The sequence below is a fragment of the Saccharopolyspora oryzae genome (genome assembly GCF_027853915.1).
GTDB classification, from domain to species: Bacteria; Actinomycetota; Actinomycetes; order Mycobacteriales; family Pseudonocardiaceae; genus Saccharopolyspora; species Saccharopolyspora oryzae.
This window is the reverse complement of sequence record NZ_JAQGLA010000040.1, coordinates 1-57,671: the sequence shown is the minus strand read 5'-3', so window position 1 is coordinate 57,671 and position 57,671 is coordinate 1. Positions and strand designations below refer to the sequence as shown.

The 57,671-nt window shown below is 68.4% G+C and carries 53 protein-coding genes (1 of these 53 running past the window's edge); 28 read left to right on the top strand and 25 right to left on the bottom strand.

The genetic code is table 11. The features are described from left to right. Window positions 1–285, bottom strand: the start of a protein-coding gene (locus OU415_RS22425; RefSeq protein WP_270950992.1) for an ABC transporter substrate-binding protein. Its footprint begins 669 nt before the window's first position; only the first 285 of its 954 coding nucleotides appear in the window; its start codon is at window positions 283–285; the stop codon falls past the left edge of the window. A 72-nt stretch (window positions 286–357) separates the two neighbouring features. Further along, on the bottom strand, window positions 358–1,425 hold the full coding sequence (locus tag OU415_RS22420; RefSeq protein ID WP_270950991.1) for a LacI family DNA-binding transcriptional regulator: 1,068 nt from the start codon (window positions 1,423–1,425) through the stop codon (window positions 358–360). Between the two features lie 305 nt (window positions 1,426–1,730). On the opposite strand from OU415_RS22420, the gene OU415_RS38260 reads away from it, so the two are divergent. Further along, window positions 1,731–2,174, top strand: coding sequence for an MBL fold metallo-hydrolase (locus OU415_RS38260; protein ID WP_408641893.1), 444 nt, complete (start codon window positions 1,731–1,733; stop codon window positions 2,172–2,174). Between the two features lie 642 nt (window positions 2,175–2,816). Here OU415_RS38260 and OU415_RS22410 read toward each other — a convergent pair. Continuing rightward, window positions 2,817–3,794 carry a LacI family DNA-binding transcriptional regulator gene (locus OU415_RS22410; RefSeq protein ID WP_270950990.1) on the bottom strand — a complete coding sequence of 326 codons (978 nt, stop codon included), beginning with the start codon at window positions 3,792–3,794 and terminating at the stop codon, window positions 2,817–2,819. 121 nt (window positions 3,795–3,915) lie between these two features. On the opposite strand from OU415_RS22410, the gene OU415_RS22405 reads away from it, so the two are divergent. Continuing rightward, window positions 3,916–4,827 (top strand): dihydrodipicolinate synthase family protein, encoded by a 912-nt coding sequence (locus OU415_RS22405; protein WP_270950989.1) that lies wholly within the window; start codon window positions 3,916–3,918, stop codon window positions 4,825–4,827. A 121-nt stretch (window positions 4,828–4,948) separates the two neighbouring features. Continuing rightward, the gene (locus OU415_RS22400; RefSeq protein ID WP_270950988.1) at window positions 4,949–6,229 is read left to right on the top strand and encodes an Nramp family divalent metal transporter; all 1,281 of its coding nucleotides are present in this window, start codon (window positions 4,949–4,951) and stop codon (window positions 6,227–6,229) included. A gap of 493 nt (window positions 6,230–6,722) precedes the next feature. Here OU415_RS22400 and OU415_RS22395 read toward each other — a convergent pair whose 3' ends face one another. From OU415_RS22395 to OU415_RS22380, 4 genes are all read right to left on the bottom strand, one after another. Continuing rightward, window positions 6,723–7,364 carry a recombinase family protein gene (locus OU415_RS22395; RefSeq protein ID WP_270950987.1) on the bottom strand — a complete coding sequence of 214 codons (642 nt, stop codon included), beginning with the start codon at window positions 7,362–7,364 and terminating at the stop codon, window positions 6,723–6,725. A 143-nt stretch (window positions 7,365–7,507) separates the two neighbouring features. Then, entirely contained in the window at window positions 7,508–7,747 is a 240-nt protein-coding gene (locus OU415_RS22390; protein WP_270950985.1) for a hypothetical protein, read from the bottom strand. A gap of 20 nt (window positions 7,748–7,767) precedes the next feature. Then, a complete protein-coding gene (locus OU415_RS22385) occupies window positions 7,768–9,114 on the bottom strand; it encodes a TRAP transporter large permease subunit (RefSeq protein ID WP_270950983.1) in 1,347 nt (448 codons plus the stop codon). A gap of 98 nt (window positions 9,115–9,212) precedes the next feature. After that, window positions 9,213–10,589, bottom strand: a complete 1,377-nt coding sequence (locus tag OU415_RS22380) for an RraA family protein (protein WP_270950982.1) — start codon at window positions 10,587–10,589, stop codon at window positions 9,213–9,215. Between the two features lie 148 nt (window positions 10,590–10,737). On the opposite strand from OU415_RS22380, the gene OU415_RS22375 reads away from it, so the two are divergent. The 7 genes from OU415_RS22375 (at window position 10,738) to OU415_RS22345 (ending at window position 16,428) form a co-directional block, all read left to right on the top strand. After that, complete coding sequence (locus tag OU415_RS22375; RefSeq protein WP_270950980.1) at window positions 10,738–11,526, top strand: IclR family transcriptional regulator; 789 nt, start codon at window positions 10,738–10,740, stop codon at window positions 11,524–11,526. 145 nt (window positions 11,527–11,671) lie between these two features. Then, window positions 11,672–12,748: an amidohydrolase family protein gene (locus OU415_RS22370; RefSeq protein ID WP_270950979.1), complete on the top strand. Its 1,077-nt coding sequence runs from the start codon at window positions 11,672–11,674 to the stop codon at window positions 12,746–12,748. Further along, on the top strand, window positions 12,741–14,084 hold the full coding sequence (locus OU415_RS22365; RefSeq protein WP_270950977.1) for an MFS transporter: 1,344 nt from the start codon (window positions 12,741–12,743) through the stop codon (window positions 14,082–14,084). The genes OU415_RS22370 and OU415_RS22365 overlap by 8 nt, the downstream gene beginning before the upstream one ends. Before the next feature lie 135 nt (window positions 14,085–14,219). Beyond that, the gene (locus OU415_RS22360; RefSeq protein ID WP_270950996.1) at window positions 14,220–14,390 is read left to right on the top strand and encodes a helix-turn-helix domain-containing protein; all 171 of its coding nucleotides are present in this window, start codon (window positions 14,220–14,222) and stop codon (window positions 14,388–14,390) included. After that, on the top strand, window positions 14,375–14,845 hold the full coding sequence (locus OU415_RS22355) for an efflux MFS transporter permease (protein ID WP_270950976.1): 471 nt from the start codon (window positions 14,375–14,377) through the stop codon (window positions 14,843–14,845). Before OU415_RS22360 ends, OU415_RS22355 begins: the two co-directional genes overlap by 16 nt. A gap of 6 nt (window positions 14,846–14,851) precedes the next feature. Next, window positions 14,852–15,397 (top strand): MFS transporter, encoded by a 546-nt coding sequence (locus tag OU415_RS22350; RefSeq protein WP_270950974.1) that lies wholly within the window; start codon window positions 14,852–14,854, stop codon window positions 15,395–15,397. A 56-nt stretch (window positions 15,398–15,453) separates the two neighbouring features. Continuing rightward, window positions 15,454–16,428, top strand: a complete 975-nt coding sequence (locus tag OU415_RS22345; RefSeq protein ID WP_270950972.1) for an IS481 family transposase — start codon at window positions 15,454–15,456, stop codon at window positions 16,426–16,428. Between the two features lie 104 nt (window positions 16,429–16,532). Here OU415_RS22345 and OU415_RS22340 read toward each other — a convergent pair whose 3' ends face one another. The 3 genes from OU415_RS22340 to OU415_RS22330 form a co-directional block, all read right to left on the bottom strand. Then, window positions 16,533–17,078, bottom strand: coding sequence for a ferritin (locus OU415_RS22340; RefSeq protein ID WP_333778468.1), 546 nt, complete (start codon window positions 17,076–17,078; stop codon window positions 16,533–16,535). 113 nt (window positions 17,079–17,191) lie between these two features. Then, complete coding sequence (locus tag OU415_RS22335; RefSeq protein ID WP_270950969.1) at window positions 17,192–17,785, bottom strand: MFS transporter; 594 nt, start codon at window positions 17,783–17,785, stop codon at window positions 17,192–17,194. 261 nt (window positions 17,786–18,046) lie between these two features. Beyond that, entirely contained in the window at window positions 18,047–20,584 is a 2,538-nt protein-coding gene (locus tag OU415_RS22330) for a heavy metal translocating P-type ATPase (RefSeq protein WP_270950967.1), read from the bottom strand. A gap of 150 nt (window positions 20,585–20,734) precedes the next feature. Here OU415_RS22330 and OU415_RS22325 point away from each other — a divergent pair, with 150 nt between their 5' ends. After that, complete coding sequence (locus tag OU415_RS22325) at window positions 20,735–20,977, top strand: YgaP-like transmembrane domain (RefSeq protein ID WP_270950966.1); 243 nt, start codon at window positions 20,735–20,737, stop codon at window positions 20,975–20,977. Window positions 20,978–21,408: 431 nt separating this feature from the next. On the opposite strand, the gene OU415_RS22320 is transcribed toward OU415_RS22325, so the two are convergent. Beyond that, entirely contained in the window at window positions 21,409–22,161 is a 753-nt protein-coding gene (locus OU415_RS22320) for an AAA family ATPase (protein ID WP_270950963.1), read from the bottom strand. 418 nt (window positions 22,162–22,579) lie between these two features. Here OU415_RS22320 and OU415_RS22315 point away from each other — a divergent pair, with 418 nt between their 5' ends. The 8 genes from OU415_RS22315 to OU415_RS22280 all read left to right on the top strand — a co-directional run bounded on the left by OU415_RS22315 (window position 22,580) and on the right by OU415_RS22280 (window position 31,442). Then, window positions 22,580–22,987 (top strand): Hsp20/alpha crystallin family protein, encoded by a 408-nt coding sequence (locus tag OU415_RS22315; RefSeq protein WP_270950961.1) that lies wholly within the window; start codon window positions 22,580–22,582, stop codon window positions 22,985–22,987. 65 nt (window positions 22,988–23,052) lie between these two features. Continuing rightward, the gene (locus OU415_RS22310) at window positions 23,053–23,424 is read left to right on the top strand and encodes a CBS domain-containing protein (protein ID WP_270950959.1); all 372 of its coding nucleotides are present in this window, start codon (window positions 23,053–23,055) and stop codon (window positions 23,422–23,424) included. A gap of 115 nt (window positions 23,425–23,539) precedes the next feature. Further along, the gene (gene acsA / locus OU415_RS22305; protein ID WP_270950957.1) at window positions 23,540–25,312 is read left to right on the top strand and encodes an acetate--CoA ligase; all 1,773 of its coding nucleotides are present in this window, start codon (window positions 23,540–23,542) and stop codon (window positions 25,310–25,312) included. Next, a complete protein-coding gene (gene pdhA, locus OU415_RS22300) occupies window positions 25,309–26,295 on the top strand; it encodes a pyruvate dehydrogenase (acetyl-transferring) E1 component subunit alpha (RefSeq protein ID WP_270950955.1) in 987 nt (328 codons plus the stop codon). The genes acsA and pdhA overlap by 4 nt, the downstream gene beginning before the upstream one ends. A 132-nt stretch (window positions 26,296–26,427) precedes the next feature. Further along, the gene (locus tag OU415_RS22295) at window positions 26,428–27,408 is read left to right on the top strand and encodes an alpha-ketoacid dehydrogenase subunit beta (RefSeq protein WP_270950954.1); all 981 of its coding nucleotides are present in this window, start codon (window positions 26,428–26,430) and stop codon (window positions 27,406–27,408) included. Between the two features lie 16 nt (window positions 27,409–27,424). Further along, window positions 27,425–28,693, top strand: coding sequence for a 2-oxo acid dehydrogenase subunit E2 (locus OU415_RS22290; protein ID WP_270950953.1), 1,269 nt, complete (start codon window positions 27,425–27,427; stop codon window positions 28,691–28,693). After that, complete coding sequence (locus OU415_RS22285; RefSeq protein WP_270950951.1) at window positions 28,693–28,950, top strand: acyl carrier protein; 258 nt, start codon at window positions 28,693–28,695, stop codon at window positions 28,948–28,950. The genes OU415_RS22290 and OU415_RS22285 overlap by 1 nt, the downstream gene beginning before the upstream one ends. A 146-nt stretch (window positions 28,951–29,096) precedes the next feature. Next, window positions 29,097–31,442, top strand: a complete 2,346-nt coding sequence (locus OU415_RS22280) for a heavy metal translocating P-type ATPase (protein WP_270950949.1) — start codon at window positions 29,097–29,099, stop codon at window positions 31,440–31,442. A 98-nt stretch (window positions 31,443–31,540) separates the two neighbouring features. Here OU415_RS22280 and OU415_RS22275 read toward each other — a convergent pair whose 3' ends face one another. The 3 genes from OU415_RS22275 to OU415_RS22265 form a co-directional block, all read right to left on the bottom strand. After that, window positions 31,541–32,380 carry a universal stress protein gene (locus OU415_RS22275; RefSeq protein ID WP_270950948.1) on the bottom strand — a complete coding sequence of 280 codons (840 nt, stop codon included), beginning with the start codon at window positions 32,378–32,380 and terminating at the stop codon, window positions 31,541–31,543. 100 nt (window positions 32,381–32,480) lie between these two features. Beyond that, window positions 32,481–33,821: a phosphoribosyltransferase family protein gene (locus OU415_RS22270; protein ID WP_270950946.1), complete on the bottom strand. Its 1,341-nt coding sequence runs from the start codon at window positions 33,819–33,821 to the stop codon at window positions 32,481–32,483. Between the two features lie 161 nt (window positions 33,822–33,982). Next, window positions 33,983–34,861 (bottom strand): universal stress protein, encoded by an 879-nt coding sequence (locus OU415_RS22265; RefSeq protein WP_270950944.1) that lies wholly within the window; start codon window positions 34,859–34,861, stop codon window positions 33,983–33,985. 676 nt (window positions 34,862–35,537) lie between these two features. Between OU415_RS22265 and OU415_RS22260 the strand changes: the two genes are divergently transcribed. Continuing rightward, a complete protein-coding gene (locus OU415_RS22260; protein ID WP_270950943.1) occupies window positions 35,538–35,726 on the top strand; it encodes a ubiquitin-like protein Pup in 189 nt (62 codons plus the stop codon). A 23-nt stretch (window positions 35,727–35,749) separates the two neighbouring features. After that, entirely contained in the window at window positions 35,750–38,542 is a 2,793-nt protein-coding gene (locus tag OU415_RS22255; protein WP_270950941.1) for an AMP-binding protein, read from the top strand. Window positions 38,543–38,864: 322 nt separating this feature from the next. On the opposite strand, the gene OU415_RS22250 is transcribed toward OU415_RS22255, so the two are convergent. The 5 genes from OU415_RS22250 to OU415_RS22230 all read right to left on the bottom strand — a co-directional run bounded on the left by OU415_RS22250 (window position 38,865) and on the right by OU415_RS22230 (window position 43,574). Next, the gene (locus OU415_RS22250; protein WP_270950939.1) at window positions 38,865–39,608 is read right to left on the bottom strand and encodes an SDR family NAD(P)-dependent oxidoreductase; all 744 of its coding nucleotides are present in this window, start codon (window positions 39,606–39,608) and stop codon (window positions 38,865–38,867) included. 103 nt (window positions 39,609–39,711) lie between these two features. Next, window positions 39,712–41,472 (bottom strand): FAD-dependent oxidoreductase, encoded by a 1,761-nt coding sequence (locus OU415_RS22245; RefSeq protein WP_270950937.1) that lies wholly within the window; start codon window positions 41,470–41,472, stop codon window positions 39,712–39,714. A gap of 19 nt (window positions 41,473–41,491) precedes the next feature. After that, window positions 41,492–42,247, bottom strand: a complete 756-nt coding sequence (locus OU415_RS22240; protein WP_270950936.1) for an SDR family NAD(P)-dependent oxidoreductase — start codon at window positions 42,245–42,247, stop codon at window positions 41,492–41,494. After that, a complete protein-coding gene (locus OU415_RS22235) occupies window positions 42,244–42,540 on the bottom strand; it encodes a Dabb family protein (RefSeq protein ID WP_270950935.1) in 297 nt (98 codons plus the stop codon). The genes OU415_RS22240 and OU415_RS22235 overlap by 4 nt, the downstream gene beginning before the upstream one ends. Before the next feature lie 245 nt (window positions 42,541–42,785). Next, on the bottom strand, window positions 42,786–43,574 hold the full coding sequence (locus OU415_RS22230) for an IclR family transcriptional regulator (protein WP_270950933.1): 789 nt from the start codon (window positions 43,572–43,574) through the stop codon (window positions 42,786–42,788). Window positions 43,575–43,706: 132 nt separating this feature from the next. Here OU415_RS22230 and OU415_RS22225 point away from each other — a divergent pair, with 132 nt between their 5' ends. The 3 genes from OU415_RS22225 to OU415_RS22220 all read left to right on the top strand — a co-directional run bounded on the left by OU415_RS22225 (window position 43,707) and on the right by OU415_RS22220 (window position 46,534). Next, window positions 43,707–45,065, top strand: a complete 1,359-nt coding sequence (locus OU415_RS22225; RefSeq protein WP_270950932.1) for an MFS transporter — start codon at window positions 43,707–43,709, stop codon at window positions 45,063–45,065. Between the two features lie 492 nt (window positions 45,066–45,557). Next, entirely contained in the window at window positions 45,558–45,851 is a 294-nt protein-coding gene (locus tag OU415_RS38375) for a GntR family transcriptional regulator (RefSeq protein ID WP_351044331.1), read from the top strand. Beyond that, window positions 45,848–46,534 carry a response regulator gene (locus OU415_RS22220; RefSeq protein WP_270950931.1) on the top strand — a complete coding sequence of 229 codons (687 nt, stop codon included), beginning with the start codon at window positions 45,848–45,850 and terminating at the stop codon, window positions 46,532–46,534. The genes OU415_RS38375 and OU415_RS22220 overlap by 4 nt, the downstream gene beginning before the upstream one ends. A gap of 95 nt (window positions 46,535–46,629) precedes the next feature. Here the strand turns inward: OU415_RS22220 and OU415_RS22215 are convergent, their stop codons facing one another. Both OU415_RS22215 and OU415_RS22210 read right to left on the bottom strand, forming a co-directional pair. After that, a complete protein-coding gene (locus tag OU415_RS22215) occupies window positions 46,630–47,544 on the bottom strand; it encodes an SHOCT domain-containing protein (RefSeq protein WP_270950930.1) in 915 nt (304 codons plus the stop codon). A 104-nt stretch (window positions 47,545–47,648) separates the two neighbouring features. After that, entirely contained in the window at window positions 47,649–47,945 is a 297-nt protein-coding gene (locus tag OU415_RS22210) for a carboxymuconolactone decarboxylase family protein (RefSeq protein WP_408641892.1), read from the bottom strand. A 73-nt stretch (window positions 47,946–48,018) separates the two neighbouring features. On the opposite strand from OU415_RS22210, the gene OU415_RS38255 reads away from it, so the two are divergent. Together OU415_RS38255 and ppsA are read left to right on the top strand one after the other, a co-directional pair. Then, window positions 48,019–48,438: a DUF1918 domain-containing protein gene (locus tag OU415_RS38255; RefSeq protein WP_333778455.1), complete on the top strand. Its 420-nt coding sequence runs from the start codon at window positions 48,019–48,021 to the stop codon at window positions 48,436–48,438. A 38-nt stretch (window positions 48,439–48,476) separates the two neighbouring features. After that, on the top strand, window positions 48,477–50,735 hold the full coding sequence (gene ppsA, locus OU415_RS22200; protein WP_270950924.1) for a phosphoenolpyruvate synthase: 2,259 nt from the start codon (window positions 48,477–48,479) through the stop codon (window positions 50,733–50,735). 4 nt (window positions 50,736–50,739) lie between these two features. Here ppsA and OU415_RS22195 read toward each other — a convergent pair whose 3' ends face one another. From OU415_RS22195 to OU415_RS22180, 4 genes are all read right to left on the bottom strand, one after another. Next, on the bottom strand, window positions 50,740–51,735 hold the full coding sequence (locus OU415_RS22195; RefSeq protein WP_270950922.1) for an Acg family FMN-binding oxidoreductase: 996 nt from the start codon (window positions 51,733–51,735) through the stop codon (window positions 50,740–50,742). 119 nt (window positions 51,736–51,854) lie between these two features. Further along, complete coding sequence (locus tag OU415_RS22190) at window positions 51,855–52,370, bottom strand: universal stress protein (RefSeq protein ID WP_270950921.1); 516 nt, start codon at window positions 52,368–52,370, stop codon at window positions 51,855–51,857. A 21-nt stretch (window positions 52,371–52,391) separates the two neighbouring features. After that, entirely contained in the window at window positions 52,392–53,048 is a 657-nt protein-coding gene (locus OU415_RS22185) for a hypothetical protein (RefSeq protein ID WP_270950920.1), read from the bottom strand. A gap of 233 nt (window positions 53,049–53,281) precedes the next feature. Further along, on the bottom strand, window positions 53,282–53,851 hold the full coding sequence (locus OU415_RS22180) for an Rv1733c family protein (RefSeq protein ID WP_456300264.1): 570 nt from the start codon (window positions 53,849–53,851) through the stop codon (window positions 53,282–53,284). 215 nt (window positions 53,852–54,066) lie between these two features. On the opposite strand from OU415_RS22180, the gene OU415_RS22175 reads away from it, so the two are divergent. Both OU415_RS22175 and otsB read left to right on the top strand, forming a co-directional pair. Beyond that, on the top strand, window positions 54,067–56,121 hold the full coding sequence (locus OU415_RS22175) for an NAD(+) synthase (RefSeq protein ID WP_270950918.1): 2,055 nt from the start codon (window positions 54,067–54,069) through the stop codon (window positions 56,119–56,121). Window positions 56,122–56,316: 195 nt separating this feature from the next. Next, window positions 56,317–57,671 (top strand): trehalose-phosphatase (otsB, locus tag OU415_RS22170; RefSeq protein ID WP_270950916.1); only part of this gene is annotated, 1,355 nt, incomplete at its 3' end.

Below are 57,671 nucleotides of genomic sequence, written 5' to 3'. Positions count from 1 at the left end.
ATCCACACCTTGCTGGATGAACGCGTCGATCTGGTTGTTCTGGTTGGCCAGGTCGAGCTGCGCATCCTGGGTGTTGACGGTCGCCCCGATAGCGGCCGCGGATTCCTTCGCACCCTTGTCCATCGCGGAGACGAACGGGTTGGACATGTCCTGAACCATCAAGCCGATCTTCTCGATCTTCGTGGGCTTGGCGGCGACGTCCTGATCACCAGAGGTGCACGCGCTTGCGCCGAGAACGGCCAGCGCGGTGGCGGCCAGCGCCAACCTGCGAACGGTAGGCTTCACGGCTACTCCTTAGTCCTAAGTGGATTGTTTGCAGCGGGATTGCGGGATGATTGCTCGGTTCGGGCCAGGCCTTCACGACGGCGCGGAACATCCGCAGGATTGGCGGATGACCAGCTCGGCGGGAACCTCACGCCGATCCTGCGCCGTATACCGAGGCCTCGGCTGTTGGCCTTCTCGCTCGGCGGCGAGTTGTTCGTCGATCACCCTGGTGAGGGTCTGCGCGGCCAGTTCGCCGATCTCCTCGCTGTTCTCGTTCAGCACGGTCAGCGGTGGGTCGAGCAGCGGCGCCCACGGGAACTCGTCGAATGCGATGAGGCCGACATCGGCGGGCACCCGGATTCCGCGCGAGCGCAGGTAGCGCAGCACACCGTGCAACATCGGGTTGTTGCCCGCGACGATGGCTTGCGGCAGCGCCTCAGCGAGCTCGGTCAGGTACTTTTCCAAGGTGCGGTAGGCGGATTCGGCGTCGTTGTCGCTTTCCAAGACTTCCAGCCGGGCACCGTGGAGCTTCGCGGCCTCCTGCAGGCCGCGTTCTCGGTCCACCCGGGTGGACCAGCGATCGGGGTACGCCAGGAAAAGCCAGTCGCGGTAACCATGTTCGGCCAGGTGCGTGCCTACCTGCGTGCTCGCCGCAACGTTGTCAGTGGCGATGCACGGCACGTGCACCGCTTCAGCGGGCGGAGCGGAGTCGACGAAGACCACCGGGATGTCCCAGTCATCCAGCAGCCGCGTGTTCTCCGGGCTGAGCGTCAACGTCGCGATGACCCCTGCGGTGCGCGACTGGATCAGCTGGCGAACGGTGGCATCCTCAACTTCCGCGGAGTACAGGCCCTCTGCGGCGATGTCGGCCACGAACGCCGTCCGGCCGGTGGGCCGCAGCACCCGCTGCACGCCCTTCATCATCTCGATGTAGTAGTAGTTCGAGGTGCTGGCCGTGATCACCGCGATCGAGCTGCGGGTGTTCTTCCGTAGTTCCTGCGCGACCCGGTTGGGCACGTATCCGAGCTCGCGGGCCGCCGCGCGCACCACCTCGCGAGTACCGGGCGCCACGTCGTCGCCGTCGTTCAATGCCCTGGACACCGTGTATGTCGACAGGCCCGTAGCACGGCTGACGTCACGCAGCGTGGGCTTCTTTGCCACCGCATCTCCCTAAACGATTAGGTCGTCGCCAACCAGTGTCGCAACGAGTTCCTAAACGATTAGGGAGGAACTGTAGAGGACGACTCTCCCACCGTCAACAGCCGATGGAAGCGTCTGCTGGCCGAGCTAACCGTATGGGACTAGCCAGAACACGGGTGCAACTGCAGCACCCGACAGACTCCCGCCCAGGCGGCCCGAGTCGAAGGAACCGCAGATGCGTGCGGACGGCCAACAGCCTGAGAGGCCCACGTGAGCTGGTGCAGCAGCCGACCAAGGCAGCGCTGAAGATTGAGCTTCAGGCCTAGATGCCAAGCACCCCATTGCGACAAACTGACCCGGCCAACCGCAACAGCGAAAAGGCCCTGGTGACCGAGGGTCAGTGCATCAAAGTTGGCCCCGAGGCTGATCCCGCCGTCGTGGGTCTTCTCGGCTGCGGCGTTATGGCCGGCTTTGGTGCTGTTTTCGACGCCACCCACACGGCTCAGCCCATTGTGGATGCCGTCGCCGTGGCTGTGGTCTGCACACACGGCCACAACGATCACATTACCGTTTCCCCTGAGCTTGGCGACGCGTTCGACGCACCTGTCCTGTTGCACCCTGGTAAACGGAGGTCCACTGCGGACAACGCGTGCGCATTACCTTGCTCGCCAGTCCATTGCCGGTGGGACACGCATCACTGCCCTCATGAAACTCGGACAAGTAGGTCACGTCCGTGCCCATCAGTTCGTGCCCGCTCCACGAGACGATGAAGGAGGGCATCCGTATCACGCAGCTCTGCAAGCTCTTGAGCACTGGAGAACAACGTCGACAACTCCTGCCCGCGGCGCCGTAAGCACGGCAGTAAGGAACGCAGGTTCCGGATCTGGTCCTCCAACACAGCGGCCTCATCGGCGGGCAGCTCCGCACCCACAATCGTTGAGATGCCCGCAGCGTCAACCTCAGACTCCGCAGCCACCGCCCTCAGCAGCTCCGCAACTGCGGACACCGTGAGCGCAGAGTCCTGTTTACTATCACCCACCGTTATAGAACAGAGCATGCAGTCCACTACCCCGCATGTCGACGGCGGGCTCTACGTCGAACGCACAGCAACGGTCGCCCGCCGACGAGATGCGGGAACGGATGCAAGCACTCGGGCACCGCGCTATCGACTTCCCCGAGCAAGAGGTCGACTACGGCAAGGTCCGGTACTGACGTCGAGCACCAGCACATGCCTCCACCTGGTGCACCAGGCACACTCGCCATGACCACGGTCGGCAAGGCTGCAGGCGCTGCGACACTCGGACTCGGCACCGATCATGAACCTCCGCAGCGCCATTGGCTCGTCCTTGGGACGACGTAGTGCCAACTGTGCGATCTGTTGGGAAGGTCGTGTTGGACCAGCTACCAACGAGTTATCCAACCGGGGCCGCGGTCGATCTGCGCGGGATGAGAGTCGGCGCGCTCACCAGGATTTCGCCGCTCCCCCGCCTGTCGTCCAGGAGCAGGCGCAGGGCGTCGGCGGCGATCTGCTTGAACGGAACCCGCACGGTGGTGAGCGGGACCGGCAGCCTGCTGACCACCGGGATGTCGTTGTAGCCGACGATCGACACGTCGCGGGGCACCTCCAAACCCAACGCGTGCGCAGCGGCGAGCACACCGATCGCGGTGTTGTCGTTGACCGCGAACACCGCACTCGGCCGGTCCGGGCGATCCAACAGCTGACGCCCCGCGATCTCACCGGCCTCGATCGAGAACGCGTCACCGGCGACCAGCGCCGGGTCGAAGCCGATTCCGCCGTTCTCCAGCGCCTCTCGGTAGCCCTCCGCGCGCCCTCGCGCGCTCGACGCGTACGCGGGCCCGCCGACCAGGCCGATCCTGCGGTGCCCGAGATCGATGAGGTGCCTGGTCGCCAGTTGCGCTCCGAGGCGGTCGTCGCCGACGGCGGCCGGGCTGCTGCCATCGGTGCGCAGAGCGAGAGCGTAGCGGGCCGCGCCGGCGTCGACCGGTTCGCCGACGCGCGCCGTGGTCAGGATGAGCCCGTCAACCCTGCGGCGCCGCAACGACTGCACCGCCTTGTCCTGCGCTTCCGGCAGGTCCTCGGTGGTCGCTACAACCGTGAACAGGTCCCGGCCGGCTGCGACCTCGGTGATCGCCTCGTAGAGCATCGCCATGACCGTATCGGTGAGCCTGGGCACGATCACCCCCACCGTGCTGGTGCCGGAACGGCGCAGCCCCGAGGCCAGCGGGTCGCGCACGTAGCCGAGTTCGGCCGCGACCTTGCGAACGCGCTCCGCGGTCTCGTTGGTCGAACGCGGGAGGCGTTCGTCGAGCACGCGGGAGACCGTGGACTTACTGACCCCGGCCGCACGGGCCACATCGAGAATCGTCACCACACCCAGGAGCCTACCGGAACTTGGGAACGTTCCCGGGATCGGTCTTGACACTCCGCGAGCCGTGGCGCATTGTCGTGGGAACGTTCCCGCGACCGTTCCCACGAATGGAGTCCCAGGCATGTCTCTCGATCTCCGCGGCCTCAACCCTGCTCCGGTCACACCCTTCACACCCGACGGCGAGGTCGATCACCCGGCGATGGCCAAGCTCGGCCAGTGGCTGGCCAGTCACGACGGCGTCAAGAGCCTCGTGGTCCTCGGCCACGCCGGCGAGGGAACGTTCCTGACCCAGGACGAGCAGGTCGCCACCATCGCCCACCTCGTCGAGGCCGTCGACACGCCCGTCATCGCCGGGATCACCGGCGAAGGCACGCACGTGGCGGTCGAGGAGGCCAAGCGCGCGGTCGCAGCCGGAGCGGAGGCAGCGCTGGTCTACCCCTCGCACGGATGGCTGCGGTTCGGCTACCAGCAAGGCGCCCCGCAGGAGCGCTACCGCGCGATCTACGAGGAGGCCGGACTGCCGTGCATCCTCTTCCAGTACCCCGACGTGACCAAGGCGAACTACGACCTCGACACGCAGCTCGAGATCGCTTCGCAGCCAGGCGTTTTCGCCACCAAGAACGGTGTGCGGAACATGCGCCGCTGGGACACCGAAATCCCGGTCCTGCGGCGGGAGGTCCCGGACCTGCAGATCCTGTCGTGCCACGACGAGTACCTGCTGCACACGATGTTCGATGTGGACGGGCTGCTCGTCGGGTACGGCAACATCGCTCCCGAGCCGCTGCTCGAACTGATCGCGGCCGGCAAGGCCCAGGACTACGCCGCGGCCCGCGCCGTGCACGACCGGCTGCTGCCGGTCACCAAGGCCGTCTACCACCGCGGCTCGCACATGGAGGGAACCGTTGCCCTGAAGCTGGCCCTCAAGGCGCTCGGCGTGCTCGATAACGCGACCGTGCGCTCGCCCCTGATCGACCTCTCCCCCGAGGCCGAAGCGGAGATCGTCCAGGCGCTGCGCAGCGCGAAGCTCATCTGAGCGGACCCGCGGGCCGGGTGTGCCGTTGCACATCCGGCCCTTGCCGGCCACCCGGTCGGTCCGGTGACAATGCCGTCCCGAGCAACCCCGCGACAACGCCGCGCGGGGGTGAGGAACCACCATGTCCGACGCAGCACCCGCCCGGTTGAACAACGGGCCCACCGATACCTCCGGTTCCGCACCGGCCGGCCGTGGACGCCGGGCACTGCGGATGCTAGCCCTGATGGGGCCGGCCTTCATCGTCGGCGCCTGGCAGTTCGGGCCCGGCAACCTCACCTCGGCGGTGCAGGCCGGGAGCCGCTTCGGTTATTCCCTGATCTGGGTCATCGCCGTCTCCACCCTGCTGATGCTCATCTACACCGACATGAGCATCCGGATCGCGCTCGTCTCGAAGGGCTCCATCGTCCAGACGATCAAGCAGCACCTCGGCCGCTGGGTCGGCGGGCTCGCCGGGTTCGGTGTCTTCGCGATCACGCTGATGTTCTCCGTCGGCAACGCCGTCGGCTCGGGACTGGGCCTGTCGCTGGTGTTCGGCGGCTCGCCGATGTGGTGGACGCTGGCCTGCACGGCCGTTGTGGTCGGGATCCTCTTCGCGCGGCGGCTCTACACCATCATCGAGAAGCTCGTCCTGGTCATCGTCGCGATCATGGCGGCATCGTTCGTCGCCACCGCGATCGTCACCCGGCCCGACTGGGGCGCCGCGGCCGTCGGATCTGTGGTCCCGATCGTGCCCGCAGGAGTCGGGCTGCTGATCGTCGCGCTGGTGGGCACCAACTTCTCGGTCAACGCCGCGTTCTACGCCGGTTACGCCTCGCGCGAGCGCGGACTGCGCCGGGAGCAGTACCGCGAGACCACCCTCGCCGACACCATCCCCGGCATCGTCGCGCCCGGAGTGATGACCGCGCTGGTCATCATGGCCGCCGCCGCGGTCCTTCCGGGAGTCGGCGGCGAGGACGGCGCCACGCTCAAGCAGTTCTCGACCGTGCTCACCCCGATCGCCGGTGAGGTCGGGCGGACCATCTTCTCGCTCGGCTTTACCGGCGCCGCACTCTCGGCGATGATCGCCAACGCCACCGCCGGGGGCACGCTGCTCTCCGACGGCCTCGGATTCGGCAACAAGCTCGCATCATGGAGGGTCCGCGCCGGAATCCTCGGCGTGCTCGGCTTCGGCGCCCTGGTCACCGTGCTGGCACGGGGCGCGTCACCGGTCCAGCTGATCATTGCCGCCCAGGCGTTGACGGTCGTCGTCGCTCCCGTCCTGGCGGTGCTGCTCGTCGTCCTGGCCAACCGGCGCGGCCTGATGGGCGACCTCCGCAACAGGTGGTGGCACAACGTCCTGGCCGCCATCGGGCTCCTCGCCATCGGCGCCGTCTGCTACCAGCTGGCCGTCACCAGCTTCTAAGCAGCGAGCGACCCGTCGGTTATCAGCCACATGCGCCTGATAACCGACGGGTCTGCCCAGGGCCTTGCTGTCAGCGTGCCAACCAAGCCCGAGCCATAACTTCGGCACTGCGGCAAGCCGCTACCCGCAAACACGCCGACAATTCCCACCAGTCAACGCCCCGCACACCTACCCCACAAGACAACACGGCCTGCTATGATTTTGGTGTGGTTTCCCCAAACACGGGAAGTTGCGCGCATTTGGGAGTTCAAGTCTCGGACTCGGACTCGGACTCGGACACTCTCTTGCCCCACGATTTTCAACTCAGCGGCTGGCACTCCTTACTTCCGGTAGCGGGGTTTTCTTCTGGCACTCGACGCTGGAGTCCGTCTCGAGCGCGGAGGGTATCTGGCCGGGTGAGGCCATCGGCTCGGGAGCTGGACAGCTTGGTATCGGCCTGAGGGCCCAGCCCGCGTGGCCGCACACGATCTCCAGCCCTGCTCGGCGAAGATGCTCACCAACGTCGTTGCCCACATCCTCCCCAGGTGGTTCCCCACCGTGCTGACTGAGCAGGCCAGGTAAAGCATCGCGAAGCTGATCCTCGCGGCCGCGGTAGCGCAGCGATGTAACCATGCCGGCAGCGATAATCGGCACGACCATGCACCCATTGCGCGTCCATCCGACGGTCGCACTCCCCGCACACCACCAGATCAGCCAACTCGTACGTGCGCGCCTCGCCGTCCTTGGTCGGCCGTGCAGCACGGATCCGTTGCACCGCAAGGAACGTGGACTCATCGACCAACGCCGGATGAGACCGCCGCTCGGACACTTCCCACTCCCGCACCGCAGTCCGACGCACTACCCCTGAGCCTCGGCCACCCGTCCGGCCTCCGGCGCCGTGGCCCTGGGTGGAGTGCCGGTTCCAAACCTGCCGGCCGGTGTACCGTGGATTCTCCAAAATCAGCCCGGTAGTACGGGCGATCCACCCCTTACCCGGGCGATGTGTGTTCCGAGCCTGGTCCACATCGGCCGGGCACGGCACACCACGCGCATTGAGCTCCCGCGCCAACGAAGCCACCGACCGGCCACGCGCCCGCTCGGCGAACATCCACCGCACCCACGCCGCCGTGTCCGGATCCGGCTCCAACCCCTGCACCCGCCGCCCCCACTGCGCACATCGAGCGCGGCATTGGCTGCGTGCTGGGTACTGGGGCCGCCGCCGCTGATCGCTTGCACGGTGCGCAGCCGCAGATCCCGTTCATAGGCATCATGGCGGTTCCACTTCGGACGAACCGGAACTCACTCGCTGCCTTCGGCTGGTTTGCTCGTGTACATCTCGATGAACGCGAGCAAACCAGCGATGGCGGCGCAGACGTAGGTCGGCACGGCGAGCACGTTCTCGAGTGCGACGAGTATCGCGCCGTCTCCGATGACGACGCCTGCCAGCTGTCCGAACGTGAGGATGAAGCCGCCGGCGAGGAAAGCGATGACGGAGATCCGGAAGAGACGATTGATCATCGTGCCGAGCGTGCGCTGCACTGGGACCACCTCGGGTGCGTTTAGCCGGGAAGGGGGATGTAGCCGAGCGCCATGAAGACGCCGACGAACAGGACGGGGATCGTGTAGTAGAGGATCAACGGACGGAACGTCTTTCCGGGGTCGATGCCCGCGATGCCCGCCGCGACGTAGATCGGCGGCGCGCCGGGCGGAGAGGCACCCTCGGTCGAGGCGAAGACCAGCACGCATGCGGCCGCGATCGTCGGCGACACTCCGGCGCTGACGAGCGTGGCGAAGGCGACCGGCCCGATTGCGGCCATCGTCGCCGTCGAGGTCAGTGGCGCGGCCACGAGCATGACGAGGATCCCGACCAGCGCCACGACGATGATTTTGGGCAGGCTGGCGACGTGTCCGAGCAGCTCGGTCAGCTCGGCGGGCAGGTTCAGCGAGCCCAGCACGTTGGAGGCGGCGAAGGCGGCGACCATGGTGACACCGACGACGCCGACCCGGTTCGAGGTCTCGCCGAGCAGGGACCACCAGTCGCGGGCCCGGCGCGGAAGCGCCTTTCGCCCGATGAGGAGCCCGGCGACGAGCACGCACACCGGCAGCCAGGTGATCAGGCTGATGGCGTCGGCACCGTCCTCGCCGACCCGCTCCGTGACGAACCGGCCGGTCGGTCCGATGGTCGCGAGCACGGGAACGACGATGCCGGCGAAGATCAGCAGCGATGACCAGCCGTTGGCGAGAGTGTGCCGCAGAGGCTGGATGTCGGCGGAGGCCATCGGCTGGATGTCGTGTTTCCGGATCAGGATCGTCACGACGATCAGCCGGTACACCAGGCACCAGGCGCCGACGGCGAACAGCGGCATGACCAGGTCGTCGGCGGACAGCAGCGGGGTGACGGTCGCCGAGGTCGTCAGGATGAAGAAGGAGCTGCTGAGCGGGAAGGTGATGCCCATGCCCGCGTTTCCGGCGACGATGGTAGCGGCGACCGGACCCGACACTTTCGACCGCTGCATCCACGGGATCGTCACGGAACCGACGGTGGCCGTGATGGCCGAACCCGCGTGCGCGACGGTGCCGAAGAGACCGGACGCCAGGGTCGAGACGTAGGCGGAGCCGCCGCGGAAGCGGCCGAAAACGGAGCTCAGAATCCCGATCAAGCGGTCCATGACACCGGAGATCGACAGCAGGTAGCTCATGACGACGAAGGCCAGCGTCGCGAAGGTGACCTCTTCCTGTAAGGCCTCCACCAGACCGTGCCATGCGATCTGAACCGCATCGGTTCCGCCGAACGCCGCACAGGCGAGGAAACCGGCGATCATCGATTCGCCGATGTTCCGCTTGAAGCCCGCGTTGAAGACGATGATCACGCCGATGAACGCGACGAGCGCCCAGATCCCGGTCATGACGGATCCTCGCAGGGGTGAGCGGACGAAGAGTCCGGCAGCAGGAGCATGCGATGCCTTTCTTTCGACGGTGAAAGAAATCTGTGCGGATTCGGTGATCAGTGGGGCGTGACAGCGGGTTTCGCCGTGCCCGCGCGGATCGTGCGCCGGGTCTCGGCTTCGCGTTCGGTGACTTCGCGGGCCGCGACGGCGATCTCGGGCGCCTGGGATTTCGGTACCACCGCGACGCCGTCGTTGTCGGCCACGATGACATCGCCGGGCTGGACGACCACTCCCCCGACGGCGACCGGCTCGCCGATCCGGCACGGCCCGTACTTGAACGGACCCGCGGGACTCAATCCCCGTGCCCACACGGGGAAACCGATCTCGGCGAGCACGTCGACATCACGTACCGCACCATCGACGACCGCGCCCACGATGCCCTTGGCGAGGCTTCGCTCGGCCAGCAGTTCGCCCAGCACCGCGCGCGAGGTGTCGGCTTCTCCGTTGACGACCAGGAAGTCGCCCGGCCGCGCTTGTTCGAGCGCCTCGTGCAGCCCGCGGTTGTCACCGGCGCGGACCCACACGGTCAGTGCGCGCCCGACGACGGTGGGGGCGGGGAAGACCGGCCTGATCGCGGTGGGCAGCAGACCGAGGCGCCCCATCGCGTCACCGGTGGCGGCAGCGGACTGGCCGGCGAGGACGTCGAGGATCTCGTCCGGGACCTGGTCGGTGACCTCGTGCGCACGCTGCTCGTGCAGCAGGGCCGAGGCAGTGGTGATGACCGGGTCGATGCCGAGCTGCTGCAACTGCTCGGCCGCGTCGCGGAGTTCGTGGCCGCGCCGCGAGGCGTGTTTGATCGTGCCGTCGTAGAGCCGGTCGATGATCGCGTCGCCCAGGACCAGTTCGGCTCGCATCTGCTTCTTGACCCACTCGCGAGCGCCGGCGGCGTCCGCGGCATCGAGCGCCTCGCTGATGACGGCGGCCAGGCCCTTCATGAAGACGCTGCGGAGCAGTTTGCGGTTCGACGCGTCTCCTGGCTCGTCACCGCCGATCTCCACGGGCGCGCCGAGGGTCTCGAAGAGCCGGGCCGTGGCGGCGCGGCCGGTCCCGCTGATCACGACCGGGGTCGCGGAGCGGTGCACGGGAACCGGTCCGACGACGGCGACGTCGGCGAACACGGCGCCCGCTGCGATCACCGGGGAAGCGATCGCGCGTTTCGTCGCCGCGGAGGCGACGTTGAGGTCGGCGAACACCGCGCCTGCCGTGAGGTGGGCGGCGGCTTCAGCTGCCACCTTTTCCGCGGCACGGGCGCCGGTGACGCTCAGCACGAACTCGGCCCCCTCGACCGCCTCGGCGATCGAGGGCGATCTGCGGACGCCCTCTGGCGTGCTGGGCGCGAAAGGATCGTAGCCGCGGATGGTGTGACCAGCCGCGACGAGCCCTTCGGCGTAGAGCGAGCCGGCCTCGCCGAGTCCGAGAATGGTGATGAGCACGACGACGTGAACCTTTCGAAGAACTGAACCGGACCACGCTATGTTCCATTGTATGAAACTTTGGCCCATAAGATGAGCGGTACTCTGCATCGTGCCGACTCGGCCTGTCAAGGGCGGCCGGCTCGGCGGGCTCGGATAAGGTGGGCGGGTGCAGGAGATCCGGGGCGCGAAGGATTCGGAGAAGGCCGCGGCGCCGGCGTCGTCGGCCATGCGGTCGCTGGATCGCGCCCTCGATGTGCTCGAGCTGCTGGAAATGGCCGCCCGGCCACTGCGCCTGACTGACATAGCGCGTGAGCTGAACCTGCCGAAGGCGACCACGCAGCGCATTCTCGGCACTCTGGAGGCGCATGGCCGCGTCGAGCGGATCGACGGTGGCTTCGCCACGGGTATCGCGTCGCTGCTGGGTGCCCACGCCTACGTGAAGTCGAATCGTCTGATCCTCGCCGGGCGTCCCGTTCTGCGTGATCTGGCCGAGGAAACCGGCTACACGGCTTCGCTGTACGTGCGGGTCGGGTATGACCGCGCGGTCGTCGCCCGCGTCGAAGGCCGGGTTCCGCAGAGGTACCAGCTGCCGATCGGTGAGCGGTTGCCGTTGCATCAGGGCGCGGGGAAGGTCTTGGTCGCCGGAATGTCGCCGGACGAGGTCGACGCGCTGTGGGCCACGCTCGACGAGCCGCGGTACGCCTCGGGGGCGGTCATCGACCGCGCCGGGTTCGAGCGCGATCTCGACGCGATCCGGGCGAAGGGCTTTCACTACGCGAGCGGTGAGCGGCTGATCGGCATGGCGTCCATCGCCGCCCCGATCCGGGATCGTGACGGTGGTTGTCTCGCCGCCGTGCAGATCAACGGCACCGATGCGGACCTCGCGGGCAGTGCGGACGAGCTGAGCCTCGCGGTCCGGCGAGCCGCCGACTCCATCGGCCGCCACCTGCGCTGATTCGTCCACTCGACCCGGCGCTCACCGTGGCCGGGACGGGATCGGGATGTCTTCCGCACTTGACTTGCCTTCTGCCGTGACTCACGATGAGCCCGCTGTATGAAAGTGCGTTCCGTACAATGGAACAAGCGAGATGGGCTCGACAATGGCGTTCGATAACACCCTTGCCAGGGGGTCGGCCTCCGGGGTGCATCCGCCGATCCGGGAGGGCTGGCTCGAGCTCACCCAGGAGCCGCTCGCGGTTCCCGAGGTACGGCTGGTCGACGCCCATCACCACCTGTGGGATCGCCAGGGAAGCCGCTACTTGCTCGAAGAATTCTTGCGCGACCTCGATACCGTTCCCGCCGTCGCGGCCACCGTCTACGTCCAGTGCCGGTCCCGGTACCTGACCGACGGGCCCGAGGAGCTCAAGTCGGCCGGAGAGGTGCGGTTCGCGCGGGCGAGCGCCGAAGCGGCGCGGGAAAGCCGTCCGGGAGGGCCGGAAGTCTGCCGCGCGATAGTGGCAGGCGCCGAACTGACGCTGGGCGCGAACCTCGGCCGAGTACTCGACGTACTGGCCGACGAGGCCGGCGGGCGGTTGCGCGGCGTGCGGAACCAAACTGCGTGGCACGCGGACCCGCGCGTCGTCAGCTCACCGCGGCCGGCCCAGCCGGACCAGCTGCTCGACCCGCGATTCCACGACGGCGCACGGCTGCTCGGCCGGCGCGGCCTGACGCTCGACGTCTGGGCATACCACACCCAGCTCGATCAGGTGACCGAGCTGGTACGTGCCTGTCCGGACACCACGATCGTCGTCGACCACTTCGGTGGACCGCTCGGAGTCGGGCCCTACGCCGAGCGGTCCGGCTCGGTGTTCGAGAACTGGCTCGAGCAGGTCACGGAGCTCGCCCGGTATCCCACCGTCCACATGAAACTATCGGGGGCCGGGCTGCGCGTGTTCGGCTTCCGGTTCGACGAGCGCGCTACACCGCCATCCTCCGACGAGCTGGCCGCAGTCATGGGTCGCTACCTCGACGCGTGTCTCGAGCGGTTCGGCCCCCGGCGCTGCATGTTCGCCAGCAACTTCCCCGTCGACAAAGGCATGTTCGGTTACCGGGTGCTGTGGAACGCCTTCGCGAAGGCCGCCGCGCGCCTGTCCGCCGCCGAACAGGCCGATCTGTTTCACGCCACGGCCGATTCCGTGTATCGGCTCGATCTCTCCCAGGAGCGTTTGCATGCCTGACGACCAACTCGCGGCGAGGACCACATCCTCAGTGGAGCGATCCGCGATCCGGCGGATCTCTTTCCGGCTTCTACCTTTCCTCGTGGTCGCCTACCTGATCGCCTACATCGACCGGTCCAACGTCGGTTTCGCCGGGCTGCAGATGAACGACGACCTCGGCTTGAGCGCCTCCCAGTTCGGGCTCGGCGCCTCGATGTTCTTCCTCGCCTACGTGCTTCTCGAAGTGCCCAGCAACGTCGCGCTGGCCAAGGTCGGTGCCCGCCGGTGGATCGGCCGCATCATGATCACCTGGGGCATCGTCGCGGTCGGCATGGCCTTCGCCGTCGGCCCGACCTCCTTCACGGTGCTGCGATTCCTGCTCGGCGCAGCCGAAGCGGGCTTCTTTCCCGGGGTCATTCTCTACCTCACCTTCTGGTTTCCCCCGTCATACCGGGCCAGGGTGATCGCGTGGTTCAGCATGGCCATCCCGATGGCCAGTGTGCTCGGCTCGCCGATATCGGGTTATCTCCTCGGCCTAGAGGGATTCCTGGGGCTCAGCGGCTGGCAATGGCTGTTCATCATCGAGGGCTCGCCCGCCGTGCTCATGGGATTCCTCGCGTTCATCGTGCTTCCCTCTCGGCCGGGTGACGCCAAGTGGCTGCCCAACGACGAGCGTCAATGGCTTGAGTCCGCGCTGCGCGACCAGGAGAAGGCGGTCGACGACAGCCACCTGCCGCTGCGGAAACTGTTGCTCAACAAGACGATCCTGCTGCTGGCGCTGGTGTACGCATCCACCGCCGCCATCAGCCAGGGGCTGTCCTTGTGGCAACCGCAGATGATGAAGACGTTCGGTCTCAGCAACGCGCAGGTCGGCTGGCTCAACGCCGCGCCATTCGCGATCGCCGTCCTCGGCATGGTGCTGTGGGGCCGCTTCTCCGATCGGCGTGCGGAACGTGTCCGCGCCACCGCGATCCCGATCGGTCTCTCCGCGATCGCGCTCGCGTTCGTGCCGTTCGGTTCGTCGCCGGTGATTTTCCTGGTCATCGTTTCCGTCGTCCTCGTGGGCACGTATGCCGCAAAGGGGCCGTTTTGGAGCCTGTGCACGGAATGGATGAGCAAGCGTGAATCGGTTGCCGGTGTCGCCATGGTCAACGCGCTGGGCTCGCTGGCCGCGTTCGGCGGGAACTGGGTGATCGGGGAGATCAAGGATGCCACGGGCAGCTTTACCTGGGCACTCGCGCCCCTGATGGTCCTTGGCGCGGTCAGCGTGCTGGCTCTCCTGCTCGCTGCCCACCGTGCCAGGCGGAACGGCGAAAGGTCCTCGCGCGTCGCCATCGCCGACAAGACGGATCTGTAGCGGCACTCGCGCGGTCGGTCCGTGCTCATGTCTCCAGTGGTTCGATTCCTTTTCCGTGACGCCGCGATCCGTTTCCTGCGTGACCGAGAGGGTTTGTAACCGATCTTGGTGTTGACTGGGTGGGTGGAGTTGAGCGTGGAGCAGCGGGCTGAGTTGCGGACCCTGGTGAACAGTCCGGGCGTGTCGGCGGCGGTGGCGACCCGGGCCCGGATTGTGTTGTGGTGTGCGGAAGGGCGGTTGAAGAAGGAGGTCGCGGACCTGGCCGGGGTGTCGCGTCCGACGGTGGATCAGTGGCTTGCCCGCTGATCACGACATTCCCCGAAGGCACGGCGCGGAACAAGGCACTCGCGGTCTGGGGTGGTGTCGGCGGCCTTGGCGCGACGGCGGCGTTGCTCATCGGTGGACTGCTGACCGACCTCCTTGGCTGGGAGTGGATCTCCTTTCTCAACCTTCCCGTGACGGCGGTTCTGCTCGTGGCGGCGCCCGCGCTGTTGTGGGAAAGCCGCGACACCACGGTGAGCCGCCGCTTCGATGTACCGGGCGCGGTAACGCTGACAGGGGCGTTGGTGCTGGTATGCGCGGTGATCGCGCGGGGGCCCGAAGCAGGATGGACCAGCGTGCAGACGCTCGTGCTGGCAGCGGCTGCCGTCGTGCTGGCCGTCGCATTCTGTTGGATCAAGTCGCGAACGCCATCGCCGCTGGTGCCGCTGGGCGTGTTCCGGTCTCGGTCGTTGGTCGGTGGCAACGCCGTCGTGCTGTAGATCGGCATGGCCGCGTGGGCGATCGGCATGCTGACTTCCACGTACGGGCAGCAGGTCTTGGGGTTTTCGCCGCTGCGGTACGGGATGGGCACGATCGCGTTGACGCTGATGGCTGTCGTCGGTTCCTACGCCGCCCAGGCGCTCGTCGGCCGCGTCGGCGTCCGCCTCGTGGCGGCAGGAGCTGCCGTCTGTGCCGGCTGCGGCGCAGTCTTGCTGACGAGGATCGACGTCGACGGCACGTACTTCGCTGACCTTTTCGGCGGGCTTGTCCTCTTCGGCTGCGGCCTGGGAGCGGCGACCGCGGCAGGCACCGTGGCCGCGCTGTCCGGCGTGCCTGACGGCGATGCCGGAGTCGCGTCAGCGACGAACACCGCGTCGTTCCAGATCGGAGGCGCATTGGGGGCCGCCATTGCCACGACAGTGCTCGTCTCCCATACCGTCGGAGCAGGGAAGATTGCGTTGACGGCGGGTGTGCAGGCGGGCTTTGTCGCGGCCATCGTCATGCCAGCGTTGGCGCTCGTTGCGGCGATCGCAACGCTGCGCGGGCGATAGATGACACTCAACCATCTTGGCTCGTCCCACGGCGAGCCTACGGAAGGACTACCCCCATGGCACACCGCAACGCGCCGCTGAGTTTCGAAGGACGGCGACGTCTCGTCGACCGCTGCAGCGATCGTCCGGTCGCCCACGTCGCAGCCGAGATGGGCATCTCGCGGGCATGCGCGTCCAAGTGGTTCAACCGGTGGCGCCGCTACGGAGACGTCGGCCTGCTGGACCGGTCATCCACCCCGCGACGTCAACCGACCCCGACACCGCCGGAGGCCGTCGAGCAGATCGAGACCTGGCGGCGCGAGTGCAAGTGGTCCGCATCCCGGATCACGTTCGAACTCAACGACGACGGCGTTCAGATCAGCCGTCGCACCGTTACCCGGATCATCGGCCGACTCGGGCTGAACCGGCGGAGATTCATCGACCCCGACGGTGACACCAACCGGCGACCCCGCCCCATCGTCGCGAAGCGGCCAGGGCACATGGTGCATGTGGACGTGAAGAAGGTTGGCCGCATTCCCGACGGCGACGGGTGGCGCGTCCACGGCCGCGACTCCGAGCAAGCCCGCGCGACGGCACGATCGAAGACCAAGACCGGGAAACGCGGATACGTGTACCTGCACTCCGCCGTCGACGGCCACACCCGCCTCGCCTGCACCGAACCTCTGCCGGACGAGAAAGCCGCCACCGCGACAGGCTTCATGCACCGCGCGAGGGCCTGGTTCACGGCGCACGGGATCACCCACATCGAGCAGGTGGTAACCGACAACGGCCCGTGCTATCGCGCAGACGCGTTCACCCGGTCCTTGATCGGTGCGAGGCACAAACGGACGAAAGTGGAGCGCTACAACCGAATTCTGGCCGAAGAGTTTCTTTACGCCCGCACCTGGACCTCCGAGCAGCAGCGCGCGGATGCCCTCTGCATGTGGAACGCGCACCACAACTATCACCGCTCGCACGGTGCGGCGGGCGGACAGCCGCCCGCCGCCATGCTCGACCAGCGCGTAACGAACGTCGTGGCCTCATACAGGTAGATACGAGACGCGCAACCAGCGATCACGAATCAGAATTCCCACGAAGTTCACAGCATCGAGAAAACCTGCATCAACCGCCCCACCAGCACAGCCCCTGCTTTGGGTTATAGCTTCCCGCCCGCCACGCGCGGGGCTGCCGATTCGTTCCTGTCGTCGCCTACAGGGTCTCGTTCGAGGTAGTCCTCCATGTCGAACATGTTGCCCTGCGCGCGGTCCATGACATCGAGCACCGTGGTCATCTCGGAGACCTGTTCGACCTGTTCGGCCAAGAACCAACGCATGAACTCCTCGCCGAGGTAATCGGCATCCTGCCGGAGCGTCTGCGACAAGGCCGTGACTTCGTCGGTCACGGCGCGCTCCTTCTCCAAGGCGAGGGCAACGAGCTCACTGGGATCCTCGAAGGTGTTGCGGACGGCCGGAACTCCCGGAATCTCGACCTCTATGTTGTTGTCCAACATGTATTGGACGATCCGCATCGCGTCATTGCGCTTCTTCAGCGAGTGCCTGTAGAAGTACGAAGCCAGCCGGGGAAGATCCCGCTGGTCGAACCACACTGCGATCGCAACGTATTGCTGCGACACGGCCAACTCATTGCCCACCTGCTCCTCGAAGAGGTTCTGGGCGCGGGACGTGCGCGGCACGATGTTCACAACGCCATCCATACGCCTACACTACGATCGCCCACTCACCGTGCGTGAGATGGCAAAGGTCCCCACCTTCCGAGAGCGACAGCCGCGACCTGGTTCTTGAGGTGGCAGTTCGCTCATGCGGTGGTTGCTCTGTGCCGCAGCGCGGTGTAGGTCATCAAAGCGCAGAGCAGGGCGGTTGCCGCCAGCAGCACGAGACCGTAGGTGTAGTCGCCGACGGCCGCGTAGATCGATCCCATGATCAGGGGCGGGAAGAATCCACCCAGGCCACCGGCGGCGCCCACAACGCCGGTGACTGCTCCCACCTTGCTTTCTGGGACGAGGGTGCCGACTAGTGCGAACACTGCCCCGGCACCGGCACCCAGGACCGCGGCCAGGCTGAGGAACACGATCGTGCCGAGGGGCACCAAGGGCAGTTCAACCGACGCCAGCACCGCCAGGAGCCCGGCGAGCACGCAGCATGCACCGAGCACCTGGATTCCGGAGAGGTGGTCGGAAAGCCAACCTCCGAGGGGTCTGCAGACGACCGCGAGCACGATGAATCCGGCGGTGCGGAACGCCGCGTCCGTCGGGTCGAGACCAAAAGCGGTCTTGAGGTAGGTGGGCAGGTAGACGCTGAACGCGACGAATCCGCCGAAGGTCAATGCGTAGAGGACCGCCAGCTGCCACGTCACCGGCAGCCGCAGCATGTTGGTCGTGCGGCGGATCATCGACTCCGCCGGGGCCACGCGGTCGGCGGGGTCACGCAGTAGCCCTCCTCGGAGCCAGGCTGAAGGCGCATGCGCTGCCTAAATCGCGTCAGGGGCGCATTGTGGTCCACAGCGTCGCGGACAGCGACCTGCGTGCAAACTCGCAGCGACGTCAACCACCCGGCGGGAGTCCGAGACCGCGGCCGGACTTGAACTGAAACCCCGACCCATCCCCCTGGAGCCGCTTCGGCGCTGGGCTCTGGGTATGGCATGGGGACGTCATCATTTCTGGTCAGAAGCGGGTGTCGGGGCTCGTGTCGCCACCTGCGGCTGTCCGGTGACACGGCCCGCTGCTCGTGGCGGCGTGGTGCGGTGGCGGCGCAGGCGGTTGGAGTTGCCCACCACAGACAGCGATGACAAGGCCATCGCTGCGGCGGCCAGGATCGGCGACAGGCGCAGGCCCAGCACCGGGTACAGCACACCTGCGGCGATGGGCACGCCGACGGCGTTGTACACGAGCGCGAAGAACAGGTTCTGGCGGATGTTGCGCATGGTCGCTCGCGACAACTGGATCGCGACCGGAACCCCGCTCACCGATCCGGAGATGAGCGTGATGTCGGCGGACTCGATGGCGATGTCGGTACCGGTGCCGATCGCCAACCCCACGTCGGCGGCAGCCAGCGCGGGGGCGTCGTTGATGCCATCGCCGACCATGCCCACACGGCGCCCTTCTGCTTGCAGGCGGCGGATCTCGTCGGCCTTGTGTTCCGGCAGCACCTCGGCGAGCACGCGGGAGATCCCCACCTGGCCTGCGATGGCCGCGGCCGTGCGCGCGTCGTCCCCGGTGATCATGGCGGTCTCGATGCCGAGGCGGTGCAGCGCGGCGATCGCGGCGGCCGAGTCGTCCTTGACCGTGTCGGCCACCGCCAGCACACCAGCGGGCTCGCCGTCCAGGGCGGCCAGGATGGCGGTCTTGCCCTGCTCCGCGAACGCGGCAGCGGGCTGATCGAGTTCGCTGGCGTCGATCCCCGCGTCGGCCAGCAGCGTTCTGGTCCCGACCAGCACGGTGTGGCTCGCAGCCGTGGCACGCACACCTTTGCCGGTGATCGAAGTGAAGTTCGCCGCCTGCGGCACCTCCAGGCCGCGCTGCCGTGCTCCGGCCACGATCGCCTCCGCCAGCGGGTGTTCGCTGTCGGTCTCGGCAGCGGCGACCAGGGCGAGCAGCTCCCGCTCGTCGCGGTCGCCGGTGACGTGGAGGTCGGTGAGGGCTGGTGCACCTCGGGTGATGGTGCCGGTCTTGTCCAGCACAATGGTGTCGAGCTTGTGCGCGGTCTCCAACGCCTCGGCGGAGCGGATCAGGATCCCGGCTTTCGCGCCTTTGCCGGTACCGACCATGATCGACAACGGGGTCGCCAGCCCCAGCGCGCAGGGACAGGCGATGATCAACACCGCCACCCCGGACACCAGGGCATTGGTCGTCGTCGGGGGCGGTCCGACGATGAACCACGCGGCGAAGGCGATGATCGCAATGACGATCACTGCGGGCACGAAGTACGCCGAGGTGGCATCGGCCAGGCGCTGGATCGGCGCGCGGGAGGCCTGCGCGGCCTGCACCAGGCGGATGATCTGGGCCAGCATCGTATCGGCGCCGACCTTGGCCGCTCGGACCCGCAGGGAGCCGGTGCCGTTGATGGTGGCGCCGATGACGGTGTCGCCGGCGTGCTTGGTCGCTGGCATCGGTTCTCCGGTGACCATGGACTCATCCACTGCTGAACCGCCGGAGAGCACGGTGGCGTCCACCGGGATCTTCTCCCCGGGCCGGATGCGGATCTCGTCGCCGACCGCCACCTCCTCGACGGGTATCTCGGCTTCGCCCCCGTCGCGGACCACGCGCGCGGTGCGGGCCTGCATGCCCAGCAGGTCGCGGATTGCCTCCCCGGTGCCTGCCTTGGCGCGGGCCTCGAACAATCGACCGAGCAGGATCAGCGTCAGGATCACCCCGACGGCCTCGAAGTACACCTCCCGCGTCTCGGGCGGGAACGCACCGGGGGCGAAGGTGACGACGAGGCTGTAGCCGTAGGCCGCGACGGTGCCCAACGTGATGAGGCTGTTCATGTCGGCGTTGCGATGCGCCAGCGTCAGCCACCCGCTGCGGTGAATCGGCCAGCCCACGTACAGCATCACCGGCGTGATCAACACCAGCTGCATCCACCGGTCGAGCAGCACCGGCGGCACCCAGCTGACGCGGAACAGCTCGCTCGCCATGACCGCGAACAGCACCGGCACCGTCAACACCACACCCACGACCACTCGGCGGGTCAAGTCCTTGATCTCCGCCGCGCGCTCAGCAGCCTGCGCAGCCTCCTCCTCAGCCGCCCCCGCACCGGTCACCACCGGGGCGCTCTCGGATGGTCCCTCCACACGGGCCTCACTACCGGCCTGGCCATCAGGCTCCACCACGAGCCTGCCGTGGATCATGTTCATTCCGCAGGCGAACCCGAACGAACCCGCACGCGTGGGAGTCAGGCACACCGCGGTCCGGGTGAACGCGGGCAGCGCGGCAGTGACTCCCAGATCGGCGAAAACCACGCGAGAGGTGCAGTCCCCTTCCTCCTGCCTGTTGAACACCAGCTCAACAGGCACGTTCTGCCGGACCCGGATCGTCTCCGGTCGATACCCGCCCCGGACCGTCACCTCGACGCGCTGCACCCCGCCGGTCAGCTCAGCGGTACAGGCGCTCCGGGGGCCGAAGAAGTACCAGGCCACCACACCCACGCCCGCTGCGGCGACGACCAGCACGACCAAGTCGACAACAGACATGTGGACCTCTCACTGGAACAGCGCCCTCGTCAACGAGCGCCTCACATGTCGCTGAGGCGCGTCGCCCGGCCTCCGAGTAGCCAGGGCCGTTCGCCTCTACTGGCCGGCTCGGCCCCGCTAACGCTGGGGCTGTACGCCAGGGAGGTACCCATGAGGCGCCCCGTTCTGAACATCACCCCGCCGGAGCGAGTCGGTCGTGTCGTGGTCGGCCTTGCCGCGATCCTCGCGGGTGCGCTGCTGTTGACGTCGACCTCCGGGCTCCTTGCGATCGCCCTGGACATCCTGCTGGCACTGGCGGGAGCCGATCTCGCAGTCACCGGTGCACTGGGACATTGCCCGCTGTACCGCAGTCTCGGCTACACCCCGGCCTCGCTGGAACACAGAACGCCATAAGGCGTCCCTTGCCGAACCCGGAATCAGTGGGTGCACCCCGCGAGTCCAGTTGTCGTTGTGGAGGCTTGCGATGACCAGCTCGTCTGGCCCCGAGCATGGCACCGGCGGCAAGCACCGCGGGTGGCACCACTGGATGATGATCGTCTGCTGCCTCCCGATGCTGGCGATCGCCCTCAATTCACTCCACATAGGACAGAGCTTTGCACCGTCGAGATCACCACGGGCCCGCACTTGGCTTCATTCCGCATCAAAGTCGGCCGATGACGGCCATGTCCAGGGGTTCAATCCCCCGGCGACTGGGCCACCACGAGTCGGCAGCAGGCACTTGGGATCGGATCTTCAACTTCTTCCACCGTCACCTGCTGGATCCAGCGCCCCCGGCGGAAATCTCCCCTCCCGAGAACCCGAAGACCTGCTGATGCCGCCCGCAATCAGGGTTCCAGTGCTTCGCAGGCTTCGGATACTGCTGTGTCCGGGCGCCCCGAGGTGTCGATGCGGGTTGCTTGGGGCCAGACCGCGAATTGACGTGCCATGCGCGCAGCGATCTCCGCTGTCGCATCCGAGGCGTCGTCAGTTCTGGCGGTGATGCGGGCTTCGCTGATCTCGGCCGGCGCAACGCAGTGCAACTCGGACGGTGCGGCAGATATTTCGCGCGCCACCGCCCTGGCCGCTTCGCGTTCCTCGGCATTGCTCCATCTCGCGTCCAGCACCACGTTCTCCCCGTGCGCGAGCAGAGTCCGGGCGCGCGTGAGCATTTCGCTGTAGGTGCCGTGGACGTTGTCGCTGTCGTACAGGCCTCGTCCGCATCCCGCATGTGCGGCGAGCTGAGCAGCACCGGGGAGCTCGCGGCGGAGCTGGTCGGTGCGGAGCATGACAGCGCACACGCGATCGGCCAGCGCGCCGGCCACGGTCGTCTTACCCGTTCCCGGAAGCCCACCCACCAGGACCAGCCTGATCTGCGCGGTGCGCAGGTGGCGCAGGGCGATGGCGGTCAGAGCCACCGCGTCCGCTGCCGCATCCGCCCCCTGCGCACATCGCAGGCACGCGACCTTCGCGCGGACGAACGCCCGGTAGGCCACGTAGTGGTGGGCCAGGGATGTGGTGCTGCGGGACGCGGAGAATTCGCGGTACCAGGACAGGAAGTCCGCCGCGAGATCGGCGGAACCGAGCCGCTCCAGATCCATCGCCTTTCCGACACCGCCCGGTGCGACGAAGGGCGCTCGTGACGCTCCAGTTCTGGGCTTCATCTGGCATCTCCCGAAGTCGATCGCGGAGCTGGCAGGAAACTGCGAATTCGGGTGGGTACCGAGTACGGTGTCACATACCGCAAGACGCGCCCGCCGAGCGCAGCGCAGGTAACGCAACTACTCACCGAGCAAGCCCGTTCAAGGCCTCCCCTCACCTCGACCGTACGGCTGCGCCGAGGTCGCACAACTCGGGATTCCACCTGGTATCCCAGCTCATCTCAGCGCCAACGGTTTCTCGCTCAGCCCGATCGGCATGCCCACTGCTCGTCTGGCGGGAACGGGCCGGTCGGCCCTAGCCCCCGGTGCTTGCCTGACGGACGCTGAGTCCAGGCACCTTTCGCCTCGGGAGGACATCATGACCAGCTTGCAGCCCCGATCTGGCCTGGGCCTGCCGGACATCTTCCAGATGTTCGAAACCGAGTGGCCCTTCGGCGAACGCCACACGATGCGGGTGGAGGCCTACACCGAGAAGGACGAGTTCGTGGTCCGGTGCGAACTTCCCGGTGTGGACCCCGACAAGGACATCCACATCAACGTCGAAGGCAACCAGCTCAAGATCAACGCCGAACGCAAGCACGAAGAACGTTCGGAACGCCACAGCGAGTTCCACTACGGCAGGTTCAGCCGCACCCTGCTGCTGCCGACCAACTGCAACACCGACGACGTCAAAGCCGAATACGAGGCGGGCATCCTCACCATCCGCATGCCACGCCGAGAAGCCGAGGCGCGCAAGGAGATCCCGGTGGCCCGCAAAGGGCAGTGACCGGACGCCCGCCGCCCAGCCCGGACGACCGCTCGCCCAACCACCGGCTGAAGGGGAGGGAAGCCGTGCGAGTCGATGAAGTCTTCCACGTCGGGACGTTGACCTGCGAGGCATCGGATCCGCTCGCCGAAGTGGCCCGGAAGATGACAGATGATCACGTCGGAGCCCTCGCCGTGCTGGACAACGAACGGATCGTCGGCATCATCTCCGAGCGCGACGTGGTCCGGGCGATCGCGGAACGAGCTGATCCGCAGGAGTCGACGGCCCTCTCGTTCGCCACCCAGCAGCTCGAAACAGCGACCGTCAGCGACGACACCAAGGACGTCGCACGCCGGATGCTCGACGCCGGAGTCCGCCACCTGCCGGTGAAGCAAGGGCACATGGTCATCGGCGTCATCTCCATGCGCGACCTCCTCGCGATCGAAACATGGCTCTGACGATGACCCGCCGGAACTCCCTCGGTAGCGCGTCCATCCCGTGAGTGCCGTTGTCCTCTAGCGACCGGGCAGGCTGCGGGATTACCTGGTCACGAGGACGGGGAGAGGGGACGTGATGCGGTGGGCGCCCATCAGCAAGCCATGTGAGCTGAGCGCCCGGCCGAACCTCGGTGATTACGAGCAGGCCCGGGCTGAGTTCGACTGGGCAACGGCTCGCTCCCAGCTCTCCGGCCTGCCCGGTGGGCGAGGGCTGAACATCGCTCACGAAGCCGTGGACCGGCACGCCGCTGGCGTACGAGCGCAAGCCACGGCCCTGCGTTGCGTGGACAAGCAAGACCAGGTGACGGAGATCGACTACGCCGAGTTGCGGGACCAGACCGGCAAGTTCGCCAACGTGCTGCGCGAGCACGGCGTCCAACGGGGCGAACGCGTGTTCACCCTCCTAGGACGCGTCCCAGCGCTGTACACCGCAGCGCTCGGAACCCTGAAGGCCGACTGCGTTCTCGCGCCGTTGTTCTCCGCCTTCGGCCCGCAGCCGGTGTTCGACCGGCTGCGGATCGGCGGCGGTGCCGTGCTGGTCACCACCTACCGCCTGTACCGGAACAAGATCCGGCAACTCCGCTCGGCCCTGCCAGACCTCCGGCATGTCTTCCTGGTGGGCGAGCCCACCGCCGAGCCCGGAACCACCGACTTGGCCGATGCCCTCGCACATGCCGATCCCGCCTTCGACATCCCGTCGACATCCCTGGAGGACTGGGCGTTGCTGCACTTCACCAGCGGCACCACCGGAGCCCCCAAGGGCGCGGTGCACGTCCACGAAGCGGTGGTCGCCCACCACACCACCGCAGCGCAGGCGCTCGACCTGCGACCGGATGACGTGTTCTGGTGCACCGCGGATCCGGGATGGGTCACCGGTACCTCGTACGGGATCATCGCGCCCTTGACGCATGGGGCGACCGTGGTCAGTGATGAAGGTGAGTTCGACGCGCGGCGCTGGTACCACGTGCTCGCCGAGCAACGCGTCACCGTCTGGTACACCGCCCCGACCGCGCTGCGGATGTTGATGCGGCACGGACCCGAACTGGCGTCCCGCTACGACCTGTCCGCCCTGCGCTACATCGCCAGCGTCGGCGAACCGCTCAATCCCGAAGTCGTCGTGTGGGGCCAGGAAGTGCTGGGACTGCCGGTCCACGACAACTGGTGGCAGACGGAGACCGGCGCAATCATGATCAGCAACTACCCGAGCGAGGAGATCCGGCCAGGGTCCATGGGGCGCCCGGTGCCCGGGATCGACGCAGCCCTGCTGGAACGCGGCGAGGACGGTCGCGCACTCGTCCACGGCGGCGAGGTTCGAGAACTGACCGGTGCCGACGTCGAGGGAGAACTGGCGCTGCGCCCTGGGTGGCCCTCGATGTTCCGCGGGTACCTGCACGACGAGGCCCGTTACGCCGCCTCCTTCGCCGGCGGTTGGTACCTCACCGGGGACATCGCCGCGCGGGACGCCGACGGCTACTACTGGTTCGTCGGGCGGGCCGACGACGTGATCAAGTCCGCCGGACACCTCGTCGGGCCCTTCGAGGTCGAAAGCGCGCTGATGGAACATCCCGCGGTGGCCGAAGCCGGCGTGATCGGCAAGCCGGACCCGATGGCCGGGGAACTGGTGAAGGCGTTCGTGTCCCTGCGCCCCGGGCACGCCCCGAGCGAAGAGCTGCGCACCGAGCTGCTGGCCTTCGGACGGCGTCAACTCGGTGCCGTGGCCCCCAAGGAGCTCACCTTCGACGACGACCTCCCGCACACCCGCAGCGGCAAGGTCATGCGCAGGCTGCTCAAAGCACGAGAACTCGGGCTGCCGGAAGGCGACCTGTCCACGTTGGAGAAGGCTCGATGAACCGACGAGAGACATCGGCAACCGGCGCGAAGGCCAAGCAGCGCACCGAACTGCTGCGGCAGATGGTGCGGATCCGGCGCTTCGAAGAGCGTTGCGTCGAGCTCTACAGCGCCGCGGAGATCCGCGGATTCATGCACCTCTACATCGGCGAGGAAGCCGTGGCCGCCGGGCTGATGCAGGCGCTCAGCCCCGACGACGCCGTGGTGTCGACCTATCGCGAACACGGTCATGCCCTGGCTCGTGGTGTGCCGATGGTCTCGGTGATGGCCGAGATGTTCGGCCGAACCACCGGGTGCAGCCGTGGCCGCGGCGGGTCGATGCACCTCTTCGACGTCTCCCGCCGGTTCTACGGCGGCAACGCCATCGTCGGCGGCGGGCTGCCGATCGCCGTCGGGCTCGCGCTCGCCGATGCCATGCGCGACCGGCCGCAGGTCACCGCATGCCTGTTCGGCGACGGCGCAGTCGCCGAAGGTGAGTTCCACGAATGCCTGAACCTCGCCGCGCTGTGGCGGCTTCCGGTCCTGTTCAGCTGCGAGAACAACCTCTACGCCATGGGCACCGCACTGGCCAGAGCACAGGCCGAAACCGATCTGGCGCTGCGAGCGAGCTCCTACGGAATGCCGTCATGGGCCGTCGACGGCATGGACGTCGAAGCAGTAGCGGCTGCGGGGAACCGCGCGGTGGAGACCATGCGCGCCAGCCCGGGGCCGTGCTTCCTGGAACTGCGGACCTACCGGTTCCGGGCGCACTCGATGTACGACGCCGAACGCTACCGGGACAAGGCCGAGGTCGAGCAGTGGAAGCAGCTCGACCCGATCGACCGGCTCACCGCCCGGATGCGCACCGACGGCGACCTCGACGACGACGCCCGAGCGACCCTGGACTCCGAGGTGGACGCCGAACTGGACCAGGCAGTGGCCGAAGCCCGCACCGGCCCCCTCGAACCAGCAGCGGACCTGACCCGATTCGTCTACAGCGAGTAGCCCCGTGTCAACCCCGGTCCTGCTCAACCGCACCTCAGAGGAACGTGACGCAAACCAGCCACAAGAAACTGCGGAATGCAAGATCGACACCGAACGCAACCACCACTGTGAATCACGGAGAGGCGGAACTGCATGAGCTCAGCGCAGAGCACTTACCGCGATGCCCTCCGCGAGGCGTTGCGGGATGCGCTGCGCGAAGACGAGCGGGTGTTCCTCATGGGCGAGGACGTCGGCCGCTACGGCGGATGCTTCGCCGTCAGCCTCGGTCTCCTGGAGGAGTTCGGCCCGGAGCGCATTCGGGACACCCCGCTTTCGGAGTCCGCCTTCGTCGGAGCCGGCATCGGCGCGGCCCTGGCCGGGATGCGACCGATCGTCGAGATCATGACCGTCAACTTCAGCCTGCTCGCCCTCGACCAAATCCTCAACAACGCCGCCACCCTGCTGCACATGTCCGGCGGCCAGCTCAACGTTCCGCTGGTCATCCGCATGACCACCGGAGCCGGACGCCAGCTCGCCGCCCAGCACTCCCACAGCCTGGAAGGCTGGTACGCCCACATCCCCGGTCTGCGCATCATCGCCCCGGCCACACTCCCCGACGCCCGCGGCATGCTGCGCCCGGCACTCGCCTGCCCGGACCCGGTGCTGATGTTCGAGCACGGCTCGCTCTACAACGCCACCGGCGAGCTCGACGACCCGGCCGAACCCGTCGACATCGACACCGCCGCCCACCGCCGCCACGGAACCGACGTAACACTCATCACCTACGGCGGCACCCTGCCCACAACGCTGACCGCCGCCGAACAACTCGCCGCCGACCACGTCGAGGCGGACATCATCGACCTGCGCACGCTGCGCCCGCTGGACGAGCCGACCATCCTCGACTCGGTACGCCGCACCCACCGCGCGGTCGTGATCGACGAGGGGTGGCGCAGCGGCAGCCTCTCCGCCGAGATCACCGCCCGCATCACCGAGCACTGCTTCTACGACCTCGACGCCCCGGTCGAGCGGGTGTGCAGCGCCGAGGTACCGATGCCCTACGCCAAGCACCTCGAAGAAGCCGCACTTCCGCAACCCGAGGACGTGGTGGCCGCCGCGCGACGGGCGGTGAGCTGACGTGGCGGAATTCCGGATGCCGTCACTCGGCGCGGACATGGACCAGGGCACCCTCGTCGAATGGCTCGTCCGGCCCGGCGACACCGTCCACAAAGGAGACCTGATCGCGGCGGTGGACACGCAGAAGGCCATCATCGAAGTCGAATGCTTCGACACCGGCGTCATCGACCGCCTGCTCGTGGAGCCAGGTCAGACGGTGCCGGTCGGTGCCCCCATGGCGGTCATCTCCGGCGGCGCGCAGGGAGCCCCGGCCGGTCCCGCACCACCCGAACCTGCCGCCGAACCGCCACCTCACCGGCCGATCGCCACTCCCCCGGTGCGCAAGCTCGCCGCCCAGCACGGGGTCGATCTTGCGTCGATCCGCGGCACCGGACATCACGGCGCCATCACCCACGCCGACGTCGAGGCAGTCATCCACCACGCCGAACCGCCCGCCGGCCCCGGGGCGGGCGAACGCCAGCGGATCTCCCCTTACGCCCGGCGCTTGGCCGTCGAGCTCGGCGTCGATCCCGGTCTGCTGACCGGAACCGGCGCCAATGGCGCCGTGCTGGCGCGTGACGTCCGCGCCGCAGCACCTCAACCGCCGACCGCACCGGCACGATCGCAGACCGCCGAGCGGGACACCGACGCCATGCGACATGCCATCGCAGCGCTGATGAGCAAGTCGAAGCGCGAAATCCCCCACTACTACCTCACCAACACCATCGACCTCGGTGACGCCCTCGAGTGGCTCCACGAGCGCAATCGCCACGTCGAGGTGGCAAACCGGATCGTGCCTGCCGCACTGCTGCTCAAGGCCGGCGCGCTGGCCGCTCGTCAGGTACCCGAGCTCAACGGGCACTGGATCGACGACCGCTTCCGGCCCGCCGAACCGGTGCACCTCGGAGTGGCCGTTTCCCTGCACGGCGGCGGTCTGCTCACCCCCACCATCGCCGACGCCGCCCAGCTGTCCCTCCCCGACGTCATGCGGCGTCTGCGCGAACTGGTCTCCCGGGCCCGCACCGGCCGTCTGCGCTCGTCGGACACCACGCCGGCCACGATCACCGCGACCAACCTCGGCGAACTCGGCGCGGAATCCGTTCAAGGCGTGATCTACCCACCGCAAGTCGCGCTGGTCGGATTCGGCTCCATCGTCAGACGCCCGTGGGCGGTCGGCGAGCTCATCGGCATCCGGCCCGTGGTCACCGCGACTCTCTCCGGCGACCACCGAGCCACCGACGGCGCCACCGGCGCCCGCTACCTCGCCGCCGTCGAGAAGTTCCTGCAACACCCGGAGAATCTGTGATGCCCCCACCGATCACACCCGACCACGCACGCGAGATGGTGCACGGCGCGCTCCGCAAAGCCGCACCCGGAGCCGACCTCGACAACCTGGAGGACCACGAAGAGTTCCGCGAAGCACTGGAACTGGACTCGCTGGACTTCCTCAACTTCGTCGAAGCCCTCGGCAACACCGCCGGTACCCGCATCGACGAAGACGACTACGACAAGCTCACCACGACCGCATCGGCGGTGGAGTTCCTGACCGCGCTCCCATCGTGAACTCCCGGCAGGAGCACCCGCAAAGACAACATCGGGGCCATTCGACTCTCACCTGCGCACATACCGAGCCCCACAGTGGCAGCATCGAACGGCTACGAGGAGCCGCGGATGCGACCTGAACCGCCGTTCCGCAGAGAGACTTCGGCATGCCGGAATCGCCTTCACCACATGACCCGCGAAACGCAGCACTGCGCATCCGGCGTTGGTTCGAACCGGCCCTGCTCGTAGTCACGGTCGGTGCATTGCTGGTGGGCGGCCTCGCTTGGGCAGCCGGTGCCACCAGCACAGCTGACGCGGCGTGGATGGTCGGCACTGCGGTCGCGATCGTGCCCGCGCTGGCCTGGATGATTCACGCGTTGCGGCGAGGCCGCACCGGCGTCGACCTCATCGCAGTGCTCTCCCTCGGCGGCACCCTCGCCGTGCACGAATACCTCGCCGGATCGCTGGTAGCGGTCATGCTGGCCACTGGGCAGGCATTGGACTCCGCAGCGCAACACCGGGCGTCCCACGACCTGCGCGCGCTGTTGGAGCGCGCACCCCGATTCGCCCATCGCCGGACCAGCGGTGGGCTCGAGACCGTACCCGTGGAACAAGTGCACATCGGCGATGTTCTGCAGGTGAACCCTGGTGAAGTGGTGCCGGTGGACGGTCTCGTCCGCGACGGCGCCGCGGTCCTCGACGAGGCGGTGTTGACCGGCGAACCCACACCCGTCGAACGCGCCGCCGAAGATCCCGTGCGCAGCGGTGCGGTCAACGCCGGCTCCGCGTTCGAGCTGCGGGCCGGTACAAGCGCAGCAGGGAGCACTTACTCCGGAATCGTGCGGCTGGCACAGCAGGCAAGCGCCGAGCGCGCACCCGTCGTCCGGCTCGCCGACAGGTACGCGACGTGGTTCCTCCCACTGGCGATGCTCCTGGCCGGTGCGGCATGGCTGATCACCGGAACCGCCGTCGGAGCCGTCTCGGTGCTGGTGGTCGCGACACCATGTCCCCTCCTGCTAGCCGTACCGGTGGCCATCGTGTCCGGCATGTCCCGTGCCTCCCGGATCGGCGTGATCATCCGCGACGGCGCAGCATTGGAGAACCTCGGCTGCGCCAGCACCGCGATCCTGGACAAGACAGGCACCTTGACCGCTGGCAGGCCTGCCGTCATCGAAATCACCACCGCACCGACGAACACCCCTCGCGAAGTGCTCAGGTTGGCTGCCTCGCTGGACCAGGCTTCCCCGCACGTGCTCGCCGAAGCCATCGTGATGCACGCCCGCAGGCAGAACCTCGCGTTGACCGAACCACGCGAGGCCTCGGAGCAACCCGGCCGGGGTATGAGCGGCATCGTCGACGGCAAACGCGTGGAGGTCGGGAAGCTCGCGCTGCCCGAGGAGAAGCCCCGCTGGGTCTCCGCTGCGCTCAACCGAGCCGTGCTCGACGCAGCAGCCATCGCCTGGGTCAGCTGCGAAGGAGACTTGCAGGGCGCAGTACTGCTGCGCGACCCGGTCCGCAACGACGCCCCCAGGACCCTCAAGCGACTGCGACGAGCCGGCTTGCACCGACTGGTCATGCTCACCGGCGATCGCGCCGAGCCTGCTCGGGAAGTCGCCACCGTGCTCGGACTGGACTGGGTCCACGCGGAACGAACACCAGCGGGAAAAGTGGCCTGCGTGCGAGACGAAACCACGAGGGCCACCACCATCATGGTCGGCGACGGGGTCAACGACGCCCCTGCTCTGGCAGCCGCGACGGTTGGTGTCGCGATGGGTGCCCGGGGCGCAACCGCATCATCGGAAGCCGCCGACGTCGTACTCACCACCGACCGGCTCGACCGCCTCGCCGACGCCATGAGCATTGCCAGACGTGCACGAGGCATCGCCGTGCAGAGCGCAGCCATCGGCATGTGCCTGTCGATCATCGCCATGGGCTTCGCCGCCTTCGGCCGGCTCCCACCGGCGGCGGGCGCACTGCTGCAAGAAGGCATCGACATCACGGTCATCACCAACGCACTGCGCGCACTCGGACGCGGACGGCGCGACGAGCCCGCAGTGCCGCCATCGACCGAGGACCTCCTTAACCACTTCGCCTCTCAGCAGCAGAAACTCCGCGAAACCCTGCACCTGGTCCGCGACACCGCCGACCTCGTCTCCGCGGACCCCACCTCGGCGAAGGCGCTCACGTCACTGCTCCAGACGCGCGAATTCCTGAACCGGCGGCTGCTCCCGCACGAACATGCGGAAGAAGCGCAGCTCTACCCCGCCCTGGCCGGGCTCCTGGGGAGTCCGGACGCCACCGCGACCATGAGCCGCATGCACGCGGAGATCGACCGGCTCAGCCGGAGACTGGGAACCCACGCCGAGCAGGCCGAGTCGCACGGCCACATCACCAGCGAGCAGGCCCAGGACCTCCTGGCCACTCTCTACGGCCTGTACGCGGTCCTCCGCCTGCACTTCGCGCAGGAGGAGGAGAACTACTTCGCCCTCGCCGACCCCGACCGCACGCCCTGACCACGCGGACGCTGCGGCACCCGCTACTCGTTCGCGGCGATCGGACCGGGGGCTATCAGCTTGCCGCCAGCGGATCCACGTTCAGTGTCCGGCCCGACTCATGCGACGCCGAGACTTCGGACGATCGCCACCGGGCTGTCGACGTGGTGCAGCACTCCACTGGCCACCGAACCCAGCAACAAGCGCTGGAACCCGCCAAGACCGCGATGGCCGACCACGAGCAACTGGGCGTGCAGCGCGGCAGAGGTCAGTTCTTCGACCGGATGGCCGAAGCGGACATCGCCGCGAACCTCGACGTTCGGGTACTTCTCACGCCACTCGCCGAGCTCGTCGGCCAATTCGCGCTGCGCATCGTCCAAGCTGAAAAGGGAAACGCCCGGCGGGCTTTCCGCCCAGGAGTACTCAGCGTTGATCGGCCGCCACACCCGCACCGCCACCAGGTCGTTCCTCCGCGCAGAAGCGGTCTCGAAGGCGAAGCGCAGGGCCGCCCGGCTCGGTTCGGATCCGTCCACCCCCACCACCACGGGTCCGGTGGTGAAGGTGCTGCGGGCGTCGTGAACGACGACCACCGGACAGCGGGCGTGCATTGCCACCGCAGAGCTCACGGAACCCAGCACCGCTTCAGCGACACGACCGCGCCCCCGCGATCCGATCACGAGCAGTTGCGCATTCCCGGAGGCCCAGAGCAGTTCTTCGATGGGACGGCCGTGCCGGATCTCCTCGAAGATCTCCGCACGAGGACGCTCGCTGCGGCACCGGTCCGCCGCGTCCGACAGGAACTCCCACACCTCCTCGTCCGCGCCCTCTTGCGTGACCGCCACCAGCCGAAGCGGCGCATCCCGGAGGTCGGCCTCCTCGCTCGCCCACAACGCGGCCACCGACGACTGCTCGGAACCGTCCACTCCCGCCAGCACCGGCAGGCCCTGTTTCGGCGTCATGACACGACCACTCCATTCGTTCCGCCGGGCAGCCGCCTACCTGCTGTGTACCCAGGTCCAGCAAGCCTGCTCTGCTGCAACCGCCCGGGATGATGAAGCGTCAGAGGATGGGTTGTCTGGCCGGTGTGAGGTGGTCGATGAACCAGTCCCGGGCCAGTCCTGCGGCTTGGTCGAGAGTTCCTTCCTCTTCGAAGAGGTGGGTCGCGCCAGGCACGATCGCCAGCCGGTTCTCGCACCTGAGCAGCGCTCGGGCTTGCTGGTTGAGCCCGATGACCGCGTCGTCGCGACCACCGACGATCAACAAGGTCGGTGCCCGGACTTCGGCCAGGCGCTCGGCAGCCAGGTCGGGCCGCCCGCCGCGGGAGACGACAGCGGCCACCCCGGTGGGGTCTTCGGCAGCGGCCCACAACGCGGCGGCAGCGCCGGTGCTGGCGCCGAAGTAGCCGATGCCCAGGCCGTCGGTCTCCGGCTGGGTGCGCAGCCATTCGGTCACCTCGACCAGCCGGTGCCCCAGCAGTTCGATGTCGAACACGTTCGCCCGGTCGAGCTCCTCGTTCCGGTCGAGCAGGTCGAACAGCAAGGTCCCCAGCCCGGCCCGGTTGAGGATCCCGGCGACGTACCGGTTGCGCGGACTGTGCCGGCTGCTGCCGCTGCCGTGCGCGAAAACGACGACCCCCTCGGCGCGCTCCGCTTCGGGCACTGTGAGGTGCCCGGCCAGCCGCACCCGCCCGGCCTGGACCCGCACCTCCTCATCCCGCATCCACACGTCGGGATCCACCGCAGGGCCACCAGCCGAAGCCGGATGGGTCCGCGCCGCTCGGTGGAGCAGATCCAGGACCTCCGCATCCGAGGTTTGCGCGAAGTTCGCGTACCACTGCCCGATCGCCACGAAGCGCTCCGGCGCTTCCAAGCACACCAACTCGTCGACGACATCACCAAGCCCGTCCAACGCATCAGGTGCCCCGACTGGCACGGCCAGGACCACGCGCTCAGCCCCGTTCGCGCGGGCTATCCGGCAGGCCGCCGCAGCGGTGGAACCGGTCGCGACCCCGTCGTCGACCACGACTGCGGTCCGCCCCGACAGTTGCTCCGGCGCGCGCCCGCGGCGGAAGTGCTGCGCGCGCAACTCCAGCTCGGCGCGCTCCCGCTCCTCGACGCCGGCCAGCTCCCCGCGAGTGATCCCAGCCCGCCGGACGACGTCGTCGTTGACGACGCGAACACCTCCTTCACCGATCGCCCCCATCCCCAGTTCCGGGTGGAAGGGCACCCCCAGCTTCCGCACCACGATCACGTCCAGCGGCGCGTCCAGCTCCCGGGCCACTTCGAACGCGACCGGAACACCGCCTCGAGGTAGCCCGAGCACCACGACCTCGGGCCCCCTCAGATAGCGCAACTTCTTGCCCAGCCGCCGTCCTGCTTCCCTGCGATCGACGAACGGCATGACCTCCACCCCCAAGAGCTCCCGGAGTTCGGCGTGATGTCGGGTCCTTCCGACACGTTCCCCCCTCGTGCTCCGGCCGAACCAGGGCCGACCGACCTCTTGCCCGGCATGCCCGGAGTGCTGAAGGTTGCGTCAGCGCGACCACGCGAGCATCGGGTCCTCTATCCGCGCAGAACCGCGACACTGCACGGTGCGGCGTGCACCACGGCGTGGCTGACCGAGCCCGGCACGGCCCGGCGGCCCAGGCCCCTCCCATGACTACCGACCACCAGCAACCCGGCGTCCCGCGACACGTCGACGAGCGCTCGTGCGGGACGCTGATCCCTGACCACTTCCTGCACCGCGACATCCGGGTGCCGTTCCGCGCAGCCGGCCAAGGAGCGCGACAGCAGCTCTGAGGCTTCCCAGCGCGCCGCATCACGATCAACAGCCCAGTCCTGCACGTGGTCCAGCGGCAGATCGCTCCAGGCGTGCACCGCGACCAGTCGGCACCTGTGCCGGGCAGCGAAGTCGAAGGCGAAGTCAACCGCCCGGACGCTGTTCTGCGATCCGTCCACGCCGACGACGACATCCCGGGCCTCCTGCCCGATCTGCTCCTCGCCGCGGGTGATGACGACCGGCGAACCCTTCTGGCGGGTAAGCAAGTCGGCAGCTGTCGAACCGACCAGCTCCAGATCCGGGCTGCCGATACCTGACGACCCCAGCACGAGCAGCTCGGCGTGCTCGGATATCCCCGCCAGCACCTCGACCGGGTCGCCCGAGAGCAGCTCGGTGCGCACTTCCAACCCGGGCGCGATCTGGACGCACTGCTCCACGACCGCGTTCAACTCCAGGCCTATGGCCCGTTGCAGCGGATCGCGCGGTTCCGAGCCGCCCGGCAGGCGAGATCTGGCGAGTTCCAGCAGCGGACGGGGGAACACGTGCACGAGGAGGAGCGTTCGACGCCTGCTGGCGGCTTCGCGAGCCGCCCATCTCGCGGCGTGCCGGGACGCCTCGGAAGCATCGAGCCCCACGACGACTTCATGAGCGAACTCCGACATCGAAGGCGCCCTCCCCGGACCGCCGTGCGGTCACATGCTCGGGAGAAGCTCATGAGCGCGACTTGACGCCCAACTCCCGAGTCCGCCGGCGAGGCTTGGGTATGTCGATCGGTTCCGCAGCGAGCACGACGCGGCTCGCTGCCATTGCGCCGGCTTCTTCTGCCAGCACGGCGCAGTAGGCTTCCCCGTAGGCCTCTGGCATGCGCAGTGCCACTGCCCGGCCAGTTCCCGCAGTTTCAAGGTCAATGCGGATCACGGCCACGCCGGAACTCGAGCACCGCGCCCGCCCTGTGCACAGCAGCCAAGCCACCAAGGGACTTCCTGGAGGACCGACCTCCACCTCCACCCGTACGACTCGCCCCAGCCCAGCCTCCTCGCTCCTGGCTTCGAACAGCCCCGCGACCGTGCGTCCGGCTGCCTCTGCCGCACCCACGATGTCCGCCCAGTTCCCGTCGAACAGGACGGCGTCGTCCGGATGAGCTCGCGACCGCACAGCCCTCACCGCCAAGGTCGGAACCTGCCTGTCCCCCACTAGACATCGCATGCCTCGTCGGCCCACCGGAGAAGGGCCGAAGGCCCCTGTACCCGATCTGCTGCCGCTTCGAATCCTTGGAAGCACACCGTTCTCGACGGCTCGAGCGTGGAGAACGGGGCACCGATCGCAGGGGGGTGCGCAATGCGACAGGAGAGGCCCCACAAGCACATCCACCACGACGACGACCCGCCCGCCCCCGCGCCGCGTGGTGCGGACCGCCGCCACGAGCTCGACGGCGCCACCGAATCCCTCCTGGACGACATCGATGACGTCCTCGAGGACAACGCCGCCGAGTTCGTTCGCTCTTACGTCCAGAAGGGCGGTCAGTGACACCCGACCACGGACCACGAATCATGTTCGCGCACGAAGCTCGGCACCACGACGACGAAGAACTCCTGCTGGCTGTGGTCCGCACGCTGGCCGCGGAGCGCCGACCTCCGGACGCAGTAGCGGCAGCGACGCTGGACAGCGATTTCGAGCGCGACCTCGGGCTCGACAGCCTCGCACTCGCGGAGCTGCTGGGACGAGTCGAGAGGACCTTCGGGGTCAAGCTCCAGGAAGGTGTGCTCAGCAGCATCGAGACACCCCGCGATCTTCTCCAGGCGGTACGAGGCGCGTCAGGAGCGGGCGGGCTCCGAGATACCGGCGGCCGGAGTGCTCCGCCCCGGGCAGCGCAGGGGGTTCCCGCCGCTGCAACCACCCTCACCGAAGCGCTGTCCTGGCATGTCCAGGTGCATCCGGATCGGCAGCACGTGCGGGTCCTGCGCGACGACGATGACGAGATTCTCAGCTTCGGCGATCTGCACCGCAGTGCCGCCGTGGTGGCCGCGGGATTGCAGGCTCGCGGCGTGCGGCCTCGAGACACTGTGGCGCTCATGCTGCCCACCAGCGGGGACTACTTCACCAGCTTCACCGGGGTACTCCTGGCCGGCGGGATTCCGGTGCCGATCTACCCACCTGCCCGGCCGTCGCAGCTGGCCGACCACCTCCGCCGCCAGGTGAGCATCCTGGACAACGCCCGAGCGGCTGCGCTGATCACCGAGCCCGCAGCCGCGCGGTTCGAGCGGCTCGTGCGCAGCCACGTCCCCTCCCTCCGGAACGTCCTCACACCTGCTGAGCTGCACGACCACGGCCAGGCCGGCCCCGTCGATCGTGGCCCGGCCGACGTCGCCCTGCTCCAGTACACCTCGGGCAGCACCGGGAACCCCAAGGGCGTTGTGCTCACGCACGCGAACCTGCTGTCCAACATCCGGGCCATGGCCCAAGCCGCACGGGTGTCCACATCGGACGTCTTCATCAGCTGGCTGCCGCTGTACCACGACATGGGGTTGATCGGGGCCTGGTTGTCCTGCCTCTACCTCGGACATCAACTGGTGATCATGCCGCCATCGGCATTCTTGACCAGACCTGCGCGGTGGTTGTGGGCCATCCACACCCACCGGGGAACCCTGTCGGCAGCGCCCAACTTCGCCTACGAACTGTGCCTGCGGGAAATCGACCGGTCCGAACTGGACGGATTGGATCTGAGCTCGTGGCGGATCGCGTTCAACGGCGCCGAGCCGGTGCACGCGGACACCTTGCACAGGTTCACCGAACGCTTCCAGCCGTACGGGTTCCAGCCGGCAGCGATGGTCCCCGCCTACGGACTCGCCGAGGCCTGCGTGGGTCTCACCTTTCCACCCGCAGGGCGCGGGCCCGTCGTGGATCGCGTTGCCCGAGCAGAGTTCGAACGCTCCGGGCAGGCGCTCCCCGCCGCCTCCGACGACCCCGATCCGCTGGCGTACGTAGCCTGCGGCATACCTCTCGTTGGCCACGAAATCCGCATCGTCAGCAGAACCGGCAGCGAGCTCGGCGACCGGCAGGAGGGGCGGATCGAGTTCCGGGGGCCTTCCGCGACCCAGGGCTACTTCCGCAACCCGCAAGAGACCCATGCCCTTATACGTCACGGCTGGCTGGACACCAGCGATCTCGGATACCTCGACGCCGGCGAGCTCTACGTCACCGGTCGGGTCAAGGACCTCATCATTCGTGCTGGACGCAACCTGCACCCGGAAGAACTCGAAGCCGCCGTCGGCGACCTCCCCGGAATCCGGAACGGTTGCGTCGTCGCATTCGCCAGCACCGGGCGCGGGGATGAGCCCGAACGATTCATCGTGATCGCCGAAACCCCTCAGACCGAACCCGCAGTTCTGGCCGGACTTCGAGAACGCATCACCGCCACCGCGATCGACCTCTTCGACGTCGCACCCGACGACGTCGTCCTCGCTCCGCTCGGCTCCGTGCCCAAGACCCCGAGCGGGAAGATTCGCCGCACCGCCAGCCGCGAATCGTACGAGCGGGGCACGATCAGCGCTCCGCCCCGCTCACTGTCGTGGCAGCGGGCGAGGTCTCCGGTGATCGCTGCGATCGCCTGGTCGCGCAGGACCGGACAGCTGATGTCCGTCGCGATCTTCACGGCTTGGTGCTGGTTCCTGGCGGTCGCCATCGGTGGCCCCACGGTCCTCGCAGCTGCGCTGCTCCCCAGAGCCGCACCCGCGATCGCCCGCCAAGCGGCCCGGAGTCTGGCCCGCCTGACCGGCACCCACCTCATCGTGACCGGTGCCGAGCAACTCACCCGCACCCCGAGCAGCATCGTCGTCGCCAACCATGCCAGCTACCTCGACGACATCGCACTGATCGCAGCCCTGCCAGGCCGGTGCACGTTCGTCGCGGCAGAAGTCCTCGCAACCCGACCAGCAGTCGGATTCCTGCTCCGACGGCTCGGCACGCTGTTCGTCGAACGCACCGACCGCGAGCAGGGCGTCACCGACACCGACAGGCTCACCCGCGCGGCACGCGAAGGCCAACAACTCGTCATACACCCGGAAGGGGGCCTCTCCTCCGATCCAGGACTGCGACCATTCCACGCTGGAGCCTTCATCGCGGCGGCCCGCAGCGGGCGACCCGTGATCCCGGTGGCACTGCACGGCACCCGCGACATCCTCAAACCCGGCAACCACCACTTCCGCCACCACAACCCGGTCCACGTGACCATCGGCGAACCCATCCAGCCCAGGGCCCCGGGCTGGGACACCGCCATCGAGCTGGAGCACCGCGCCCGCGCAATGATCGCCGAGCACTGCGGCGAACCCGACCGAACCCAGTAGCCGGCCCCCGGCAGTGGCTGCGCCAGACAGATCGAGCACCGCAGTTTGCGACGGCATTTCGCCGACCAGGCCACCACGAATCTGTCCAGCTCAGTCGGTTGCGATGGAGGGCAGAACTACAGTGGGTTCGCTTGGCTGGCCGGTCAGCGTATCGATTCCAAGGCACCGTGGCCCTTGTTTTTTCGGTCAGACCGGCGGGCATGCGCCATAGATCATCATGCCTGTAGTTACTGCATTTGCTGAGCGCCCTCCAGTCTCCGGAACGCTAAGGCGGCCTGGGGATGCAGAGGCATTATCGGCTCCTTCGCCGTTCACAGTCGGATCATCCGGAGGTGGTGTACCCGCCGTCGACGTACAGCGTTTGGCCGTTGACGAACGCGGCGCGGTCCGAGAGCAGAAACAACACCGCGTCCGCGACGTCGTCCTCGGTGCAGAGCCGCCCGAGCGGGATTGCGTCGGTCATCGACTTCTCGTCGAGCACGCCGTCGCGGACCATCGCCTGGATCAACGGGGTGTTTGTCCACGCCGGACCTACGGCGTTGACCCGGTGGCCGAGCGGGCCCCACTCGGCGGCCAGGGCGTTCGTCAGCCCGGCGACACCGGACTTGGCCGCGGAGTACGCCGCCCGTTCCGGCAGCCCGCGGGCCGCGGCGATGGACGCGATGTTCACGATCGACGCGCCCTCGTCGAGGTGGTCGAAAGCCGCCTGACAGGCGAAAAACGTGCCGCTGAGGTCGACGTCGACGACCAGCCGCCAGTCGGCCTCGGACAGAGTGGCCGAGGGACCGGGTCGGGTCAGCCCAGCACTGTTGACCAGGCCGTGGATCCGCCCGTGTTGCTCGCGGAGCACCGCGAACACCCGGCGCAGCGCGGGCGCGTCGCGTACGTCGACCTCGTGCCGGCTCGCGACGGTGGCGTCGTCGAGTGCCGCCAGCGCCTCCTTCTGGACGTCGATCGCGGCCACCGTCCAGCCCTCGGCGGATGCGCGCTCGGCAACGCGCGCGCCCAGCCCGGAGGCTGCCCCGGTCACAACGACGACGCCCTGACCTTCGGTCGATCCGCTCAAGGCAAGCTCCCCTTCCTCTCCTGGCCGCACTGGGCGGACCTCGCGTGGGCGGCCCGTGTGCGTCGGACCTGCATGTGGTGCTGCCGGCGCGAGCCGGTCCCGGTCAGACGTTCTTGGCCTTCCCACTGCTGGCCTCAGCGGTGCGTGGGCTGCTGTTGGTCGCCGTGAGCGCTGCCCGCTCCGCAGCGTGGCGCGCGATGTCCCGGCCGGTTCGGTAACCAAGGACCATCGCCGGGCCGATGTTCGCGCCGTAGCCCGGGTAGCCGCCGCCGAACACGCTGACCGCGGCGGTGCCCACGGCGTAGAGGCCGGGGACGGGCTGGTTGTCGTCGTCGAGGACTTCGCTTCGGGTGTTGACCGCGAGTCCCGCGTAGGTGCCGAGGTCACCCATCTCGATCTTGACGGCGTAGTACGGGCCCTTGTCGATCGGAGCGAGGTTGGGATTCGGCTTGTGCTCCACGTCCCCCTTGAAGTGGTGGAACCAGTTGGAGCCACGGTGGAACTTCGGGTCCTCACCGCGGGCGGCCCCGGCGTTGAACTCGTCGAGCGTGGCCTGCAGGCGGTCGGCGGGCACGCCGATCTCCTTTGCCAGCGCGGTCACGGTCGGCGCCTTGTGCAGGAAGCCGGAGCGGCGGAAGTAGGTTTGCGGGAACGGCCACGGTTTGGCGTAGCCGATGCCGTAGCGGTGCATGGCCTTCTGGTCGGCGATAATCCAGCCGAAGGTCCCCTCGCGGTCCTTGTCGTTTTTGATCATCTCCACGCCGTAGTCGTGGTAGGACAGCGACTCGTTGGCGAACCGGACGCCGTCGCGGTCGACTGCGATCAGACCGGGTAGCCCGAACGCCCGCAGGTGGGGGAACCAGCGCTTCTGGCCCCGCAGGCCGTGGAACACCGTCACCGGGCCCCAGGACGCGGGCTGGTGCGGCGAGTCGTCGATGTGACCGCCAAAAGGCTGGGCCAGGCGCAGCGAGTCGCCCTCGTGGCCGATGGTCGGCGTGGTGTGGTTCGTGCCCGCTGGGTCATGCGGGAAATACTTTTTGCGTAGGTCGGCGTTGCCCGAGAACCCGCCGGCCGCGATGACGACGCCGAGCTCCGCCCGGATCTCGCCCGAGTGCTCGCCGGAGATCCGCGCACCGGTGACGACGCCGGACTGGTCCCGCAGGATCTCGTCCGCGGTGGTCGAGGTCCACATGCGGATCCCGGCCTCGTCCGCGGCGGCGATCAGCCGGGTCATCAGGGCGTTGCCGTTGGTGCGGTCGTAGGCCCGCTTGTGCAGGATCGTCTCGATCCAGGTCTTGGTCAGCTTGCGCGCGGCGTACCGGAAGGCCTTCAGGTTCTGGTTCGCCTTGAGGAACATGGCGATGTCCGGCCCGATCTCCGGCATGTAGCCGAAAACGGTATAGGACAGCAGGTAGGGCTGGACTCGTAGGCGGTTGCGTCCGAGCATGCGCGCGTCCGCGGCCGGCACGGTGACCGCGCGACCGGATACCTTGGCGCCCGAGGCGTCCATCCGGTAGTCGGGGGCCTTCTCCGGGTAGGTGAATTCGATTCCGGCGTCGTCCTCGAAGAAGGACATGGCTTCGGGCACGGTGTCGAGGAAGCTGCCGACGGCAGCCGCGTCGTAGCTCGCGCCGGCGAGATGCTTGATGTAGGTCTCGGCCTCCTCGCGGGTGTCGCCCTGTGCCACGCCCTGCTTGTTGCCAGGGACCCAGGCCCAGCCACCGGAGATCGCGCTGGTGCCGCCCAGGTACTTGTCCTTGTCCACCACGATCACGCTGTGGCCGTCGTACGCGGCCTTCAGCGCGGTGGAGATGCCCGCGGCGCCCGATCCGATGACGAGGACGTCGGTATTGATGGTCTTCATGCAGTTCTCCTTCGCGGGGTCAGATCGCGGTGTAGCCACCGTCGACGACGAGCTCGGATCCGGTGGTGAACCCGGACTCGTCGGAAGCCAGGTAGAGCACCGCGTAGGCGATCTCGTCGGGCCTGCCCTGGCGGGGCAGTGGGTTTCCGCCAACGAGCTGGCTGTAGTACGCCTCCGGCCCGACCTCCGAGTTCTCAGCGGCGGTACGACTCATCCGGCTTTGCATGGACCCGGGATGCACAGAGTTCACCCGGATCCCGTACTCGCCGTAGGCCGCAGCATCGGCCTTGGTCAGCAGTCGCACCGCTCCCTTCGTGGCGTGGTAGAGCGGGACCGTCTTCCCGCCGGTCAGCCCATGGATGGAGGAGAAGTTGACGATGCTGCCCCGGCCCGCTGCGATCATGTGCGGGACCACTGCGCGAGTCGTGAGCCAGACGCCCTTGACGTTGACGCCGAAGATCGCGTCGAACTCCTCGACGGTCGCCTCGTGCGACGGGGCGGGCCGCCCGATGATCCCCGCGGCATTGACGAGTATGTCGGGTGCGCCGTACTCGTCCACGACCTCAACGACGGCCTGGCCGAGGCTCTCCTCGGAGGTCACGTCGACGATCCGGTCCTTGACCGGGAGCCCGTTCCAGCCGCCCTCGGCGGCCGTCCGATCGAGGTTGACGACCTTTGCCCCGTGCTCGGCGAGCATCCGCGCCGTCGCGCGACCGAGATCACCACTCGCCCCGGTGACGATCGCGGTCTTGCCCGCCACACGCCCGCCGGTCACGTGGCGCTCGCAGGCAGCTTGAAGTCGACCGAGACGATCTGTTCGGCTCCTGCCTTGGACAGCGCGATGGCGGGCTGGTGGGCAGGATGCGCCGTGTAGGTGGCGACGTCCTCGAGCCGGTCGAAGTCGGCGACGATGGCGGCGTCCCAGGAACGGTCGGCGTGGAGCACGTCTGCTCCCACCGAGAGCGACCTGACCTCGGGAATGCGTTCCTGAAGGCCTTCGACGACGTCGAACCACTCGGCCGGGTCCCAATCCGGCTTCCAGCGGAACAGGACGACGTGCCGGATCACCGCGATCCTCCGCCGACAGCCGCCGCAGCCTCGATCCGAACATGACGACGCAGCATGTATGGCCCCTTTACTCGACGACTCCGATCAGTGGACACGCATGGTGCCCGGTCGTCTGCCGACGAGCCGGCGGCACCGCTGTCCGCGTAGACACACAATCGACACCGGGGCGCCGTCGGGGAACGGATGCTCCATTCAATGAAAAATTTGCTGGCGATGAGGGTGACGGCGGGGAGCGTCGCCGCGAGTCAGGTCGGCATCGAGGTGAGGTCGGCGTCGAGCCGGGGATTGGCGCCGAGTGCGCGGGAGATAGAGCGCGACGCTGCGAGGAGAGCGGAGATCTGGGCGGGTGCGTTGCCCTCGTCTGAGGGGACGACGACGTTGAGCGCGGCGACGACGTCATCCCGCGGCCCCCAGATGGGCACAGCAACGCCGGTGGCCCCGACCGTGATGTACCCGTCAGCGACCACGACCCCGCGCCTGCGGGTGTCGGCCAGGAGCCGGCGCAGTGTCGTCGGATCGGTCGGTGTCCGGTCGGTGAACCGCGGATGGGTCGATGCGAGGAGCTGCTCCTGCACGTCCACGGGGGCGTGCGCGAGCAGGACGATCCCTGAGGAGCAGGCGTGAGCCGGGAGCCTGCCGGCCACCCGGATGATGTTGCGGGAGCCGCCCCGGGTGGAGAGTCGCTCCAGGAAGAGTGCCTCCAGGCCGTCCCGGACCGCCAGCTGGGTGTGGTGGCCGACCACGGCGTGCAGGTCCTCCATCACGGGCCTGGCCGCCTCGCGCAGCCCGAGCGCCCGCGAACCGCGGGAGGCCAGCTCCCAGAGGCGGACACCGAGTCGAATCCGGCGGCCGGGAGTGCGCTCCAGGTAGCCCAGCGAGACGAGCTCGTTGACCAGGCGGTGCGCCGTAGCGATGGGCAGCCCGGCGTGCCGGGCGATCTCCGAAACGGTGCGCGTCGTGTTATCGGCGTCGAAACACGACAAGACGCGGTCGACGCGCGTCAGGACTGACTCGCCTGAGGGGGACCGTGCCATGCCCCCATCGTCCTCCAAGCCCGTTTCTCATTCAATGGAGGACCGGTGTCGCGCAAGGAAAGGGGGCTGCACCCTTCCTGTACTCCCGGCCGGGACGAACCCGGCGCTTAGACACAGGCCAAAGGAGATCATGTGTCCGCTGTCGAGCACGGCTCCGCCCTCACCGATCCCGGCTCGGAGGCTCCGCCCAGCGCGAACCACACGCAGCTGGCCCGTCGCGCCTCGCTCGCCGCGTTCCTCGGCAGCCTGCTGGAGTACTACGACTTCTTCATCTACGGGTCCGCGGCCGCCCTCGTGTTCGGCACCATCTTCTTCCCGCAGGGGAACCCGACGGTCGCCACGGTGTTGGCGCTCGCCACCTTCGGCATCGCCTACGTCGCGCGCCCGCTCGGCGCCGTCGTCTTCGGGCACTTCGGCGACCGTGTCGGCAGGCGCGGCGTCCTGCTCGCCACGCTCCTGCTGATGGGAGCCAGCAGCCTGGCCATCGGCTTGCTGCCCACCTACGACTCGGTGGGCGTCGTCTCGCCGATGCTGCTCGTGATCTGTCGGCTGCTGCAGGGACTCTCGGCCGGCGGCGAGGCCGCCGGTGCCAGCACGCTGACCCTTGAGTACGCGCCGGAGGGCCGCCGCGGGTTCTTCACGAGCTTCACGATGGCGGGCTTCGCGGCGGGCATGGTGCTTGCCACGCTGGTGTTCATCCCGGTCGCGGCACTGCCGCGCGACTCCCTGCACGCCTGGGGCTGGCGGATCCCGTTCCTGCTGAGCGTTTTCGTCGTCGCGATCGCCTACCTCATCCGGCGCAGGCTGGAGGAGACCCCCGTTTTCGAGTCGGTGGTCGACGAGCCCGCCGAGGCCGAGGCGCTCCCGCTCGTGACGCTCGTTCGCGAGCAGTGGCGCGATCTGCTGCGCGTGATCGGGTGCTCGCTGTTCGCGGTGTTCCAGTCGCTCTTCGCCGTCTTCACCCTCTCCTACGGGACGTCCGGCGACCTCGGCCTGGACCGGGCGACCCTGCTGTCGGTGTCGGTGGCGGCCAACGCTGTGGCGATCTTCGCGATTCCACTGTGGGCGGCGCTGTCCGATCGAATCGGCCGTCGCCCGGTGTGGGTCTTCGGGGCGCTCACGTCGGCAGCGACCTTCGCCGCCTACCTGTGGGCATTGGGCACTGGATCGATGGTCCTGATCTTCGTGATCGGAATTCTGCACGCCGGCGTCGCCTACAGCGCGGTGAACGGGATCTGGCCAGCGTTCTTCACGGAGATGTTCGACGCCCGCGTGCGCTACACCGGCTTCGCGATCGGCACCCAGATCGGCTTCCTCATCGCCGGCTTCTCGCCCTCGATCGGCGTCGCGATCATGGGTGAGGGCGGCTCGGCCTGGGTTCCGGTCGCGGTCTTCGCAGCGATCTGTGGCGTCGTCTCGGCGATCGCGGCGTTGACCGCGCGCGAGACCAGCCGCACGCCGGTCATGGAGCTGGGGCGGGTTCCCGCCTGAGGACCGGGAACGTTCGGCGCCCCGGACGCGTTGCACTGCCGACGCGACACCGCCCAACGCATTCGGGACCGCGGCGGCCACTACATCCTGACGATCAAGGCCAAACCAGCCGGGTTTACAGAAACGTGTGAAAAGCCTTCCCTGGAAAGACATTCCATCCCTGGCCGTGGCCAGCGAACGCGGGCACGGCCGACAGGACACCCGTACTCTCAAAGCCACCACGATCTCCACCGGCATCGGTTTTCCAGGTGCGGCCCAGGTCCTGCGGTTGACCCGGACCCGCACCCTGCGTGGCAGCGGGAAACGGACTCGCGAAACCGTCTACGCCGTCACCAGCTTCGCGGTCATCGAGGCCGCGGGACTCCCACATACACCAACGATGTTTACCTGTTGACCTGCACAAACAAACCACTACATCTAGAGAGGTTCACATTCACAGACCTATATAAAGGTCCATATCCACGGAGCGAGCGAATCAACCACGACGGCCCGGTGACGTTGTGGCGGCAGGTCGCCAGCGACGTAGCCGCCGATATCGCGTCGGGCGCCCTGGAAGCAGGCTCGCATATGCCGACCGAGCTTGAGCTAGCAGAGATCTACGACGTGGCTCGCGGGACGGTTCGCCGGGGGTCGTGGACCTCGTCGAACGTGGTGCGATCGTCGTGGTTCATGGCCGGGGCACTTTCGTGGCCACCGGTCAATGACGCCTCGGCCCAGCCGTCGCCGAACGCAGGTTCGGCAGGGCCGGGCGGCGATCGGGCGGTTATTAGTATGCTGGCACCATGACCAGCGGAGGTCCTGCCGGGAGCGGCGCGACCACGGTGTTCTTGGTAGACGACCACGAGATCGCCCGAATCGGTGTGGCCGACCTGCTGGATGCGGAACCCGATCTCACCGTGGTCGGGCAGGCGGCATCGGTCCGCGAGGCGCTGGCCCGGATCCCGCCGCTGCAGCCGAACGTGGTGGTATTGGACGTGCGACTGCCAGACGGCAACGGCGTCGAGCTGTGCCGGGAGTTGCGCTCCCGGCTGCCGAAGGTGAACTGCCTGATGCTGACCGCCTACCCCGACGAACAAGCCATGCTCGATGCGATCCTCGCCGGGGCTGCCGGATACCTTCTCAAAGACATCAAGGACACCAAACTGGTCTCAGCCGTGCGCACTGCCGGCGCAGGCGAACACCTGCTGGGCGAGCGGGCAACAGCGGACCTGGTGGCGAACCTGCAAGCAAAGCTGGACGAATCGGCCGAGCTTCCCGGACTGACCAGCCAGGAGCGCATTCTGCTCGACCTCATCGGGCAGGGCCTGACCAACAGACAGATCGCAGAACGGATGTTCTTGGCGGAGAAGACCGTCAAGAACTACGTCTCCCGCTTGCTGAGCAAGCTGGGGGTCGCGCGGCGAGCCCAAGCGGCCGTGATCGCCACCGAACTCCACCACCATCACCACCGGCCCTACGACTGGCGCTGAACCCGCATCCACGGCAGGCCACCAACCGGCAAGAGTGATCGGCTAGGAGCCTGTCTTGATATATCTCGCGGAGCATCGAAGATCGAAGCCAGGCGCTAGGACTGGTGGGCGGGAGCGTCCTGCATGGCGATGAACTGCCCGTGCCAGCTGTGGTACCAGACGGCTCCGGTCCTGGCGTTGACCGACAGCATCCCGGCGATCTGATCCCCGCGGAGGGCGTGCAGCGTGTAGTAGCCGGGGAATGCGGTGGGATCGGTCGCGTGCAGGCCGGTGTTGTTCTGCGCCAACCACTGATCGGCGATCTGCTCGGCTTGCTCAGCGGTCACGGTGGGCGGCCTGCCCCGGACAGGCGCGGGCATCATCCCGTAGGCGCTGTTCCACATCATCGCCGGCCCGGGTTCGAGGAACACCGCACCGCTGGCCGGGTCGATGAGGACCTCGGTGGCACCGTGCCCACCGGGATCAAGGAGTTCCGCGTAATAACCGTTGCTGAACTGCATGACCTCGCCGGTGTGCAGGCCACGCTGCTGCCCGAACTCGTCAGAGGCCCGGCGAGCATCGTCGAAGTTCGCCACGGCCGCCGGTGCGGTCTGGCTCGGCAGACCGCCGTTACCGGGCATCATGGGCATGCCGTACCCGGGCGCCGCCGGCTGACCGGGACTGACCGCCCGCCACCCGCCAACCCCACCGACGACCCAGACCACCGAAGCGACCAACGCCGCGACGGCGAGGACCAGCACGGTCAGCGGCAGCCGACGGCCGCGCAACGCAGCCCTCGCAGCAGAAGCCCGGTGCCGCAGTGCTAGCGCTTCTCGCGCTCGGTGGTAGGCGTCTTCGTCGATCTCATCTGCGGCGAACCGGCGCGCCAGGGTTTCCTCGGGTGTGTCCCGTTGAACACGGCTACCCGCACCGCTGGGGATCAACAGGAAGACAGCCCAGCCGATCAAGCCGATCAGCACGATCCACACCAACGGCAGGAACGTCATCCCCGGCCCATAACCCCACATCATCTCGGGTCACCCTTCCCAGCCCGTGCAGTGCATGTTCCGGCACTCCACGCGCGACCGGAAGAGCCGATGGGCCCGCGACGCTGGAACGGGGGCGGACCAGACGATCACTCCTGAGTCCGGCCTCCAGCGGAATGGGTGTTGTAGAACTCGGTGAACGCGTCGTAGGCCCGCGCCCCGTAAACCGTGGCGGGCCCCCCGTTCATCAAGAAAGCAACGCCGATCACCTCAGCTGCTTCTGGTGGTGTCGCACCGCGCTGGACGGCTGCATGGGCGTGCGCGGCGATGCAGCCGTCGCACTCCTTGCTCACCGCGATGGCTAGAGCGACCAGCTCCTTGGTCTTGGCATCCACCGCACCCGGAGCGAGCGCAGCGTCGTGCAGCTGCCGGTAACCCTCGTACACCTCCGGTATCGCATGCCGGAGCTCACGAGTGCGAGGCCTCAGCTCGTCCCGAATCGCCGAACCATAGCCAACCATGCCACCGCACCCCCAACCTGCCGCGAGCAGCACATGTGCGCTGCTTGCCCAGGATGCACCCGGACCTGGGGCCTGCCGCAACACGTCTCGAGCGACCCGGGGTTCGTGGTTTCGGAGTCCTTCGGCACTCGTCCGGCTTGCTTCGCGGGCGCGAGACTGGAGATGGGAGTGTTGTCGAGGGATTCGCATGCGTGCGGAAGTGGGCGACTGGTTGGTCGTCGAGGCGGTCCACCTGGGTGGACATCGTCGCCAGGGGCAGATCGTCGAGGTGTGCGGCCGAGAAGGTGGTGAGCCCTTCCGGGTTCACTGGCTCGACGACGGTCGGGTGACCTTGTTCTTCCCCGGTCCGGACACGCACCTCGAGCATCACCTTCCCCACCATCTGAAGTTGAACGTCGGTCGGAGCACGAGCCTCTGACGCCGCGTCAGCGGAGGCCTGTTGGTTGCGAGGTGGCCATGTCGTGGATTCGCTGGCTCGGCGAGCTCGGTCTGGCGGACGTGCCCGCGGCCGGGGGCAAGGGAGCGAACCTGGGCGAGCTCACCAGCGCCGGATTCCCGGTCCCGCCGGGGTTCGTCGTCACCGCCGACGCCTACCGCGCCTGCATGTCGGAAGCTGGTGCGCAGCCGGAACTCGACCGGTTGCTGGCCGAGGCCGGCGGTTCCGTCGACGACTCCGATGCGCTCAGCGAAGCCTGTGCTCGGCTGCAACGTCTGGTGCACCAAGCGGGCATGGAGGCCCCGGTGCGCGCTGCGCTGCTCGATGCTTACGACGAGCTCGATGGCAACTGCCGGGTCGCGGTGCGGTCGTCGGCCACCGCGGAGGACGCTCCGGACGTCTCCTTCGCCGGCGTAAACGAGAGCTTCACCAACGTCGTCGGCGCCGACGAGCTGGCCGCGCGGGTGGTCGACTGTTGGGCATCCCTGTTCAGCCCCCGCGCGATCGTCTACCGCACCGCGCAGCGCGTGCTCGAGGCACCTGCGATGGCCGTCATCGTGCAGCAGATGGTGGACGCGGACCGCTCCGGCGTGGCGTTCACCGCGAACCCGGCGAGCGGGGCGAACGACGAGATGCTGGTGGAGGCCGGTTTCGGACTCGGCGAATCCGTCGTCAGCGGTGCCGTGGAGCCCGACACCTACACGATCCGAAAGGCCGACGCCCAGCTCCAGCACGTCAACGTCGGCCGCAAGGACTTCAAGATCGTGCGCGAGGCGGACGGCCGACAGGTCCGGGTCGCGGTCGGGCCGGAGGAGAGCGATCAGCGGGTGCTCAGCGACGGCGAGATCACCGATCTCGCACACCTGCTCGCCCAGGTGGAGCACCACTACCAGAGCCCGCAGGACGTGGAATGGGCGATCACCGACGGCACCTGGTGGCTGGTGCAGTCCCGCCCGATCACGACGCTCCGGCATCGACTCCCCGCCGAAGCAGGCGCGCTGCTCGTGTCCGGACTCGGAGCGTCCTACGGCACGGCTTCGGGCGCAGTTCGGGTGATGCAGTCCCCCAGCGAAGGCGGGGCGCTGCAGTCCGGCGAAGTGCTGGTCGCGCCCATGACCGCGCCGGACTGGCTGCCGGCCATCCGCAAGGCCGCTGCGCTGGTCACCGACAGCGGCGGGATGACCTGCCACGCCGCGATCGTCGCGCGGGAACTGGGGCTGCCGTGCGTGGTGGGCACCCGCACGGCCACCAGGACCCTGCGCGACGGCATGCAAGTCACCGTCGACGGGGCGAACGGCACCGTGGCCGAAGGCGTCGTCAGCGCTCCCCGGCAGCCCGTCGAGGTGGTCCAGGCCCCAGCGGTTTCCGCGCCTTCCCCGGTCACCCGGATCTACCTCAACCTGGCGATGCCCGACCAAGCTGAGCGAGCTGCTGCGCTGCCCGTGGACGGCGTGGGATTGCTGCGCGCGGAATTCCTGCTCACCGAGGCGCTCGGCGGTGAGCATCCCGGACGCATGCTCGCGGCCGGGCGGGAAGGAGCGGTGACCGGCGCGATCGCCGAAGCGCTGTCCACCATCGCGACGGCGTTCTTCCCCCGGCCGGTCGTCTACCGCGCAGCGGACTTCCGCAGCAACGAGTTCCGCCACCTCACCGGCGGGGACGACTTCGAACCGGTCGAGGACAACCCGATGATCGGCTACCGCGGCTGCTACCGCTACGTGCGCGATCCGTCGCTGTTCCGGGTGGAGCTCGCCGCTCTCGCGCGGGTGCGCGAGAAGACCCCCAACCTGCACCTGATGATCCCGTTCGTGCGGACCCGCTGGGAGTTGCAGAAGTGCCTGGACGAGATCGACCGCAGCCCGCTCGGCGACTCCACCGGGCTGCACCGGTGGGTGATGGCCGAGGTGCCGTCCGTGCAGCACTGGCTGCCGGAGTACGCGCGCATGGGCATCGACGGGGTTTCCATCGGCAGCAACGACCTCACCCAGCTCGTGCTCGGCGTCGACCGCGACTCCGAGCTGTGCGCGCCGCTGTTCGACGAGTCCGATCCCGCGGTGCTGGACGCGATCGGCACCATCATCGGCGCGGCCCGCCGGGCCGGGATCACCTCGTCGCTGTGCGGCCAAGCACCGTCCAACGACCCGGAGTTCGCCGAGCACCTGGTCCGGCTGGGCATCACGTCGATCTCGGTCAACGCCGACGCGGTGCCCGCCGTGCGGCAGGCCGTGGACGTGGCCGAGCGCAAGATCCTGCTGGAGGCGGCCAGGACCCGGCTCTGACCGGTCAGTCCCCCGGGAACAGCGGTTCGACGACTTCCGACAGCCGGCGGCGCGGGGTGAGCGGTCCGGGGAACTCGTGGGTGACCGGCCAGCCGATGCGGATCACCAGCTGCGGATTGCCGCTGCCGCCGAGGACCTCCGCCCGGACCTCGTTGCGGGATGCGGCGACCTCGCCGATCTGGCTCAACGTGCACGTCGCCAAGCGCTGCTCGGTCGCGCTCAGCAGCACCGCGCTCAACGCCTCGCCCGCGGCCAGCCAGTCGTCGAAGGTGTCGCCGCGGGTGGACAGCACCGCCAGCACCGCGCCGTCGTCCAGGATCGGCACCGGCAGCTCCCCCTCGGCCACCAGCGAGAAGTCCCGTTCGGGCATGCCGCGCAGGTGTTCGGCGGGGATGCTGCGCGCCGGCACTCCCTCGGCGGACGCGTGCCTCCCCGACCAAGCGGCGAGTTCCTGCTGGTACTCGGGTTGTCTGCGCTGCACCGACCCGGCGTGCTCGATGGCCAGCTCCACCTCCCGGCGATCCCGGTCCGCGAGCGCGAAGGTGAGCGTGCAGGACTCCAGCCCCGCGACTTCGCGCAGCGGTGCGAGGACTTCCTGCGGCACCTGGTCGGTCAGGAAGGGGCGCCGGTCGCTGCGCCGCTCCGCCGCCGCTGCTGCCAGCGCCTCCACGTGCGGGTCGACCTCGGCCAGTTCGGAGAACTCGATGGACGCCAGGTGTTCGGGCTGCGCCGGGTTCGGCAGGCGGTGCACCCGGGCCAGCCATCCCTCGGCGGCGAACGCGATGCGGGCGTGGTTGAGGGCCGCACCGCAGCTGATCACCATCTCCCGCCCCGTCGGGTCGATCGTCGGCAGGAGCCGGGACCGGTCGAGGTGCAGGTGCGCCGAGTGCTCGGCCAGCTTCCACCGCCACGGCTGGCTGTTGTGCACCGACGGCGCCCGGCACGCCAGGGCCAGCGCGGCGCGCATCGTCTCCTGCGACGGGACCGTTCTTCCTGACATCGCGCCACTCCCCCTCGGTTTCGCCTCCGCCGCTGCCGGGGTACCCGCGACGCGTCCGGCCGGAACGGGGCCGATGCGCGGGAAACCTCTTCGCGCGCAAGGGGAATGACCTTCCCGGCTCAGCCGAGCACCGGGTCGGTGGCGGCGGCACCAGGTGACGTCTGCTCGTCGAAGCCCACCGGCATCCGCGCGGGGACGATCAGCACCGGGCACCTCGCCTCGTGGATGCACTTGAGCGCCGTACCGCCCAGCAGCGCTTCGGAAACACGGCTCCGGCCGCTGTCCCCCAGCACGAGCAGCCCGGCGTGCGCCGAGCGTTCGGTGAGCACCTCCGCCGCATCGCCCTCGACGAGTTCGACGTGCAGCTCCGGCGTCGTGGCCCCGGCCAAACTCACCCGCGCAACGCGGTTCAGCGACTGCCAGTGCCGTTCCCGCACGTCATGCGGTGTCTGGTCCGGCCGCATCAGCAGCGGCCCCGGCCCGGCGAGAACCGCCCTGGACTCCCAGGCCATGATCGCGTGCACCGGAAGGCACCGCCGCCGCGCCTCGACCAAGGCCCAGCGCAACGCCCGCACGCTGGCCTCAGATCCGTCCACTCCCACCACGACTGCCTCGCGGTGGCTCCCGGCTCCCACTTCACACCTCCGCCGGAACCGTCACCCGCTCCCGGCATCCGGTCGCACTGCTCGCTTCGCCGCAGTGCGGAGGGTGGCGCGCATGATAGCCCTGACGAAGGGCCGCACCGTGCGCCAGTACAAGGTGAAGATCCGGCGGGTGATCGGGTCGTCAAGCATGGTGCGGACATCGTAGGTCGCGATGCTGCCGCCGCGACCGTACGGACGCACGGAGAACGCCATGGCGATCTTGCCGCGCCCCGGCTTCCCGTACCCCGGAAACTCCACCGCCGAGATCTCCTCCATCCGCACGATCGGCGTCCAGAACCGCCCCACCGCACCGAAAACCACCTCGCGGCCCGGTTGTTCACCCAGCAGCACCCACTCACCGCTGGTGCACAGGTCGTCGAACGTGAGCCGCGTCGGTTCCCGAGGCGGAACACGGCGTTCGATCCGCTCCGGCAGCCCCCGCATCCACCACGCGAAATCCGCGATCCGCGAGTGGATGTCGAGCAGGTCCAGATACCGCAGCGCCCGGTACATCTCCTCCGGCGGAGCATCGGTCACCACGTGTTCAGCCACACCGACGTCGCAGCGCGGCGCGAAGTCGTCGATCGTCACCGAGCGCTCGGTGACCTCCCAAGTCGGCGATTCGACGCCAGGAGGACGCATCCGCGTCTCATCAGTCCTGTCACCCATGTCCTCACCTCCGTTCCGGGAGGGCACCCCCGACCGTGGAACACCCGCCGCAGCCCGGCTAGAGGCGATGGTCACGAGGTCTTCGCGGCCTTCCACTGCCCCGACGCGGCGCTGAACGACCTCACCTCGTCCCACGCCGACGAGGTCACCGGATGCCCCGAGTACAAGGGCACCGCAGCGCCGAGCCGCAGCCCGGAAGCACCCGGGATTGACGCAGTGCACCACCCGACGGCTCAGTACTGCTGGCGGCGGGTCCACTTCGGCCCGACGACTTCCCACTCCCTGGCCCAGGAACGGATTCCCAGCGCCTCTCCCGCAGCCCGGGCGCCGGCGATGAGCGCGATGCACACCACTTCTCCCGCCGCCCACGCACCGAAGGCCGTCCCGGTGGCCGCATCGTGGATCTGCCGTTCGCTCCGCGGCGGCGTCGAGAGCCGGTCCGAGGTGTCGACCCACAGCGGGACCGCGCTGCCCACGACGGTGCTCGGCGCCACCGAGGCCGTCGCGAAGTGCGGAGCTCCGTCCGCTCCCGTCCACCGCACCTCGGCCGAGTAGCGCTGGGGTTTGACATCAGTACCGGTCTCGACCGCATCGGGCGTGGGCGGGCTGAGCACGGTGGCATCGACCTGGTGCCGCGTGGCAGCGGCGGCTGCGGCAGCGCGCAAACCCGCGTCGTAGGACGTCTCCCCCGCCACCACCGCCGCGACCGGGACACCGAGCAGGCCGATGAGGAGCAGTCCGAGGATCAACGCGGTCACGACCTTGTCCGAGCGGCGCCGAAGCGGATTCGACGTCAGCCCCATCGTTCGCGCAAACCGGCGGAAGTTCATCGGACGCTCCTGCAGCGGGCTACTTCCAGGCTGTTCGCCTTTCGGTTCCCGCTTAAGGGTCCTTCGTCCCCGGCCGCCGTCAGCGCGGCTAGACCGTGCGTCCACCCCTCGTCGAGCGCTGGCACGACCGGTCGGTCGCACCGCGTTGAGCGAGACTGGGGAAGCTCGTTGGAACCGGGGTGTCCGCGATGGCTGGCTTCGAATCTCTGTACCGGCACGGTTTCGCGCGGGTCGCCGCAGGCGTGCCCGTGGTCGGCGGTGCCGACCCCGAGCTCAACGCCGACCGCACCATCGAGCTGGCACGACGCGCGGCCGCCGACCACGCGGTGCTCGCGCTCTTCCCCGAGCTGGGCTTGTCCTCCTACAGCATCGACGACCTGTTCCACCAGGACGCGCTGCTGGACGCCGTGCTGTCCGGGCTGCGCCGCGTGGTGTCCGCGAGCAGCGAGCTGAACAGCGCGCTCGTGGTGGGCGCACCGCTGCGCTTCGGCGATCGGCTGTTCAACTGCGGAGTGGTGGTCCACCGCGGCGCGGTGGTCGGCGTGGTCCCCAAGAGCTACCTGCCCACCTACCGGGAGTTCTACGAGAAGCGCTACTTCGCGGCCGCCCGCGACGCCCTCTCCGGGCACGTGAGCTTGCTCGGCGACGACGTGCCGTTCGGCAACGACCTGCTGTTCGACGCGCCTCAGCTGCCAGGGTTCACCTTCCACGTCGAGATCTGCGAGGACCTGTGGGTGCCGGTACCGCCCAGCACCTGGGCCGCGCTGGCCGGCGCCCACGTCCTGATCAACCTCTCGGCCAGCAACATCACCGTCGCCAAGGCCGACTACCGGCGCCAGTTGTGCGCCGCGCACTCGGCTCGCTGCATCGCCGCGTACCTCTACGCCGCAGCGGGCCCCGGCGAGTCCACCACGGACCTGGCGTGGGACGGGCACGCGCTGATCCACGAGAACGGTGCGGCACTGGCCGAGAGCGACCGCTTCAGCTCCGAGGCGCAGCTGGTCACCGCCGACGTGGACCTGGAACGGCTGGTGCAGGACCGGATGCGGATGACCAGCTTCGCCGACGCCGCGCACGACCACCCGGACCACGTGCGCGGAATTCGCCGGGTGCGCCTGGACCTCGCCCCGCCGGCGGGCCCCGCCGTGCTGCGCCGCGAAATCCCGCGGTTCCCCTACGTGCCCTCCGATCCGGCGACCCTGGGCGAGCGGTGCCGGGAGATCTACCACATCCAGACCCAAGGCCTGGTCCGGCGACTGGCCGCGACCGGCGGCGACAAGGTCGTGATCGGCGTTTCCGGCGGACTGGACTCCACCCAGGCGCTCATCGTGGCCGCGCGGAGCATGGACCGGCTCGGGCTGCCCCGCCGCAACGTCCTCGCGTACTCCCTGCCCGGTTTCGCCACCAGCGAGCGGACCCGCCGCAACGCGCACCGCTTGATGGCCGCGTTGGAAGTCACCGCCGGTGAGATCGACATCCGGCCGTCGGCGATGCAGATGCTGCGCGACCTCGACCACCCGGCGGCGCGCGGCGAACCCGTCCACGACATCACCTACGAGAACGTGCAGGCCGGGGAGCGCACGTCCCACCTGTTCCGGCTGGCCAACCAGCACGGCGCCCTCGTGGTGGGCACCGGTGACCTCAGCGAGATCGCGCTGGGCTGGAGCACCTACGGCGTCGGCGACCACATGTCGCACTACAACGTCAACGCCTCGGTGCCCAAGACGCTGGTCCGGCACCTGATCCGCTGGACCATCGACACCGAGCAGTTCAGCAGCACCGCCGGCGAAGTGCTGAAGTCCATCGTGGACACCGTGATCTCACCGGAGCTCGTCCCCGCCGAACGGCCCGGAGCGGAGCAACCGGAGCAGAGCTCGGAATCGGTCATCGGCCCCTACGAGCTGCAGGACTTCCACCTCTACCACCTGCTGCGGTTCGGGTACCGCCCCAGCCGCATCGCCTACCTCGCGCACCACGCGTGGGGCGACCGCGACCGGGGCAGCTGGCCGCCGCTGATCCCGCCGGACGAGCGCAACGAGTACGACCTGCCCACCATCAAGCACTGGCTGGCCGTGTTCCTGCACCGGTTCGTCCAGACCAGCCAGTTCAAGCGCTCGGCACTGCCCAACGGCCCCAAGATCGGCTCCGGTGGCGCGCTGTCACCGCGCGGCGACTGGCGCGCCCCCAGCGACGCGACCGCCCGCGCGTGGCTCGACGAGCTGGACCGCGACGTCCCCGGCTGACGGTGCCCGGTGGACACCACGACCGCCCTGCTGCACTTCGCCACCGCGCTGCTTCGCGCTCCGGTTGGCGGCGCTGCTCCTGCTGCCCGCCGCCGCAGTGGCCGCGGGGATCGTCGTGACCGGTTGACCGCTCGGTGGGAGCGGGAGCGGAAGTGGGTATTCCGCGAGCACGCCGATTCCAGGTGTGGAGCAGTCATGGTCGCAACCAGCATCGATCCGAACCTCCACCGCGCCGTGCTGTTCGGCATGGACGGGGTGTTGACCGACACCGCGCGGCTGCATTCCGCAGCGTGGAAAGGCCTGTTCGACCAGTACCTGGCCGAGCGCGCCCCGAACCCGGCGGAGGACCACCGCCCGTTCACCGACGACGACTACCGCCACCACGTCCACGGCAAGCCGCGCGTCGACGGCGTGCTGGACTTCCTGCGCTCCCGCGGGATCTGGCTGTCCCGCGGCGATGCGGACGACGAGCCCGGGGAGGAAACGGCCCACGGCCTGGGCAAGCTCAAGGACGCGCACTTCTCGGCTGCGCTCGACGCGCAGGGCGTCGAGGTGTTCGCCGACGCCATCTCGCTCGTCGAGTCGCTGCACCAGCACGGCATCGAAACCGCCGTGGTCTCCGCGAGCCGCAACTGCGCCCGCGTGCTCGAACGAGCCGGCATCGGGCACCTGTTCGGCGTCCGCGTCGACGGCCTGGTCGCAGCGGGGCTGGAGTTGTCCGGCAAACCCGATCCCTCGCTCTTCCTCGAAGCCGCCCGGCGGCTGGGCGCACCACCATCTCGGACAGCAGTGGTGGAGGACGCCGAAGCAGGCGTCGCGGCGGCCCGCGCCGGTGGCTTCGCGCTGGTCGTCGGCATCGACCGCACGGGCCTGCCGAGCAGTCTGGTCGACGCGGGGGCGGACGTGGTGGTGTCCACCCTGGCCGACGTCACCGTCGCGGCGTCCGGGCAGCGGCGGCTGTCCGAGGTCCCCGACGGGCTCGAGCGCTGGGACGAGATCACCACCCGGTTGCGAGGCCGTCGCCCGGTGCTGCTGCTGGACTTCGACGGCACCCTCGCACCGATCCGCAAAGATCCGACGAAGGTCTCGCTGCCGGTGCCGACCCGCACGGCGCTGCAGGACCTCGTCCACCGCTGCCCGGTGGCGGTGATCAGCGGCCGTGACCTCAGCGACGTGCGCTGCAGGGTGCGGGTCGAGGGCATCTGGTACGCGGGCAGCCACGGGTTCGAGCTGGTCGGGCCCAGCGGCGAGCCGGTCGCGCAGCAGGCGGGCGAAGCCGCGCTGCCCGCTCTCGACGTGGCCGAGCAACGCCTGTCCGCCGAGCTGGAACCGGTGACCGGCGCGCTGGTCGACCGCAAGCGGTTCGCGCTCGCCGCGCACTACCGCAACGTTCCCCCGGACGAGGTGGACCGGGTGATCGCCGTCGTGCGGCAGGTCGGTGCGGAACTCGCCGGCCTGCGCGTGGCCCACGGCCGCAAGGTGGTCGAGCTGCTGCCCGACATCGACTGGAACAAGGGCCGGGCGCTGCGCTGGCTGCTGGAGCGCAGCGG

Coding starts and splice junctions, on each gene's coding strand:
- OU415_RS22270 (WP_270950946.1), bottom strand. CDS start 33,821: ATGCCGTTCGTCGATCGCAGGGAAGCAGGACGGCGGCTGGGCAAGAAG.
- OU415_RS22285 (WP_270950951.1), top strand. CDS start 28,693: ATGCCCCCACCGATCACACCCGACCACGCACGCGAGATGGTGCACGGC.
- OU415_RS22370 (WP_270950979.1), top strand. CDS start 11,672: ATGGCGTTCGATAACACCCTTGCCAGGGGGTCGGCCTCCGGGGTGCAT.
- OU415_RS22215 (WP_270950930.1), bottom strand. CDS start 47,544: ATGATGTGGGGTTATGGGCCGGGGATGACGTTCCTGCCGTTGGTGTGG.
- OU415_RS22335 (WP_270950969.1), bottom strand. CDS start 17,785: ATGATCCGCCGCACGACCAACATGCTGCGGCTGCCGGTGACGTGGCAG.
- acsA (WP_270950957.1), top strand. CDS start 23,540: ATGCGGTGGGCGCCCATCAGCAAGCCATGTGAGCTGAGCGCCCGGCCG.
- OU415_RS22345 (WP_270950972.1), top strand. CDS start 15,454: ATGGCACACCGCAACGCGCCGCTGAGTTTCGAAGGACGGCGACGTCTC.
- ppsA (WP_270950924.1), top strand. CDS start 48,477: ATGTCGTGGATTCGCTGGCTCGGCGAGCTCGGTCTGGCGGACGTGCCC.
- OU415_RS22385 (WP_270950983.1), bottom strand. CDS start 9,114: ATGACCGGGATCTGGGCGCTCGTCGCGTTCATCGGCGTGATCATCGTC.
- OU415_RS22280 (WP_270950949.1), top strand. CDS start 29,097: ATGCCGGAATCGCCTTCACCACATGACCCGCGAAACGCAGCACTGCGC.
- OU415_RS22295 (WP_270950954.1), top strand. CDS start 26,428: ATGAGCTCAGCGCAGAGCACTTACCGCGATGCCCTCCGCGAGGCGTTG.
- OU415_RS22260 (WP_270950943.1), top strand. CDS start 35,538: ATGCGACAGGAGAGGCCCCACAAGCACATCCACCACGACGACGACCCG.
- OU415_RS22400 (WP_270950988.1), top strand. CDS start 4,949: ATGTCCGACGCAGCACCCGCCCGGTTGAACAACGGGCCCACCGATACC.
- OU415_RS22195 (WP_270950922.1), bottom strand. CDS start 51,735: ATGTCAGGAAGAACGGTCCCGTCGCAGGAGACGATGCGCGCCGCGCTG.
- OU415_RS22290 (WP_270950953.1), top strand. CDS start 27,425: ATGCCGTCACTCGGCGCGGACATGGACCAGGGCACCCTCGTCGAATGG.
- OU415_RS38255 (WP_333778455.1), top strand. CDS start 48,019: ATGCCACCGCACCCCCAACCTGCCGCGAGCAGCACATGTGCGCTGCTT.
- OU415_RS22265 (WP_270950944.1), bottom strand. CDS start 34,861: ATGTCGGAGTTCGCTCATGAAGTCGTCGTGGGGCTCGATGCTTCCGAG.
- OU415_RS22405 (WP_270950989.1), top strand. CDS start 3,916: ATGTCTCTCGATCTCCGCGGCCTCAACCCTGCTCCGGTCACACCCTTC.
- OU415_RS22275 (WP_270950948.1), bottom strand. CDS start 32,380: ATGACGCCGAAACAGGGCCTGCCGGTGCTGGCGGGAGTGGACGGTTCC.
- OU415_RS22180 (WP_456300264.1), bottom strand. CDS start 53,851: ATGGGGCTGACGTCGAATCCGCTTCGGCGCCGCTCGGACAAGGTCGTG.
- OU415_RS22330 (WP_270950967.1), bottom strand. CDS start 20,584: ATGTCTGTTGTCGACTTGGTCGTGCTGGTCGTCGCCGCAGCGGGCGTG.
- OU415_RS38260 (WP_408641893.1), top strand. CDS start 1,731: ATGCCAAGCACCCCATTGCGACAAACTGACCCGGCCAACCGCAACAGC.
- OU415_RS22185 (WP_270950920.1), bottom strand. CDS start 53,048: ATGGGTGACAGGACTGATGAGACGCGGATGCGTCCTCCTGGCGTCGAA.
- pdhA (WP_270950955.1), top strand. CDS start 25,309: ATGAACCGACGAGAGACATCGGCAACCGGCGCGAAGGCCAAGCAGCGC.
- OU415_RS22255 (WP_270950941.1), top strand. CDS start 35,750: ATGTTCGCGCACGAAGCTCGGCACCACGACGACGAAGAACTCCTGCTG.
- OU415_RS22350 (WP_270950974.1), top strand. CDS start 14,852: ATGGCCGCGTGGGCGATCGGCATGCTGACTTCCACGTACGGGCAGCAG.
- OU415_RS22315 (WP_270950961.1), top strand. CDS start 22,580: ATGACCAGCTTGCAGCCCCGATCTGGCCTGGGCCTGCCGGACATCTTC.
- OU415_RS22175 (WP_270950918.1), top strand. CDS start 54,067: ATGGCTGGCTTCGAATCTCTGTACCGGCACGGTTTCGCGCGGGTCGCC.
- OU415_RS22230 (WP_270950933.1), bottom strand. CDS start 43,574: ATGGCACGGTCCCCCTCAGGCGAGTCAGTCCTGACGCGCGTCGACCGC.
- OU415_RS22325 (WP_270950966.1), top strand. CDS start 20,735: ATGAGGCGCCCCGTTCTGAACATCACCCCGCCGGAGCGAGTCGGTCGT.
- OU415_RS22220 (WP_270950931.1), top strand. CDS start 45,848: ATGACCAGCGGAGGTCCTGCCGGGAGCGGCGCGACCACGGTGTTCTTG.
- OU415_RS22245 (WP_270950937.1), bottom strand. CDS start 41,472: ATGAAGACCATCAATACCGACGTCCTCGTCATCGGATCGGGCGCCGCG.
- OU415_RS22320 (WP_270950963.1), bottom strand. CDS start 22,161: ATGGATCTGGAGCGGCTCGGTTCCGCCGATCTCGCGGCGGACTTCCTG.
- OU415_RS22365 (WP_270950977.1), top strand. CDS start 12,741: ATGCCTGACGACCAACTCGCGGCGAGGACCACATCCTCAGTGGAGCGA.